Source organism: Streptomyces longisporus (assembly GCF_039532765.1).
GTDB lineage: Bacteria > Actinomycetota > Actinomycetes > Streptomycetales > Streptomycetaceae > Streptomyces > Streptomyces longisporus.
Genome location: NZ_BAAASG010000027.1, coordinates 1 through 56,171 on the forward strand (window position 1 = coordinate 1; position 56,171 = coordinate 56,171).

52 protein-coding genes and 1 pseudogene (1 of these 53 running past the window's edge) are annotated in these 56,171 nt (G+C 70.8%); 20 read left to right on the forward strand and 33 right to left on the reverse strand.

All coding sequences use genetic code 11. The annotated features are described in order from the left end of the window. The first annotated feature begins 832 nt into the window (after positions 1-832). Positions 833-1,870 (forward strand): tryptophan--tRNA ligase, encoded by a 1,038-nt coding sequence (trpS, locus tag ABD355_RS40420; protein ID WP_344406186.1) that lies wholly within the window; start codon positions 833-835, stop codon positions 1,868-1,870. On the opposite strand, the gene ABD355_RS40425 is transcribed toward trpS, so the two are convergent. Continuing rightward, positions 1,798-2,820, reverse strand: a complete 1,023-nt coding sequence (locus tag ABD355_RS40425; protein ID WP_344406187.1) for a GlxA family transcriptional regulator — start codon at positions 2,818-2,820, stop codon at positions 1,798-1,800. The two genes, trpS and ABD355_RS40425, sit on opposite strands and share 73 nt — an antisense overlap. A 74-nt stretch (positions 2,821-2,894) precedes the next feature. Between ABD355_RS40425 and ABD355_RS40430 the strand changes: the two genes are divergently transcribed. Beyond that, complete coding sequence (locus ABD355_RS40430) at positions 2,895-3,482, forward strand: cysteine hydrolase family protein (protein WP_344406188.1); 588 nt, start codon at positions 2,895-2,897, stop codon at positions 3,480-3,482. 232 nt (positions 3,483-3,714) lie between these two features. Here ABD355_RS40430 and proC read toward each other — a convergent pair whose 3' ends face one another. The 3 genes from proC to ABD355_RS40445 form a co-directional block, all read right to left on the reverse strand. Further along, positions 3,715-4,527, reverse strand: a complete 813-nt coding sequence (gene proC / locus ABD355_RS40435; protein ID WP_344406189.1) for a pyrroline-5-carboxylate reductase — start codon at positions 4,525-4,527, stop codon at positions 3,715-3,717. Positions 4,528-4,814: 287 nt separating this feature from the next. Next, positions 4,815-5,609 (reverse strand): ABC transporter permease, encoded by a 795-nt coding sequence (locus ABD355_RS40440; RefSeq protein ID WP_344406190.1) that lies wholly within the window; start codon positions 5,607-5,609, stop codon positions 4,815-4,817. Beyond that, on the reverse strand, positions 5,606-6,439 hold the full coding sequence (locus ABD355_RS40445) for an ABC transporter ATP-binding protein (RefSeq protein WP_344406191.1): 834 nt from the start codon (positions 6,437-6,439) through the stop codon (positions 5,606-5,608). The genes ABD355_RS40440 and ABD355_RS40445 overlap by 4 nt, the downstream gene beginning before the upstream one ends. Before the next feature lie 250 nt (positions 6,440-6,689). Here ABD355_RS40445 and ABD355_RS40450 point away from each other — a divergent pair, with 250 nt between their 5' ends. Beyond that, a complete protein-coding gene (locus tag ABD355_RS40450) occupies positions 6,690-8,123 on the forward strand; it encodes a SulP family inorganic anion transporter (RefSeq protein WP_344406192.1) in 1,434 nt (477 codons plus the stop codon). On the opposite strand, the gene ABD355_RS40455 is transcribed toward ABD355_RS40450, so the two are convergent. The 5 genes and pseudogenes from ABD355_RS40455 to ABD355_RS40475 form a co-directional block, all read right to left on the reverse strand. Beyond that, positions 8,087-8,854 (reverse strand): class I SAM-dependent methyltransferase, encoded by a 768-nt coding sequence (locus ABD355_RS40455; RefSeq protein ID WP_344406193.1) that lies wholly within the window; start codon positions 8,852-8,854, stop codon positions 8,087-8,089. The genes ABD355_RS40450 and ABD355_RS40455 overlap by 37 nt on opposite strands. A 596-nt stretch (positions 8,855-9,450) precedes the next feature. Next, positions 9,451-9,954: an EamA/RhaT family transporter gene (locus ABD355_RS40460; protein WP_344406194.1), complete on the reverse strand. Its 504-nt coding sequence runs from the start codon at positions 9,952-9,954 to the stop codon at positions 9,451-9,453. 44 nt (positions 9,955-9,998) lie between these two features. Beyond that, positions 9,999-10,246, reverse strand: a pseudogene (locus tag ABD355_RS40465) (SH3 domain-containing protein). A 63-nt stretch (positions 10,247-10,309) separates the two neighbouring features. Further along, a complete protein-coding gene (locus ABD355_RS40470; RefSeq protein ID WP_344406195.1) occupies positions 10,310-11,548 on the reverse strand; it encodes an IS110 family RNA-guided transposase in 1,239 nt (412 codons plus the stop codon). Positions 11,549-11,869: 321 nt separating this feature from the next. After that, positions 11,870-12,196, reverse strand: coding sequence for an SH3 domain-containing protein (locus tag ABD355_RS40475; RefSeq protein WP_344406197.1), 327 nt, complete (start codon positions 12,194-12,196; stop codon positions 11,870-11,872). A 180-nt stretch (positions 12,197-12,376) separates the two neighbouring features. On the opposite strand from ABD355_RS40475, the gene ABD355_RS40480 reads away from it, so the two are divergent. Next, positions 12,377-14,491, forward strand: a complete 2,115-nt coding sequence (locus tag ABD355_RS40480; protein ID WP_344406198.1) for a protein kinase domain-containing protein — start codon at positions 12,377-12,379, stop codon at positions 14,489-14,491. A gap of 51 nt (positions 14,492-14,542) precedes the next feature. Here ABD355_RS40480 and ilvD read toward each other — a convergent pair whose 3' ends face one another. The 4 genes from ilvD to ABD355_RS40500 form a co-directional block, all read right to left on the reverse strand. Then, the gene (ilvD, locus tag ABD355_RS40485; RefSeq protein WP_344406199.1) at positions 14,543-16,396 is read right to left on the reverse strand and encodes a dihydroxy-acid dehydratase; all 1,854 of its coding nucleotides are present in this window, start codon (positions 16,394-16,396) and stop codon (positions 14,543-14,545) included. 127 nt (positions 16,397-16,523) lie between these two features. Beyond that, the gene (locus ABD355_RS40490) at positions 16,524-17,138 is read right to left on the reverse strand and encodes a TetR/AcrR family transcriptional regulator (protein ID WP_344406200.1); all 615 of its coding nucleotides are present in this window, start codon (positions 17,136-17,138) and stop codon (positions 16,524-16,526) included. Further along, a complete protein-coding gene (locus ABD355_RS40495) occupies positions 17,135-17,956 on the reverse strand; it encodes a sugar phosphate isomerase/epimerase family protein (RefSeq protein ID WP_344406202.1) in 822 nt (273 codons plus the stop codon). The genes ABD355_RS40490 and ABD355_RS40495 overlap by 4 nt, the downstream gene beginning before the upstream one ends. Positions 17,957-18,102: 146 nt before the next feature. Then, on the reverse strand, positions 18,103-19,035 hold the full coding sequence (locus ABD355_RS40500) for a Ppx/GppA family phosphatase (protein ID WP_344406203.1): 933 nt from the start codon (positions 19,033-19,035) through the stop codon (positions 18,103-18,105). Positions 19,036-19,106: 71 nt separating this feature from the next. Between ABD355_RS40500 and ABD355_RS40505 the strand changes: the two genes are divergently transcribed. Continuing rightward, positions 19,107-19,982 (forward strand): DUF3109 family protein, encoded by an 876-nt coding sequence (locus tag ABD355_RS40505; RefSeq protein ID WP_344406204.1) that lies wholly within the window; start codon positions 19,107-19,109, stop codon positions 19,980-19,982. A gap of 12 nt (positions 19,983-19,994) precedes the next feature. Here ABD355_RS40505 and ABD355_RS40510 read toward each other — a convergent pair whose 3' ends face one another. Continuing rightward, complete coding sequence (locus tag ABD355_RS40510) at positions 19,995-21,677, reverse strand: BACON domain-containing protein (RefSeq protein ID WP_344406206.1); 1,683 nt, start codon at positions 21,675-21,677, stop codon at positions 19,995-19,997. 230 nt (positions 21,678-21,907) lie between these two features. On the opposite strand from ABD355_RS40510, the gene radA reads away from it, so the two are divergent. Then, positions 21,908-23,317 (forward strand): DNA repair protein RadA, encoded by a 1,410-nt coding sequence (gene radA / locus ABD355_RS40515; RefSeq protein ID WP_344406207.1) that lies wholly within the window; start codon positions 21,908-21,910, stop codon positions 23,315-23,317. 81 nt (positions 23,318-23,398) lie between these two features. Next, positions 23,399-24,523, forward strand: coding sequence for a DNA integrity scanning diadenylate cyclase DisA (gene disA, locus ABD355_RS40520; RefSeq protein WP_123966706.1), 1,125 nt, complete (start codon positions 23,399-23,401; stop codon positions 24,521-24,523). 119 nt (positions 24,524-24,642) lie between these two features. Here disA and ABD355_RS40525 read toward each other — a convergent pair whose 3' ends face one another. Further along, positions 24,643-25,455: a hypothetical protein gene (locus tag ABD355_RS40525; RefSeq protein ID WP_344406209.1), complete on the reverse strand. Its 813-nt coding sequence runs from the start codon at positions 25,453-25,455 to the stop codon at positions 24,643-24,645. A 150-nt stretch (positions 25,456-25,605) separates the two neighbouring features. Here ABD355_RS40525 and ABD355_RS40530 point away from each other — a divergent pair, with 150 nt between their 5' ends. The 5 genes from ABD355_RS40530 (at position 25,606) to cseC (ending at position 30,126) form a co-directional block, all read left to right on the forward strand. Then, entirely contained in the window at positions 25,606-26,562 is a 957-nt protein-coding gene (locus ABD355_RS40530) for an HhH-GPD family protein (RefSeq protein WP_344406211.1), read from the forward strand. Between the two features lie 264 nt (positions 26,563-26,826). Then, positions 26,827-27,366, forward strand: a complete 540-nt coding sequence (locus tag ABD355_RS40535) for a SigE family RNA polymerase sigma factor (protein WP_030942678.1) — start codon at positions 26,827-26,829, stop codon at positions 27,364-27,366. Next, positions 27,354-27,986 (forward strand): hypothetical protein, encoded by a 633-nt coding sequence (locus ABD355_RS40540; protein ID WP_344406212.1) that lies wholly within the window; start codon positions 27,354-27,356, stop codon positions 27,984-27,986. Before ABD355_RS40535 ends, ABD355_RS40540 begins: the two co-directional genes overlap by 13 nt. A gap of 77 nt (positions 27,987-28,063) precedes the next feature. Continuing rightward, entirely contained in the window at positions 28,064-28,768 is a 705-nt protein-coding gene (cseB, locus tag ABD355_RS40545; RefSeq protein WP_344406213.1) for a two-component system response regulator CseB, read from the forward strand. Next, complete coding sequence (cseC, locus tag ABD355_RS40550) at positions 28,657-30,126, forward strand: two-component system sensor histidine kinase CseC (protein WP_425585850.1); 1,470 nt, start codon at positions 28,657-28,659, stop codon at positions 30,124-30,126. The genes cseB and cseC overlap by 112 nt, the downstream gene beginning before the upstream one ends. A gap of 274 nt (positions 30,127-30,400) precedes the next feature. Here cseC and ABD355_RS40555 read toward each other — a convergent pair whose 3' ends face one another. Then, positions 30,401-31,978, reverse strand: a complete 1,578-nt coding sequence (locus tag ABD355_RS40555) for an MDR family MFS transporter (RefSeq protein WP_344406215.1) — start codon at positions 31,976-31,978, stop codon at positions 30,401-30,403. A gap of 125 nt (positions 31,979-32,103) precedes the next feature. Here ABD355_RS40555 and ABD355_RS40560 point away from each other — a divergent pair, with 125 nt between their 5' ends. Beyond that, the gene (locus tag ABD355_RS40560; RefSeq protein ID WP_344406216.1) at positions 32,104-32,700 is read left to right on the forward strand and encodes a TetR/AcrR family transcriptional regulator; all 597 of its coding nucleotides are present in this window, start codon (positions 32,104-32,106) and stop codon (positions 32,698-32,700) included. A 14-nt stretch (positions 32,701-32,714) separates the two neighbouring features. On the opposite strand, the gene ABD355_RS40565 is transcribed toward ABD355_RS40560, so the two are convergent. Continuing rightward, positions 32,715-33,410 carry a M23 family metallopeptidase gene (locus ABD355_RS40565; RefSeq protein WP_344406217.1) on the reverse strand — a complete coding sequence of 232 codons (696 nt, stop codon included), beginning with the start codon at positions 33,408-33,410 and terminating at the stop codon, positions 32,715-32,717. 458 nt (positions 33,411-33,868) lie between these two features. Here ABD355_RS40565 and ABD355_RS40570 point away from each other — a divergent pair, with 458 nt between their 5' ends. Then, positions 33,869-34,468 (forward strand): HAD family acid phosphatase, encoded by a 600-nt coding sequence (locus tag ABD355_RS40570; protein WP_344406218.1) that lies wholly within the window; start codon positions 33,869-33,871, stop codon positions 34,466-34,468. Positions 34,469-34,536: 68 nt separating this feature from the next. Here the strand turns inward: ABD355_RS40570 and ABD355_RS40575 are convergent, their stop codons facing one another. After that, positions 34,537-37,062 carry an AAA family ATPase gene (locus tag ABD355_RS40575; protein ID WP_115906674.1) on the reverse strand — a complete coding sequence of 842 codons (2,526 nt, stop codon included), beginning with the start codon at positions 37,060-37,062 and terminating at the stop codon, positions 34,537-34,539. A gap of 430 nt (positions 37,063-37,492) precedes the next feature. Between ABD355_RS40575 and ABD355_RS40580 the strand changes: the two genes are divergently transcribed. Continuing rightward, a complete protein-coding gene (locus tag ABD355_RS40580) occupies positions 37,493-38,104 on the forward strand; it encodes an SCO3374 family protein (RefSeq protein ID WP_344406219.1) in 612 nt (203 codons plus the stop codon). Between the two features lie 8 nt (positions 38,105-38,112). Here the strand turns inward: ABD355_RS40580 and ABD355_RS40585 are convergent, their stop codons facing one another. The 10 genes from ABD355_RS40585 to ABD355_RS40630 form a co-directional block, all read right to left on the reverse strand. After that, complete coding sequence (locus tag ABD355_RS40585; RefSeq protein WP_344406221.1) at positions 38,113-38,448, reverse strand: histone-like nucleoid-structuring protein Lsr2; 336 nt, start codon at positions 38,446-38,448, stop codon at positions 38,113-38,115. Positions 38,449-38,733: 285 nt separating this feature from the next. After that, the gene (locus tag ABD355_RS40590; protein ID WP_344406222.1) at positions 38,734-39,285 is read right to left on the reverse strand and encodes an amino-acid N-acetyltransferase; all 552 of its coding nucleotides are present in this window, start codon (positions 39,283-39,285) and stop codon (positions 38,734-38,736) included. Positions 39,286-39,294: 9 nt separating this feature from the next. Then, complete coding sequence (locus ABD355_RS40595; RefSeq protein WP_425585846.1) at positions 39,295-39,714, reverse strand: BlaI/MecI/CopY family transcriptional regulator; 420 nt, start codon at positions 39,712-39,714, stop codon at positions 39,295-39,297. Positions 39,715-39,871: 157 nt separating this feature from the next. After that, positions 39,872-40,051: a hypothetical protein gene (locus ABD355_RS40600; RefSeq protein WP_266958539.1), complete on the reverse strand. Its 180-nt coding sequence runs from the start codon at positions 40,049-40,051 to the stop codon at positions 39,872-39,874. A gap of 72 nt (positions 40,052-40,123) precedes the next feature. After that, positions 40,124-40,783, reverse strand: coding sequence for a hypothetical protein (locus tag ABD355_RS40605; protein WP_344406296.1), 660 nt, complete (start codon positions 40,781-40,783; stop codon positions 40,124-40,126). 129 nt (positions 40,784-40,912) lie between these two features. Further along, positions 40,913-41,710 carry a type III pantothenate kinase gene (locus ABD355_RS40610; protein WP_030942637.1) on the reverse strand — a complete coding sequence of 266 codons (798 nt, stop codon included), beginning with the start codon at positions 41,708-41,710 and terminating at the stop codon, positions 40,913-40,915. A gap of 9 nt (positions 41,711-41,719) precedes the next feature. Continuing rightward, positions 41,720-42,697: a carboxylating nicotinate-nucleotide diphosphorylase gene (nadC, locus tag ABD355_RS40615; RefSeq protein ID WP_344406226.1), complete on the reverse strand. Its 978-nt coding sequence runs from the start codon at positions 42,695-42,697 to the stop codon at positions 41,720-41,722. Between the two features lie 5 nt (positions 42,698-42,702). Then, a complete protein-coding gene (locus tag ABD355_RS40620; protein ID WP_344406227.1) occupies positions 42,703-44,424 on the reverse strand; it encodes an L-aspartate oxidase in 1,722 nt (573 codons plus the stop codon). Next, the gene (panC, locus tag ABD355_RS40625; protein ID WP_344406229.1) at positions 44,421-45,422 is read right to left on the reverse strand and encodes a pantoate--beta-alanine ligase; all 1,002 of its coding nucleotides are present in this window, start codon (positions 45,420-45,422) and stop codon (positions 44,421-44,423) included. The genes ABD355_RS40620 and panC overlap by 4 nt, the downstream gene beginning before the upstream one ends. Further along, positions 45,419-46,348 carry a Rossmann-like and DUF2520 domain-containing protein gene (locus ABD355_RS40630; RefSeq protein WP_344406231.1) on the reverse strand — a complete coding sequence of 310 codons (930 nt, stop codon included), beginning with the start codon at positions 46,346-46,348 and terminating at the stop codon, positions 45,419-45,421. Before ABD355_RS40630 ends, panC begins: the two co-directional genes overlap by 4 nt. Positions 46,349-46,521: 173 nt before the next feature. Here ABD355_RS40630 and ABD355_RS40635 point away from each other — a divergent pair, with 173 nt between their 5' ends. Further along, entirely contained in the window at positions 46,522-47,784 is a 1,263-nt protein-coding gene (locus ABD355_RS40635) for a threonine aldolase family protein (RefSeq protein WP_425585847.1), read from the forward strand. Here ABD355_RS40635 and ABD355_RS40640 read toward each other — a convergent pair. Further along, the gene (locus ABD355_RS40640) at positions 47,774-47,989 is read right to left on the reverse strand and encodes a hypothetical protein (protein WP_344406233.1); all 216 of its coding nucleotides are present in this window, start codon (positions 47,987-47,989) and stop codon (positions 47,774-47,776) included. The genes ABD355_RS40635 and ABD355_RS40640 overlap by 11 nt on opposite strands. Positions 47,990-48,146: 157 nt before the next feature. On the opposite strand from ABD355_RS40640, the gene ABD355_RS40645 reads away from it, so the two are divergent. Next, positions 48,147-49,250: a DUF5937 family protein gene (locus ABD355_RS40645; RefSeq protein WP_344406234.1), complete on the forward strand. Its 1,104-nt coding sequence runs from the start codon at positions 48,147-48,149 to the stop codon at positions 49,248-49,250. A gap of 31 nt (positions 49,251-49,281) precedes the next feature. On the opposite strand, the gene ABD355_RS40650 is transcribed toward ABD355_RS40645, so the two are convergent. Together ABD355_RS40650 and ABD355_RS40655 are read right to left on the reverse strand one after the other, a co-directional pair. Continuing rightward, entirely contained in the window at positions 49,282-49,953 is a 672-nt protein-coding gene (locus ABD355_RS40650) for a response regulator transcription factor (RefSeq protein ID WP_344406235.1), read from the reverse strand. A gap of 99 nt (positions 49,954-50,052) precedes the next feature. Beyond that, positions 50,053-51,252, reverse strand: a complete 1,200-nt coding sequence (locus ABD355_RS40655) for a sensor histidine kinase (RefSeq protein ID WP_344406236.1) — start codon at positions 51,250-51,252, stop codon at positions 50,053-50,055. 118 nt (positions 51,253-51,370) lie between these two features. Here ABD355_RS40655 and ABD355_RS40660 point away from each other — a divergent pair, with 118 nt between their 5' ends. Then, on the forward strand, positions 51,371-52,384 hold the full coding sequence (locus tag ABD355_RS40660; RefSeq protein ID WP_344406237.1) for an SAM-dependent methyltransferase: 1,014 nt from the start codon (positions 51,371-51,373) through the stop codon (positions 52,382-52,384). Between the two features lie 27 nt (positions 52,385-52,411). On the opposite strand, the gene ABD355_RS40665 is transcribed toward ABD355_RS40660, so the two are convergent. After that, positions 52,412-53,563, reverse strand: coding sequence for an NADH-quinone oxidoreductase subunit D (locus ABD355_RS40665; RefSeq protein ID WP_344406238.1), 1,152 nt, complete (start codon positions 53,561-53,563; stop codon positions 52,412-52,414). Positions 53,564-53,594: 31 nt separating this feature from the next. Between ABD355_RS40665 and ABD355_RS40670 the strand changes: the two genes are divergently transcribed. Both ABD355_RS40670 and ABD355_RS40675 read left to right on the forward strand, forming a co-directional pair. Beyond that, on the forward strand, positions 53,595-54,107 hold the full coding sequence (locus tag ABD355_RS40670) for a PH domain-containing protein (protein WP_344406240.1): 513 nt from the start codon (positions 53,595-53,597) through the stop codon (positions 54,105-54,107). Then, positions 54,104-55,441 carry a PH domain-containing protein gene (locus ABD355_RS40675; RefSeq protein ID WP_344406241.1) on the forward strand — a complete coding sequence of 446 codons (1,338 nt, stop codon included), beginning with the start codon at positions 54,104-54,106 and terminating at the stop codon, positions 55,439-55,441. Before ABD355_RS40670 ends, ABD355_RS40675 begins: the two co-directional genes overlap by 4 nt. Positions 55,442-55,903: 462 nt before the next feature. On the opposite strand, the gene ABD355_RS40680 is transcribed toward ABD355_RS40675, so the two are convergent. Continuing rightward, a protein-coding gene (locus ABD355_RS40680) for a hypothetical protein (protein WP_344406242.1) crosses the window boundary here: on the reverse strand, positions 55,904-56,171 show its 3' portion. It continues 1,097 nt past the right edge of the window; only the last 268 of its 1,365 coding nucleotides appear in the window; the start codon falls outside the window, past its right edge; it ends in the stop codon at positions 55,904-55,906.

Consider the following 56,171-nt stretch of genomic DNA (forward strand, 5'->3'; position numbering starts at 1 on the left):
GTGATCGGGTGACACATCACGAGAGCGGAACCGCCGGGCGGAATAAGCCCGGCCGTTCACAGCATCCTCGCTGTGTATTTCAAAGGAACCTCGCCACCAGGAAAAGCTTCCCGGTGTCGGGGTATCAACATATCTGGCGTTGATTTTTGGCACGCTGTTGAGTTCTCAAGGAACGGACGCTTCCTTTGTACTCACCCTCTCGGGCTTTCCTCCGGGCGCTTCCCTTCGGTCTTGCGTTTCCGACTCTATCAGACCGTTTCCGGTCCCGATTTCCTCGGTGCTTTCCAGGTTCCCGCTTTCGCGTTTCCCTTTCCTGCGGTTCCGACTCTATCAGATCCTTTCGGGCCTGACTCCCAGTCAGAGGGGCTGTCCTCCCGGCCGTTGGGCCGTTCCGACGAGTGAGACTTTAGCGGATTCCCGGCCCCCGAGCTAATCGGGGTCCGCGTCCTTTCGAACGTGGATTCCTCATTTCGCAAATACGCATGCCAATAAAGCGACGCCAGACGGATCGACTGGTCGTCGAGTAGTGGTTGGTACTTGCGAAGTGGCTGTCCGGGGACCGACCGCAGTCGGCGCTCACGTCGGACAACTCGGAGAACACTACGTAGCGCGCGGTGGTGTGTCAACTTGCCTCCGGGCCGCACCCGAGAGGCGTACCCTGAGCGTCATGACTACGCGTACGTGTACCCAGCAGTGGTGGGCCGCCTGACGGCGGCCGTACTCACGTATGCGTTCAACGGCCGCCGCCTCGGCGGCCGTTCTCGTTTCTCCCTCCAGAGCTCCTGAGGGCCGGCCGCCGGGACGGCGGTCTCGACCAGGAGGTGGAGAAGAGATGACGCGGGTTTTCAGTGGGGTCAAGCCGACCGGGCACCTGACGCTGGGGAACTACCTGGGAGCCATGCGGCAGTGGGCCGCGGTGGACCAGCACCGGGCGGACGCGCTGTTCTGCATCGTGGATCTGCATGCGCTGACCGTGGACCACGATCCGGCGCGGGTGCGCAGGCTCAGTCGGCAGGCGGCGACGCTGTTGCTGGCCGCGGGGCTGGATCCGGCGCTGTGCACCGTGTTCGTACAGAGTCATGTCGATGAGCACGCGCGGCTGTCGTACGTCCTCGAGTGTGTGGCGACCGACGGTGAGATGCGGCGGATGATCCAGTACAAGGAGAAGGCTGCGCGCGAGCGCGAGCGGGGTGGGAGTGTGCGGCTGTCCCTGTTGACGTATCCGGTGCTGATGGCGGCGGACATCCTGGTGTACGGGACGGACGAGGTGCCGGTGGGGGACGACCAGGCGCAGCATGTGGAGCTGACGCGGGATCTGGCAGTGCGGTTCAACCAGCGGTACGGGCATACGTTCGTGGTGCCGAAGGCCACGCTCCCGGCGGTCGCGGCGCGGGTCATGAATCTGCAGGATCCGACGTCGAAGATGGGGAAGTCGGACGACTCGGGGCCGGGGATCGTCTATCTGCTCGACGAGCCGGACGTGGTGCGGAAGAAGGTCATGCGGGCTGTGACCGACAGTGGGCGGGAGATCGTGTACGACCGGGAGGAGCGGCCCGGCGTGACGAATCTGCTGGAGATCCTGGCGGCCTGCACGGGTGGGAACCCGGAGGCTTTGAGCGGTGCATATGAGTCGTACGGGTCCTTGAAGAAGGACACCGCGGAGGCCGTGGTCGAGCTCCTCAGGCCCGTACAGGAGAGGCACAGGGCGCTGTGCGCTGATCCTGGCTATGTGGAGGGGGTGCTGCGGGATGGTGCGGAGAGGGCGCGGGCGTTGGCCCGGCCGACCGTCGATGCCGCTTATCGCGCGATCGGGTTGCTGCCGGCTGGTTCTGATACCGGTGCCGGTGTGGTGCTGAACGCGGCGCGGTAGGCGCGCGGGCTGGTGGCGAGGCGCGATGCGAAGTGCTGGCGCATCGTGACCTCGCTGCCGAAGCCGGCGCGGCGGGCCACTTCGGGCATGGGCAGGTCGGTGCGTTCGAGGAGTTTCTGCGCTGCGGCGATGCGCTGGTCGAGGAGCCAGCGGAGCGGGGGCGTGCCGGTCTGCGCGGTGAAGTGGCGGGCGAAACTGCGTGGGGACATGCCTGCGCGGGCGGCCAGGTCGGCGACGGTGAGCGGTTCGTGCAGGTGGCGTAGGGCGTGCTCGCGTACGGCGGCGAGGGTGTCGGCATCGCGGTCGGCGGGGGGTGTGGGGTGCTCGATGAACTGCGCCTGGGTGCCGGTGCGGAAGGGGGCGGTGACCATCGAGCGGGCGATGGTGGCTGCGGCTTCGGCGCCGTGGGACCGGCGGACGAGGTGGAGGCAGAGGTCGATGCCGGCTGCGGTGCCGGCAGCGGTCCAGAGGTTGTCGTCCTCGATGAACAGGGCGTCGGGGACGACGGTGACATGGGGGTGGTGTGCGCGGAGGAGGCTGACGAGGTTCCAGTGGGTGATGGCGCGGCGGCCGTCGAGGAGGCCGGCCTGGGCGAGGGTGAAGGCGCCGCCGCAGAGTGCCGCGATGGTGGTGCCGCGGGCGTGTGCGCGGCGGAGGGCGTCGAGAACGGGGGCCGGCGCGGGTGTGAGGTGGTCGTCGAGGCCTGGGATCACGATGAGGTCGGCGCGGGACAGCCAGCTGAGGGTGCGGTCGGGGTGGAGGGTGATGTCTCCGCGCATGGGGACGGGAGCGGTGGTGTCGGCGGCGACTCGGCGCAAGTCGAAGGCGGGGGCGCCGCGGTCGGTGCGGTCGGTGCCCCAGACCTCGGTGATGACGGAGACGTCGAAGGCGCGGATGCCGGGGAAGGCGACGAGGGCGACGCGATAGGGGTCCACTGCGGCGTTCTCCATGGTGGCAGTAAACCATCGATCGCTGACTTTTCACCCTCTGGGGCGGTGGTGCTCCCGGCAGGAGGATCGTGGGCATGGAGATTGCAGAGAACGCAGCGCTGGTGGTCGTGGACGTGCAGAAGGGCTTCGACGAGGCCGACTTCTGGGGGCCGCGGAACAACCCGGAGGCCGATGACAACATCGCTTCGCTCATCGACGTGTGGCAGGCGACGGAGCGGCCGGTCGTTTTCGTACGGCATGACTCGCCGAAGCCCCGGTCGCCGCTGCGGCCGGGGTACGAGGGGAACGGGTTCAAGGAGTATGTGGAGCAGCGGCGCGGGAAGGGCGCTGGTGGGGACGAGCTGTTGATCACGAAGACCGTGAACTCGGCCTTCTACGGGACGCCGGATCTGGGTGCCTGGCTGAAGGCGGAGGGCATTTCGCAGATCGTCGTGGCCGGGATCCAGACCAATATGTGCGTGGAGACGACGGCTCGTATGGGCGGCAATCTGGGCTACGACGTGCTGGTCGCGTATGACGCGACGTACACCTTCGATCTGGAGGGGCCGTTCGGCTGGCGGCGCAGTGCCGACGAGGTTGCGCAGGCGTCGGCGGTGTCGCTGCACGGGGGCGGTTTCGCGCGAGTGGTGGCCACGAAGGAGGTGGTGGACGCGGCGGGGTGACCGCCCCCGGCGGGCGCCAGGGCCTGTCGTTTGGATCAGGTCGTCTATAGCCGACGGCGCTTCCCGGCTGGCCCGAGCGGGGTCTGGTGCGTGCAGCTGCAAGGCGGAGGAGGGAGTCGACGCGGAGCGTCGGCGAGTGACGACTAGGCGGCTGGGGGTCCCCCACGCCCTTGAGGCAGTGGGGGAGCGCGTGCCAGACCCCGCGACGCCGGGCTGATCCAAACGACAGGCGCTAGTCCTTCTTGCCGGCGGCGAGTTCGCGGCTGCGGTCGCGGGCGGCTTCGAGGGCTGCGATGAGGGCGGCTCGGACACCGTGGTTCTCGAGTTCGCGGATGGCGTTGATGGTCGTGCCCGCGGGGGACGTGACGTTCTCGCGGAGCTTGACCGGGTGTTCGCCGCTGTCGCGGAGCATCGTCGCGGCGCCGATCGCGGACTGGACGATCAGGTCATGGGCCTTGTCGCGGGGCAGGCCGAGCAGGATGCCGGCGTCCGTCATGGCTTCGACCAGGTAGAAGAAGTACGCCGGGCCGGAGCCGGAGAGGGCGGTGCAGGCGTCCTGCTGGGACTCGGGGACGCGCAGCGTCTTGCCGACGGCGCCGAAGATCTCCTCGGCGTGGGCGAGGTGGTCGGCGGTGGCGTGGCTGCCGGCGGAGATGACGGACATGGCCTCGTCGACGAGGGCGGGGGTGTTCGTCATGACGCGGACGACCGGGGTGCCGGTGGCGAGGCGGTCCTCGATGGAGGCGGTGGTGATGCCGGCGGCTCCGCTGATGACCAGGCGGTCGGCGGGGACGTGGGGGGCGAGTTCGTCGAGGAGGGTGCCCATGTCCTGCGGCTTGACCGTGAGGATCAGGGTGTCGGCGGTCTTGGCGGCTTCCGGGTTGGTGACCGGGGAGACGCCGTAGCGGGTGCGGAGTTCTTCGGCTCGCTCCGGGCGGCGGGCGGTGACCAGGAGGTCGGCGGGGGCCCAGCCGCCGCGGATCATTCCGCTGAGCAGGGCTTCGCCGATCTTGCCGGTGCCGAGGACTGCGACTTTCTGGGTCATGGCTGGGGTGCCCTCCGGGGGTGCGTCGTCCGGGGTACATCGTCGCACCGGGGGTGGGTGGGTGGCTCGGCTGTCCGGTGGGCGGGATGTTGGCGGGTGGGTTCCCGTCGGGTTTCTCGCCCCCGCCGCCCTTACCCGTCCCGTCCCAGGGGCTCCGCCCCTTCGACCTCGCCAGGGGCTGCGCCCCCTGGACCCCCATCGGCCTGAACGGCCTCGTCCTCAAACGCCGGACGGGCTGAAAGATCCGGACCGCCCAGGAGAAAGCGAGCGGGCCGCGGTGACGAGGTTCATGCCGTCCTTCGCCTCAGTGTGGCCGCGCCCAAGCCCAGGACCAGCAGGGCGCAGCCGGCCACGATCAGGGTGTCTCGGATGAAGGTGGTGGTCATGTCGGTGTGTTTGAGGACCTCGTTCATGCCGTCCACGGCGTAGGACATGGGCAGGACGTCGGAGATCGCTTTCAGGGCCGGGTGCATGTTGTCGCGCGGGGTGAAAAGGCCGCAGAGGAGGAGCTGGGGGAAGATCACGGCCGGCATGAACTGGACCGCCTGGAATTCGGAGGCGGCGAAGGCCGAGACGAAGAGGCCGAGGGCGGTGCCGAGGAGGGCGTCCAGGAGGGCGACCAGAAGGAGCAGCCAGGGGCTGCCCGTGACGTCCAGGCCGAGGGACCAGACCGCGAGGCCCGTGGCCAGGGCGGACTGGATGATCGCGAGGGCGCCGAAGGCGAGGGCGTAGCCCGCGATCAGGTCGCCTTTGCCCAGCGGCATGGCGAGGAGGCGTTCGAGGGTGCCCGAGGTGCGTTCGCGCAGCGTGGCGATCGACGTGACCAGGAACATCGTGATGAGGGGGAAGATGCCGAGGAGTGAGGCGCCGATGTTGTCGAAGGTGCGCGGGCTGCCGTCGAAGACGTAGCGGAGCAGGAACAGCATCACGCAGGGGACGAGGATCATCAGCGCGATGGTGCGCGGGTCGTGGCGCAGCTGGCGCAGGACCCGGGCCGCGGTGGCGGCGGTGCGCGAGGCGTTCAGGGCGCCGGTGGGGGCGGGTGTCGTCGCCGTACCGGTCGTGGTCGTCGTCGTGGTCATCGGGTGGTCTCCTTCTCACGGGCGGCGGTGGCCGCCTCGTCGACCAGGTGCAGGAAGGCCGCCTCGACCGTTTCGGAGCCGGTGCGGGTGCGCAGGGCTTCGGGGGTGTCGTCGGCGAGGATCTCGCCCTCGCGCATCAGCAGGAGGCGGTGGCAGCGCTCGGCCTCGTCCATGACGTGGGAGGAGATGAGGAGGGTCGCGCCGCGGTCGGCGGCGATGGAGTGGAAGAGGGTCCACAGGTCGCGGCGGAGGACCGGGTCCAGGCCGACGGTGGGTTCGTCGAGGACCAGGAGTTCGGGGGTGCCCAGCAGGGCGACTGCCAGGGAGACGCGGTTGCGCTGGCCGCCGGAGAGGTTGCCGGCGAGGGCGTCGGCGTGGGAGGTGAGGTCGACGTCGGTGAGGACACGGTCGATCTCGTGGCGGCGGTCGGAGGCGATGGGGGCGCCCCCGCGCGAGCCCATTCGAGCGTGGGGGAGGCCCGGGGCGAGGATCGCCGCGAAGTAGTCGAGGTTCTGGCGGACCGTCAGGTCGTCGTAGACGGAGGGAGCCTGGGTGACGTAGCCGATGCGGGTGCGCAGGGTGGGGTGGCCGGCCGGGCTGCCCAGGACCTCCAGGGTGCCGGTGACCTTGGCCTGGGTGCCGACGATCGAACGCATGAGGGTCGACTTGCCACAGCCGGAGGGGCCGAGGAGGCCGGTGATCTGGCCGCGCGGGACGGTGAAGTCGAGGCCGCGCAGGACGGTGCGGGGGCCGCGGGTGACGGTGAGGCCTTCGGCTCGGACGGCGGGAGCAGGGGGGTCCGCGGTGCCGCCTTCGGAGTAATTCATCATGTGATGAATAATGCTCCGGGGTGGCGGCGCCGTCAAGCGATTCCCTCAGGGGGTGCGTTCGGCGGCGCAGGCGCGTGACGGCGCGATCGGAGGTGGAGGGTCCGGTCCGCACGCCTCCGCATTCACCGGCCGGAAACGCGAACCGGATGCGGAGCCAACTCCCGCTCCTGACAATGGATTTCACTTCGCCGTGCCCTCCCCCGGCTCGGCGCCCACGCATCTCCCCTCATCCGACGGAGGTGCTGTTGTCATGCGCTGTCGCATACGCAAGGCCGATCTGTTCGCTTCACTGGTCGTCTTCCTGGTCGCACTGCCGCTGTGTGTGGGCGTGGCCATCGCGTCCGGAGTCCCCGCCGAGCTGGGGCTGGTCACCGGGATCGTCGGCGGGCTGGTCGCCGGGGCACTGCCCGGCAGCAGCCTGCAGGTGAGCGGGCCGGCGGCCGGGCTGACGGTGCTCGTCCACGAGGCCGTCGACACGTACGGCGTCCAGGCGCTCGGCGTGCTGGTGTTGGGGGCCGGGCTGGTGCAGCTGGGGCTCGGGGCGCTACGGCTCGGGCGGTGGTTCCGGGCCGTGTCCGTGGCCGTGGTGCAGGGGATGCTAGCCGGGATCGGGCTGCTCCTGGTCGCCGGTCAGGTGTACGCGATGGGCGACGCGGCCGCGCCGGCGAGCGGGCCGGGGAAGATCGCCGGGCTGGTGTGGCTGCCCGGGCGGGTGGATGCGGGGGCGTTGTCAGTGGCGGGTGCCACTATGGCCGTACTGCTGCTGTGGCCGCGTTGGCGCAGGGGGGCGCGGGTGGTGCCTGCGCCGTTGGTCGCGGTGGCGGTGGTGTCGGCGGTGACCGGGGTGTTCGGCCCGGATGTGCGGCGGGTCGAGGTGCGGGGGCTCGTCGATGCGGTGCGGGTACCGGGGGCGGCGGACTTCGGGCGGCTTACGGAAGTGGGGGTGATCGGGACCGTTGTGGCGTTCGCTTTGATCGCGTCGGCGGAGTCGTTGTTCAGCGCGGCGGCCGTGGACCGGCAGCACCGGGGGCCGCGGACGGACTTCGACCGGGAGCTGATGGCGCAGGGCGCGGGGAACGCGGTGTGCGGGGTGCTGGGGGCGTTGCCGATGACCGCGGTGATCGTGCGCAGCGCGGCCAACGTGCAGGCGGGGGCGCGGACCAAGGCTTCGCGGGTGCTGCACGGGGGGTGGCTGCTGCTGTTCACGGTCGTCCTGCCCGGGGTGCTCGGACTGATTCCGGTGGCGGCCCTGGCCGCGCTGCTGGTGCACGCCGGGTGCAGGCTCCTGCCGGTGCGGGAGGTGCGGGTGCTGTGGCGCGAGCACCGCGGGGAGGTCGTGGTGCTGGCGGTGACGGCTGTGGCGATCGTGCTGGGGAATCTGCTGGAGGGGGTGTTGGTGGGTCTGACGCTGGCCGTGGTGAAGACGGCGTGGGACATCAGCCATGTGCATGTGGAGACCGAGGACCGGGGCGAGGCGGGGATCGTCGTACGGGTGCTGGGGCATGCGACGTTCCTGCGGCTGCCGAAGCTGCTGGACGCCTTGGAGGCACTGCCGCACGACCGGGAGGTGCGGCTGGAGTTGGGCGGGCTGCGGCATGTGGACCATGCGTGTGCGGCGGCCCTGGAGGGGTGGGCCGCCGCGCGGGGTCATGAGTTGATGGCCACGAGCAGGTCGACGACGTAGGTCTCCTCCAGGATCCCGTCCGGGAAGGCGGCGAGCAGGTGGTCGCGCTCGTCGCCGAGGATGGCCGCCCGGCGTTCCTCGCTCTGCACGAGGAACATCGAGTGGCTGCCGATGTTGGCGAGGTGCGTGTCGATGGTGACCGGGCGGCTCCAGCGGACATGACGGCGGGTGAAGTCGAGGACGCCGGTCGGGTCGGCGAGAGAGGTGGGGGCTCCGTTGCCGGTCCTGTCGACCTCCCGCCTGATGCCGAAGTGGCGCTCCAGGCGGCCCGCTTGGGCAGCCTGCCACGGGACGCCGACGTCAGTCGTGTTCCACCACAGGGCCAGCGCTCCGCCCGGCCGCAGTACACGCAGGGCCTCCGGGACCGAGCGGGCGGGCTCGGTCCAGTGCCAGGCCTGGGCGTAGGTGAGGAGGTCGGCGGAGGCGGTGGCGAGCGGCAGCTCGTTGCCGTTGCCCCGGACCATCGGGAGGCCGGGGTGGGCGCGGCGGAACTCGACGGCCATCCCGTCGCCGGGCTCCACGGCGACGACGTCCGCGCCACGGGCGGCCAGAAGCGCGGTCGCGATGCCGGTGCCGGCGCCGATGTCCGCGACGCGGGCGCCCTTGAGGGGCTGGCCGGCCAGATCCTCGATGGCGTCGAAGAGGGCCGCTGGGTAGGAGGGGCGGTTGGCGGCGTACTGGGCTGCGGCGGCGTTGAAGGAGTGGGCGCGGGTGGGCTGCGAGGCGGTCATCAGGCCATGGTGGCGTGGGTTGGGTGCAGGGGGCAGGGAGTTTTCGGTGAGAGAACCTCGCTCTGCCGGGCGGGGGTCTGTCCTGCGCGCCGGGTTGCGCGATGCCTGGCTGAGGCCGCGGGCCGGACTGCACCGCGGGGCGGCGGCCGATGACAGCCGTAGCTTCGACGATCCGTTCAACTCCGTGCGCGCGCCGGCAACACTGCCTGGGGCGAACCTGCGGGCATGTTGGACCGGTACGGGCGGAGCCCAGCGGCGCCTCGCGAAACGCCCCCGCCGAGCCGAGCCCAGCACTCGCCGGGGCCGGAGCTCAGCACCACCCAGCCGATCGCCCCAGGCTGTTCGTCGCAGAGTGAGCCGAGCTCGGCAGCGCCCGGCAGATCAGCCCCAGCCGAACCGAACCCGCGGAGCTGCCGGCCGATTCGCTCCTGGCCAGGCCAAGCCCAGCGCCCTCGGCTCGTCAGCCCCGAGCAAGCCAGTGCCCCGCCCCATCAGGCCCCGGCCGAGCAAGCCCGGCAGCCCCCGTCGATCAACCCCCGGCCAAACCAAGCCCGTCGCTCCCAACCGCCCGCCGCCAGCCGACCGGAGGGGACCTCTCAGGAACGCCGGCGTTTCTTCGACGGGTTGCCTGTGCGGCGGGTGGTGCGGTTCTTGTGTTGGGTGAGGGCTGCCTCGTACTCCTCCCGGTGGAGTTTTTCGCCGGGGGCCTCCGTGAGGGAGCGGAAGAAGTAGGCGAGGAGGGAGCCGACGAAGCCGATGGCCAGGAGGCCGCGGAGGGAGGCCTGGCGGGAGGGGTCGGGGCGCTTTCCGAAGCCGTCCCAGGTGTTGCGGAAGGCGAGGGCGCTGCAGATCGCGAACATGACCACGATGAGCACGGCCACGAAGGCGCCGCTGTCGGCGAGTTGGAGGCCCTGGTAGGCGAGACGGAGGACCACGCAGGAGGCGGCGGCGGTCACGAGGGAACCGGCGGCCACCCCGACGCGGCGGGATGTGTAGCCGTTGTCGTGGTTCACCCAGGTGGTGCCGAAGAAGCGCAGGGGTTCTGGGCGGGGACCGCCGGTGGAGCCCGCGGTGCCCTCGGTGCCGGTTTCGTCGCTCACGGGACGATTATGGCTCCGGGGCGGGCGCGGGCTCCCTTCGGGGATCAGCCGCAGCGGGAGGCTACGTAGCCGTCGCTGCCGGTGTTGGCGCAGGTGTCGGAGACGTATTCGCCGCTGTCGATGTTGTCCCGGATGTTCGATGTGCCGTAGTAGCCCGAGACGTCGTGCCCGGCCTCTGGCAGTAGATCGGGACCCTTGTGTCCGCGGGCAGGACCCGCACGATGGTGTAGTTCGTGCCGGGTCCACCGCGAACGTTCAGCCGCACCCCTGGAACCGTCGGGTAAGTGGGCACGGTCGTCGCGTCCGCCGTGGTCGCCTAATACGAAAATCCCCGCTGCCTATCCGTTCCCGCAGTTCATGCGGCCTCAGCTGTCTGGAGGGTGACTTGGTAACCGAGTTGGTTGAGCTGGCTCACCAGGCGCCGGGTCTGCCGGGCGCGGCCGGTACGTTCGAGGAAGTACTGGCCGCCGAGGTCGGCGTACTCGATGTCGTGGATCAGCATGTGCCACATCGCGATCAGCACCGAGTGCTCGACGGCGACCAGGGCGCGCTTCTTGCCGCGGCGGGCGGCGATCCGTCGGTACCGGGCGGCAAGGTAGGTGTTCTTGGAGCGGGCGGCGGAGACCGCGGTCTGGCCGAGCACCGCCTTGAGCCACGGGTTGCCGTGCCGGGTCTTCCCGGTGGGCTGTTTGCCGGCCGATTCGTGGTTGCCGGGGCAGACACCGGCCCAGGAGGCCAGGTGGGCCGCGCTGCCGAACCGGCCCATGTCCGCGCCGGTCTCGGCCAGGATGACCGGGGCGGTGCGCGGGCTCACGCCGGGAATGGTCACCAGCAGGGCGAGCTGGCGGCGAAAGGGCGCCACCTGCTGCTCGATCCGCTCGGTCAGCCGGGCCTCGGTGGCCGTGCAGGCATCGACGCGGTCCAGCATGGTCCGGGCGAGAAAAGCGTGATGGTCGCCGAACCGTCCGGTCAACGCCTCGACCAGGACCGAACGCTTGCCGCGCATGCTGCCCCTGGCCATCTCCGCCAGGACCTGCGGGTCACGCTCGCCGCGGATCAGCGCCTCCAGCATCGCCCGGCCGGAGACACCGAGGATGTCGGAGACCACGGACGACAGCTTGATCCCGGCGTCCTCCAGGAGCTTCTCCAGCCGCTGGGCCTCGCGGGTGCGCTCGCGGATCACCTCGGTGCGATACCGCGTGAGGTCGCGCAACTGCCGGATCGGCTCGGGCGGCACGAACGAGGGGCGGACCAGACCGTGTTCGACCAGCTCGGCGATCCACTCGGCGTCCTTGACGTCGGTCTTCCGGCCCGGCACCGCCTTCATGTGACGGGCGTTGAGCAACCAGCATTCGATGTCGTGTTCCAGCAGGTAGAAGATCGGCTTCCAGTAGATGCCGGTGGCCTCCATCCCGACCAGGGTGACGCCCTCGGCCAGCAGCCAGTCCCGCATCGCCAGCAGGTCGCGGGTCATGGTGGAGAAGGTCCGGGTCTCCTTGCGGCGCCGTTTGCCGGGCCCGGGAACACGGATCGTGACCTTCACGTCCGCCTTGCTGATGTCGATCCCCGCACAGCGCTCGTGCAGCACTTCCATTGCCCCGGCACCCCCTCCCGACGACGGCCGCGAGCACGCGACCGCCCGGCAGGGGTCCGGCAGGCGGAAGACTCTAATACGCGTGCTCGGAGCAACACTTCCGGGTGCCTGTCGAGCGACCCCCAGCGTCCTACTAACCCTCGGGCTCGATCACGCCATTGCGGCTCGACGTCCGCCGGACGGCCACCCACCCGATTTTCACCCGCTCAGGGTGGCCCCACCAGGGGCTCGGATTACTAACCCGCCATGAGAAGGGCACCGGCCGCGCCCCGGAAAGGGCGGACCCACGTCTCCGGGGCGGGCGCGGGCTCCCTTCGGGGATCAGCCGCAGCGCGGGGCCACGTAGCCGTCGCTGCCGGTGAGGACGTAGGCGTCCGAGACGAACTGGCTGTCGTCGATGTTGTCCCAGATGTCCGAGGTGCCGTACGGACCCGACACCCAGGTCCCCGGGGTCTGGCAGTAGATCGGGACCTTCGCGCCTTCGGGCAGGATCCGGACGATGCTGTACTGGGTCCCCGGGCCGCTGCGGACATTGAGGCGGACGCCCGGTGCCACCGAGTAGTAGCGCACGGACGTCGTGACGGCGGCGGCCGTCGTGACGGCCTCCCCCTCGTCTCTCGCGGCCTCGTCGATGCGGTCAACAGACATGAAAAACCTCCCCCGTTGTGCCCCATGAAAGCCATGGGGTCCCGTTCATTCCCCTAAAACGCGCCATGAAACACGCGTACGTAACTGGCACGCGAACGCTAGCAAGCCGCCTCCGTATCGCACGAGTCATCGACTAGGCTCCGTGCGTCGCGCGCGGACGAACAGTACGGGGGTGGTTCCATGGCGCCGCAGCAGAACAACGGAGCGGGCGCGGAAGCGGAACTTCCCGAGTACGCCGGTCACTATCGCCTGGAGTCATGTCTGGGCTCGGGCGGCATGGGTGTCGTGCACCTCGCGCGGAGCACCTCCGGCATGAAGCTCGCGGTGAAGGTCGTGCACGCCGAGTTCGCCAAGGACCCCGAGTTCAGAGGGCGTTTCCGGCAGGAGGTGGCGGCGGCGCGACGGGTGAGCGGTGCCTTCACGGCGTCCGTCGTCGACGCCGATCCCGAAGCGGAACGGCCGTGGATGGCCACACTGTTCATTCCGGGACCGACCCTCTCCGACCATGTGAAGCGGAACGGGCCGATGCCCCCGGCCCAGCTGCGCCGGCTGATGGCGGGACTGGCCGAGGCACTGCGCGACATCCATCGGGTCGGGGTGGTGCACCGGGATCTGAAACCGAGCAATGTGCTGCTCGCCGAGGACGGTCCCAAGGTCATCGACTTCGGTATTTCTCGGCCAAAGGACAGCGAGCTGCGGACCGAGACCGGGAAATTGATCGGTACTCCGCCGTTCATGGCGCCCGAGCAGTTCCGGCGGCCCCGGGAGGTCGGGCCCGCCGCCGACATCTTCGCGCTCGGGTCCGTGCTGGTGCATGCGGCGACGGGCCGCGGCCCCTTCGACTCCGACAGCCCATACGTGGTCGCCTACCAGGTCGTGCACGACGAGCCGGACCTGACCGGCGTAGCGGAGGACCTTTCGCCGCTCGTCCTGCGCTGCCTCGCCAAGGAGCCCGAGGACCGGCCCACCCCGGACGAGCTGATGCGTGAACTGCGGTCGGTTGCGGCCTCGTACGACACGCAGGCGTTCATACCGGCGCAGCGGCGGACGGTCGAGGCCCCGCCGGCTCCGGAACCCCTCATCGAGGAGCCGGAGTCGGTGCCGCAGCGGCCGTCCAAGGGACGCCTGCGCAAGAAGGTGCTGCTGGCGGCCGGGGCGCTCGTGCTCATGGCGGGCGGGCTGTTCGCCACGGATCAACTGCTCGGTGACGCACCCGCCCCGTCACACGGCACGGCGCCCACCGCGTCCCCCGCGGGGTTCCGTCCGTGGACGGCGAAGCCCGTGTCCGGGAGCGAGGGGCCGGTCCGCTGTTCGTACGGAGCGGGAAAGCTGCTCTGCGCCCAGCCCGGCCTGGTGTTCGCCCTCGACCCCTCGGACGGCGCTCTGCTGTGGCGCCACCGCACCGACACCACCCGTTGGATCGCTCCGCCGGTCCTGTCGGGCGGTCTCGTACAGCTGCCCCTCGCCGACCGGGGCCGGCGTCTGGAGGCGCTCGATCCCGCCTCCGGCAAGGCGCGCTGGGAGCGGAAGGTGCCGGCGTACGACTCGGTGCAGCCGGTCGGGAGCATGCTTCTGCTGGTCCGTGCGGACGGCAAGGTCACCGGCGTGGACAGCGCGTCCGGCACCACCAGGTGGTCCCGGGCGATACCGGGGCAAACGGCGCTGGCCTTCTCCTCCTTCGCCGGTGATCCGACGGCGTACCTGGCGAGCGTCTCCGGCGACGGGTCGAGCACGCGCGTCAGTGCCGTGGATCCCGTCAGGGGTGAGGTGCGGTGGGACGCCCGGCTGAAGGGCGCCCTGCAGCCCTGCGGCTCCTCGGGCGGCTCCGTTTTCTTCACGGCCGTCGACAGGGTCTACGGCGATACGCAGGCGGTGGTCCGCTACGACCCGCGGTCCGGGTCGACGCGGAGAGCGGCGCTTCCCCTCCCTCTGACGAGCGCCCGTGCCGGCGTACGCGAGGGCGTGGTCCAGCTGCTGGCCACCGGTGGCTCCCTGGCGGCCGTCGACACGGGCACGGGCAAGGAGCTGTGGACCATCGAGACCTCGGTGAGCCGGGGATCGGCACCGGTCTCCGACGGCCGCCATGTCTACGTCAGTGCCGCCGACGGACGGCTGCTCGCGGTGGACGCCCGCAAGGGGATCCTGGAAGGGCAGACTCCGGCCCGTCTGGGCAGGAACCAGGACCAGGTGATGGACACCATCCCCGCGCCCGTCCTCGCCGACGGCCATGTCTACGCCACCGCGCCCGACGGGACCGTCTTCGCCGTGGACGCCCGCAGTCCGGCGGCCTGGTAGCACGCGAAAGAGGCCGCCCCGAAGAGACGGCCCCTCACTGCACGAACAACCTCAGCCCAGCTTCGACACGTCCCGCACCGCGCCCTTGTCCGCGCTGGTCGCCATCGCCGCGTAGGCCCGCAGGGCCGCCGACACCTTGCGCTCCCGGTTCTTGGGCGCGTACACGCCGCCCAGGGCCTGCTCGCGGCGGGCGAGCTCGGCCTGGTCGACCAGGAGCTCGATCGTGCGGTTCGGGATGTCGATGCGGATGCGGTCGCCGTCCTCGACGAGGGCGATCGTGCCGCCGGAGGCCGCCTCCGGGGAGGCGTGGCCGATCGAGAGGCCCGAGGTGCCGCCGGAGAAGCGGCCGTCGGTGATCAGGGCGCAGGTCTTGCCGAGGCCGCGGCCCTTGAGGAAGGACGTCGGGTAGAGCATCTCCTGCATGCCCGGGCCGCCCTTGGGGCCCTCGTAGCGGATGACCACGACATCGCCGTCGGTCACCTGCTTGTTGAGGATCTTCTCGACGGCCTCCTCCTGCGACTCGCAGACGACCGCCGGGCCCTCGAAGGTCCAGATCGACTCGTCGACGCCCGCCGTCTTGACCACGCAGCCGTCGACGGCGAGGTTGCCCTTGAGGACCGCGAGGCCGCCGTCCTTGGAGTACGCGTGCTCGGCGGAGCGGATGCAGCCCTCCGCCGCGTCCTCGTCCAGCGCCTCCCAGCGCTCGGACTGGGAGAAGGCCTCGGCGGAACGGACGCAGCCGGGGGCCGCGTGCCACAGTTCCACGGCCTCGGGGGACGGGGAGCCGCCTCGCACGTCCCACGTCTTCAGCCAGTCCGCCAGGGACGGGCTGTGCACCGCGTGCACGTCCTCGTTGAGGAGACCGGCGCGGTGCAGTTCGCCCAGCAGGGCCGGGATGCCGCCGGCGCGGTGCACGTCCTCCATGTAGTACGTGCGGGTCTTCGCGACGTTCGGCGCGACCTTCGCCAGGCATGGCACGCGCCGCGAGACCTCGTTGATCTCCTCCAGGCCGAACGGGACGCCCGCCTCCTGGGCCGCGGCCAGCAGGTGCAGGATCGTGTTCGTCGAGCCGCCCATCGCGATGTCGAGGGCCATCGCGTTCTCGAAGGCGGAGAAGGTCGCGATCGAGCGCGGCAGGACCGTGTCGTCGTCCTGCTCGTAGTAGCGGCGGGTGATGTCCATGACGGTGCGGGCAGCGTCGACGTAGAGCTGCTTGCGGGCCGTGTGGGTGGCCAGGACGGAGCCGTTGCCGGGCAGTGAGAGGCCGATGGCCTCGGTCAGGCAGTTCATCGAGTTGGCGGTGAACATGCCGGAGCAGGAGCCGCAGGTCGGACAGGCGTTCTCCTCGATACGGAGGATGTCCTCGTCCGAGATCTTGTCGTTCACGGCGTCCGAGATCGCGTCGACCAGGTCGAGCGTGCGGACCGTGCCGTCGACGAGGGTGGCGCGGCCGGCCTCCATGGGGCCGCCGGAGACGAAGACCGTCGGGATGTTCAGGCGCAGCGCCGCCATCAGCATGCCGGGCGTGATCTTGTCGCAGTTGGAGATGCAGACCAGGGCGTCGGCGCAGTGCGCCTCGACCATGTACTCCACGCTGTCCGCGATCAGGTCGCGGGAGGGCAGGGAGTACAGCATGCCGCCGTGGCCCATCGCGATGCCGTCGTCCACGGCGATCGTGTTGAACTCGCGCGGGATGCCGCCCGCCTCGGTGATCGCCTCGCTGACGATCCGGCCGACCGGCTGCAGATGGGTGTGGCCCGGCACGAACTCCGTGAAGGAGTTGGCGACCGCGATGATCGGCTTGCGGCCGATGTCCGCGCCGGGTACACCGGAGGCGCGCATAAGGGCGCGGGCGCCCGCCATGTTGCGGCCGTGGGTGACTGTGCGGGACCTCAGCTCGGGCATCGTCGCTCGCTCCTTCGGAGAGTTCTGACTGAGTCGAGCGTACGCCCGTTGCTCCAAGGGATGGACACTGTGTCCGGAATGCGGGACGTGTGTCTCGTTCACAGGGCAGGGACCGCGCATCGGGGGGTCAGGGCCCGGTCAGGTGCCCCTGCACCACCGGCGCCACCCGCGCGATGATCTGCTCCACGTCCGCCGACGCCAGCGGGTCCACCTTGATCACGTATCGCAGCATCGCGCATCCCACCAGCTGCGCGGCCGCCAGCTCGGCGCGCAGCTCCGCGTCCGGCCGGTCCAGCTGGGCGGCGACGCGCCGCAGCAGCTGGGAGGCGACCAGCCGGCGAAAGACGGCGGCGGCGGCCTCGTTGTTGACGGCGGAGCGCACGATCGCCAGCAGGGGTGTTCGGGTGGTGGGGTTCTCCCAGATGCCGAAGATGAAGCGGGTGAGCCGCTCGCCGACGCCGTCCGTCGGACCGTCGGCGAGGGCCTCCGGCGCGTTCAGCGCGGGCGCGAAGGCGACCTCGATCGCGGCCTCGAAGACCTGCTCCTTGGTGCCGAAGTAGTGGTGCACCAGCGCCGAGTCCACGCCGGCCGCCTTGGCGATGCCCCGCACGGACGTCTTCTCGTACCCGCGCTCGGAGAACTCCTCGCGGGCCACGGCCAGGATGCGGTCGCGGGTGTCGGCGGACTCCGTACGGGGGCGCCGGCCACGGCGGCGCGCGGTCGGGTCGGGGGCCTCGGTCACGGTCTGGGCACCCGCACCGCGGAGGCCAGGTGGAGGCGGGTGAAGGCCAGCGCCTCCGCCAGATCGGCCTCGCGTTCGGCGCCGGACATGGCGCGCCTGGTGTTGACCTCGATGACGACGTGACCGTCGAAGCCGGTCAGGGCGAGACGTTCCAGCAGCTCGGCGCAGGGCTGGTTGCCGCGGCCGGGGACGAGGTGCTCGTCCTTGGCCGATCCCCTGCCGTCGGCGAGGTGGACATGGCCGAGGCGGTCGCCCATGCGGTCGACCATGTGCAGCGCGTCGGAGCGGGCCGTGGCGCTGTGACTGAGGTCGATCGTGAAGTGCCGGTAGTCCTCCTTCGTCACGTCCCAGTCGGGGGCGTACGCGAGCATCTCGCGGTCGCGGTAGCGCCAGGGGTACATGTTCTCCACGGCGAACCGCACGTCCGTCTCGTTCGCCATGCGCCAGATTCCGGTGACGAAGTCACGGGCGTACTGGCGCTGCCAGCGGAACGGGGGGTGGACGACGACCGTGGTCGCCCCGAGCTTCTCGGCGGCCGCCTGGGCGCGTTGGAGCTTGGTCCACGGGTCGGTGGACCACACCCGCTGCGTGATGAGCAGGCAGGGGGCGTGCACGGCGAGGATCGGGATGCGGTGGTAGTCGCTGAGTCTGCGCAGCGCCTCGATGTCCTGGCTGACCGGGTCGGTCCACACCATGACCTCGACGCCGTCGTACCCGAGGCGCGCGGCGATCTCGAAGGCCGTCGCCGTGGACTCCGGGTACACGGAGGCCGTGGACAGCGCGACCTTCGCATCCGGGATGCAGACTGGCTCCGCCATGCCGACAGGTTACGGGGTGCGGTTGGCTGTGGCCGTGCGCCTATTCGCCGTTGTGGGGTTCGCCACGGGCGAGTACGGGCGCGTTGTGGTTGTTCGCGCCCCGCGACGGAGTCGCTAATGTCACAGCTCCGCGCCCCTGACGGCAGCTACGCCGACGCCATGTGGTCCAGACGACGCAGGATCACGCCCTCCCTCAGGGCCCAGGGGCAGATTTCCAGGCTCTCCACTCCGAACAGGTCCATCGCGCCCTCTGCCACCAACGCGCCCGCCAGTATCTGGCCCGCTCGGCCCTCGCTCACGCCCGGGAGTTCTGCGCGCTGGGACGCCGACATGCCTGCGAGCTGGGGGACCCAGGCCTCCAGGGACTCGCGTTTCAGGTCGCGCTGGACGTAAAGGCCCTCCGTCGACCTCGCCGCACCGGCGATACGGGCGAGCTGCTTGAAGGTCTTCGACGTGGCCACGACATGATCCGGGGCGCCGAAGCGGGCGAACTCACCGACCGTGCGGGCGATCTGGGCGCGAACGTGGCGGCGCAGGGACCGTATGGACTCCGGGTCCGGTGGGTCGCCGGGCAGCCAGCCGGCGGTGAGGCGGCCGGCGCCGAGCGGGAGGGAGACGGCCGCGTCGGGCTCCTCGTCGATGCCGTAGGCGATCTCCAGGGAGCCGCCGCCGATGTCGAGGACGAGCAGCTTGCCCGCGGACCAGCCGAACCAGCGGCGGACGGCGAGGAAGGTGAGCCGGGCCTCCTCCTCGCCGGAGAGGACCTGCAGCTCGACGCCGGTCTCGGCCTGCACGCGCGCGAGGACGTCGTCGGCGTTGCTGGCCTCGCGCACGGCGGAGGTCGCGAAGGGGAGCACGTCCTCGACGCCCTTGTCCTCGGCGGCCTGCAGGCACTCGTGGACGACGGCGATCAGTTTGTCGATCCCCTCGGGGCCGATCGCTCCGCTCTCGTCGAGCAGTTGGGCAAGGCGCAGCTCCGCCTTGTGCGAGTGCGCGGGCAGCGGGCGCGCGCCAGGGTGCGCATCCACCACCAGCAGATGCACCGTGTTCGATCCCACGTCGAGGACACCGAGTCTCATGTACGGAACGCTACTGCCACCTGGGCGGTCCTCCGTATGGGATGGCGCCGCGAGACCCGTACGCTGGTCCTGTGCCAAAGACGAAAAGGGCGAAGGACGACAAGGCTGCCAAGGCTGCCACGGCAGCCGAGTCCGCCAAGGGTTCTTCGCAGGCGAAGCCACCGCAGTCGGCGAAGCTGTCGAAGAAGGCCAGGGAAGCGGACGAGAAGGGCCTCGACTTCGCGCGCGCGTGGGTGGAGTTCCCTGATCCGGCGGACGACGAGCAGGTCTTCCGCTGCGATCTGACATGGCTCACCTCTCGCTGGAACTGCATCTTCGGCAGCGGCTGCCAGGGCATCCAGGCGGGCCGCGCGGACGACGGGTGCTGCACGCTGGGCGCCCACTTCTCCGACGAGGACGACGAGAAGCGCGTCGCCGGGCATGTGGCGAGGCTCACGCCCGACATCTGGCAGCACCATGACGAGGGCAGCAAGCACGGCTGGGTCTCCGAGGACGAGGACGGCGACCGTCAGACCCGTCCCTTCCAGGGCTCCTGCATCTTCCAGAACCGGCCCGGGTTCGCGGGCGGCGCGGGCTGCTCGCTGCACATCCTGGCCCTGAAGGAGGGCCGCGAGCCGCTGGAGACCAAGCCGGACGTGTGCTGGCAGCTGCCGGTGCGGCGGACGTACGACTGGATCGACCGGCCCGACGACACCCGTGTGCTGCAGGTGTCGATCGGTGAGTACGACCGCCGGGGCTGGGGCCCGGGCGGCCACGACCTGCACTGGTGGTGCACGTCGGCGACCTCGGCGCACGGCGCGGGCGACCCGGTGTACGTGTCCTACCGGCCGGAGCTGACCGAGCTGATGGGCAAGGCCGGCTACGACCGCCTCGTGGAGCTGTGCGAGCAGCGCCTGGCCGCGCAGCTGCCGCTGGTCGCGCCGCATCCGGCGGACCCGGTCGACTGACCCGGGCCGCGCTCACGACGCCGTAGGGCTCGGGTTCCCGCTGTCGGCGGCCGGTGGTGTCGGGTCGGACGGGGCGGTGTCGGTGGGGGTGGGGTCAGGGCCGGGGGACGAGGGCGGGGCGCTCGGGGTGGGGTCCGAGGCGGTCGGGGTCGGTGCCGGGTCCGAGGAGGGCGGCGGGGTGGCGGGGCTGCTCGGGCCGGGTGCGGTCGGGCTGGGTACGGCGCCATAGCCCTCGATGGAGACGACGGCCCCGGACGGTGAGAGGGCCACGTGTGCGCTCCACGGGCCGGACGGCTCGCGCAGATGGTCGACGTACACCTTGATCGTCAACGATTCGCCGGGTGCGAGCGTTCCCGAGGACTGGCTGAGGTAGAGCCAGGCGGCTCCGGTCGACGCGGACCAGTGCACGGGCGCGGGTCCGGTCGCGGTGAGGGTGACGAGCGTGGTGTCGCCGTCGTGGCCTGCCGACACCTGGAGGTGTCCGGCGCTCTTCCCGCTGAGGCCGGTGACGCTGATGACCTCCACGGAGATGTCGGGCCGTCTGTGGCCTCTGCCGAAGTCGCCGCCGGGCCTAAGGCTGGCGTTGCCGGCGTTCTCGTAGCCGCCGCCGGACGCCTCGCCGCCCAGGCCGACCGGGCCGTGCGCCTCGCTGGCGGTGGCGGAGCGGCCGTCCGCGCCCTCGGCCGGGGAGCCCCGGTAGGCGGCCCACAGGGCGAACACGGGGGCTGCCACCACGGTGGCGACGACCGTCGTCGTGACGGCACGCGCGCGTAGGCGGTCGCGGCGGGCGGCGCGGTCCTTGGGGTCCATCGGGAATCCGCGCCGGTCGAACCGGGGAAGAGCGCCGCCACGCGCGCGTGGTTGATGGGTGACCGCCATGTGCAGGGCCGCGCGGGGCGCCTCGAGGACGGGCAGCTCGGCGGGGGTGATCGTCGCACCGGGCCAGCGGCCGGGGATGGCGCGCTCGGCGCTGCGGCGACATCGCGGGCAGTCGTCGACGTGCCGGACGAGCTCCTTGCGCAGGGCGGAGCTGAGCACCAGCTGGTTGTCGCCGGTGAGCCGGGCGACGTCCGGGCAGCCGCCGGTCTCGACGACGGCGAGGGCCGCGCGCGTGCGCTCCACCTCGCAGGCGGCACAGGCCAGCAGTTCGCGGGCGGTGGCCAGGCCGAGGCCCAGGACGGCGGCGACCTCGTGGGCGGCGAGGTGGTGCCGTACGGCGAGTTCGAGCGCCTCGCGCTGCTCCGGGCTGGTGCCGGCGGCCTCCGGCCAGGCCAGCAGGGCGAGTTCGCGGCGGCGCTCCTCCTGGATCTCCTCGGCGACGGGGGGCTCCGCCGGCCGCTGCTTCTCGGAGCTGTGCCGACCCGCCGCGTGCGTGCCCTGACGTTTCTGCTTGGCCTCGGCCAGCTTGCGCAGACAGGCCCAGCGGGCCAGTGCGTACAGCCAGGCTCGGCGGTCCCCCGGCGCCTGGGGCCCACGTCGCTTCTCGGCGAGCGCGAGGGCCTCGCCCAGGGCCGCGGTCGCGGCGTCGTGGTCGCACAGCACCGACAGGCAGTAGGTGAACAGCCCGTCCAGATACGGCTCGTAACGCCCGGGCGGCCGCTGCGCGAGCGTGCGCGCAGCGGCACGGTCACGTGCCTCCCGGCGCGCCTGGTCTGCGCCGGTGATGCGGGGCGAGGTCTCCGGGCTGCTGCTCATCCGTGGACCGTAGGCGGCTCGGGATGAACCCTTCTTCCTCCTTGAGCACTTTTAATCCATACGGGTGAAACGATCCCTCAATCGGGTACAGGAACCGCCTGTTCCGTGGCTGGTTACCGACGGTGATGGCCGGTTCGCGGAGTGTCGGATCATGTGTCCGGTCGGCGCGCGGCGAGTGTCCGCGCCCGGGCCGTCCGGCGTTGTCAGTGGGCTCGGTTACGGTTCTCGGCATGGCTGCCCGTACCAAGTCCACCAAGGACCGCCCGTCCTACCGCTGCACCGAGTGCGGCTGGCAGACGGCCAAGTGGCTCGGTCGCTGCCCCGAGTGCCAGGCATGGGGGACGATCGAGGAGTACGGCGCGCCCGCCGTCCGTACGACGACGCCGGGGCGCGTCACCACCTCCGCAGTGCCCATCGGCCAGGTCGACGGGCGCCAGGCCACCGCCCGCTCGACCGGTGTGCCCGAGCTGGACCGGGTGCTCGGCGGCGGGCTGGTGCCCGGCGCGGTGGTGCTGCTCGCGGGCGAACCCGGCGTCGGCAAGTCGACGCTGCTGCTGGACGTGGCGGCGAAGTCGGCGAGCGACGAGCACCGCACGCTGTATGTCACCGGTGAGGAGTCGGCGAGCCAGGTGCGGCTGCGCGCCGACCGCATCAAGGCCATCGACGACCATCTGTATCTCGCCGCCGAGACGGATCTGGCCGCCGTCCTCGGCCACTTGGACGCGGTGAAGCCGTCGCTGCTGATCCTCGACTCCGTGCAGACCGTGGCCTCGCCGGAGATCGACGGCGCCCCCGGCGGCATGGCGCAGGTGCGCGAGGTGGCAGGCGCGCTCATCCGCGCCTCCAAGGAGCGCGGGATGTCCACCCTCCTTGTGGGCCATGTCACCAAGGACGGGGCCATCGCCGGGCCCCGGCTCCTGGAGCACCTCGTGGACGTCGTCCTGAGCTTCGAGGGCGACCGGCACGCGCGCCTGCGACTCGTCCGGGGCGTCAAGAACCGCTACGGCGCCACGGACGAGGTCGGCTGCTTCGAACTGCACGACGAGGGCATCACGGGCCTCGCCGACCCGAGCGGACTCTTCCTGACCAGACGTGACGAACCGGTCCCCGGTACCTGTCTGACGGTCACCCTGGAGGGCCGCCGCCCCCTGGTCGCCGAGGTCCAGGCGCTCACCGTCGACTCGCAGATCCCCTCGCCGCGCCGTACGACCTCGGGTCTGGAGACCTCCCGCGTCTCGATGATGCTCGCCGTCCTGGAGCAGCGCGGCCGGATCAGCGCGCTCGGCAAGCGGGACATCTACTCCGCGACGGTCGGCGGGGTGAAGCTCTCCGAGCCCGCAGCCGACCTCGCCGTCGCCCTCGCGCTGGCCTCGGCGGCCAGCGACACCCCGCTGCCCAAGAACCTGGTCGCGATCGGCGAGGTCGGCCTCGCGGGCGAGGTCAGACGGGTCACGGGCGTCCAGCGGCGACTGGCCGAAGCACACCGTCTGGGCTTCACACACGCGCTCGTTCCGGGCGACCCGGGCAAGATCCCTGCCGGGATGAAGGTCCTGGAAGTCGCCGACATAGGGGACGCTCTCAGAGTCCTTCCACGCTCCCGTCGCCGAGAGGCCCCACGGGACGAGGAGGACCGCCGGTAGACTTTGCCCTGGTCTCGCCCGTCCGTACGAACAGAATGTGCGACATGGGGGCGCCCCAGAACCTGCGACCGGAGGAGTGCAGTGGCAGCCAACGACCGGGCGGCAGCTCCCGGAAAGTCCGGCGGGAGCTCCGGTGCCGATGGCCTGATGCGCGCCTCACTGAGCGCCGTGGCTCCCGGCACGGGCCTGCGCGACGGCCTCGAGCGGGTACTCCGCGGCAACACGGGCGGTCTCATCGTGCTCGGCTTCGACAGGACCGTCGAAACCATGTGCACCGGCGGTTTCGTGCTGGACGTCGAGTTCACGGCCACCCGCCTGCGCGAGCTGTGCAAGCTCGACGGCGGCATCGTGCTCTCCTCCGACCTGTCGAAGATCCTCCGGGCGGGCGTGCAGTTCGTGCCCGACGCCACGATCCCGACCGAGGAGACGGGCACCCGGCACCGCACCGCGGACCGCATCTCCAAGCAGGTCGGCTTCCCGGTCGTCTCCGTCTCCCAGTCGATGCGCCTGATCGCCCTGTACGTCGACGGTCAGCGCCGTGTCCTGGAGGACTCCGCGGCGATCCTGTCCCGCGCCAACCAGGCCCTCGCCACCCTGGAGCGCTACAAGCTCCGCCTGGACGAGGTCGCGGGCACGCTGTCCGCACTGGAGATCGAGGACTTGGTGACGGTCCGCGATGTGTCGGCGGTCGCCCAACGCCTGGAGATGGTGCGCCGGATCGCCACCGAAATCGCCGAATACGTGGTCGAACTGGGCACCGACGGGCGTCTCCTCGCCCTGCAGCTCGACGAGTTGATCGCGGGCGTGGAGCCCGAGCGCGAGCTGGTCGTCCGCGACTACGTCCCCGAGCCCACCGCCAAGCGTTCCCGCACGGTCGACGAGGCGCTCTACGAACTGGACGCCCTCACCCATGCCGAGCTCCTCGAACTGCCCACGGTGGCAAGGGCGCTGGGCTACACGGGCTCACCGGAGGCGCTCGACTCGGCAGTCTCGCCGCGCGGCTTCCGCCTCCTCGCCAAGGTGCCGCGCCTTCCGGGCGCCATCATCGACCGTCTCGTGGAGCACTTCGGAGGCCTGCAGAAACTGCTCGCCGCAAGCGTCGACGACCTCCAGACGGTCGACGGCGTGGGCGAGGCCCGCGCCCGCAGCGTACGCGAGGGCCTGTCCAGGCTGGCGGAGTCGTCCATTCTGGAGCGTTACGTCTGAGTCGCGCCCCAAAGGGCGCGGGGCTGTATCAATGTGCGGTTCCGCCGCGCGGGCGCGACCAGCCACAACGAAGCCGCAGACAAACAACGACCCCATCGCGGCGCACCCCAGCGGAGCGTCTAGTCGTCCTTGAGCATGAACGAGATCTGCGACTTCGCGAACCCCGGCGCCGCCGCCTCCACCAGATACGTACCCGCCCCGGCCGACCCCGCCGGAGGCGTCGCGCACTGGGGAGCGCTCGGCTTGCGGTCCCACTTCACGGTGTAAGTGATGCTGCTGCGGTTGGGCACCCGGAACACCAGGCTGCCCGGGCCCTGGGGGCAGTCGGCGGACGACCAGTAGTTGTTGTCGCTGCCCGCCTCGGTGATCGTCAGCACCGCGCTCTTCGGCCCGAGGTCGATCTTGCAGTCGAGGCCCGAGGTGTTCGTCGCGGTCAGCAGCAGCGTCGGCGTCTGACCGGGCGAGTACGTGTTGTGGAGGCTCCGCACCGTCAACGTCACCGCGCTCGTGGTGCAGTTGGGGATGGTGGAACTCGCCGGAATCGTGTCTCCCCGGCCGACCCCGATACCGGAGCCCGCACCGGCCGTACCGCCGCCGGCCGCCCCCTCGGAGCCGCCCGCCCCGGAGCCGGAACCGGAACCGGACCCCGAACTGCCCCCGGAATCCGACCCGCTGGAGCCCCCGCCGCTCGACTCGTCACGCCCGCCCGGCGCTTGGCTGATCGCGGGACCCGAACTCGACGGCCCCGCAGTGATCGTGGGCGCGGGGGTGTGGCCGTTCGCCCCGTCGTCCTTCTTGCCGCCGCCACCGCCCGACAGGACGATCCACATGATCAGCAGCGCCAACAAGGCAACCACAGACACGAGTACGGCCCTCCGGCGCCAGTAGATGGAGGAGGGGAGCGGACCGACAGGATTGCGCAGAGATCCCACGGCGCAAACTGTACGAGAGATCGGGCGGTTCGCTGGCCCCACCCGCCGCCGGTTCGTCAACTTTTCCGGATCATCATTCCGGTCCGCACGACGCACCGCACGCGGGACGGCGGCCCAACCGACCGGGGCCATGGCAGGATCGGAAACGCCATGACTGCGCCCACGAAGCCCCCGCACAGCAGCCCCGCCGACGGCCCGGCCGACACCCTCGCCGGTTCCCCTCTCGGTGCGGACCACGAGACCCTCCATGCCTCCGTCATCGACTGGTTCGACGAACACGCCCGCGACCTGCCGTGGCGGCTCCCGGAAGCCGGCCCCTGGGGTGTGATGGTCAGCGAGTTCATGCTGCAGCAGACGCCGGTCAGCCGTGTGCTGCCCGTCTACGAGCAGTGGCTGGCCCGCTGGCCGCGCCCCGCCGACCTGGCCCGGGAGGCACCGGGCGAGGCGGTCCGCGCCTGGGGCCGGCTCGGCTACCCGCGCCGCGCCCTGCGGCTGCACGGCGCCGCCGTGGCCATAACGGAACGGCACGGCGGGGACGTACCGACCGACCACGCCCAGCTCCTCGCGCTGCCCGGCATCGGCGAGTACACGGCCGCGGCCGTCGCCTCCTTCGCGTACGGGCAGCGGCACGCGGTGCTCGACACCAACGTCCGCCGGGTCTTCGCGCGCGCCGTCACCGGCGTCCAGTACCCCCCGAACGCGACCACCGCCGCCGAACGCAAGCTCGCCCGCGCACTGTTGCCCGAGGACGAGCGGACCGCGGCGCGCTGGGCGGCCGCCTCCATGGAACTCGGCGCGCTCGTCTGCACCGCCAAGAACGAGACCTGCCACCGCTGCCCCATCGCCGCGCAGTGCGCCTGGCGGCTCGCGGGCAAGCCCGAGCACGACGGGCCGCCGCGGCGCGGCCAGACCTACGCGGGGACGGACCGGCAGGTGCGCGGCAAGCTGCTCGCCGTACTGCGTGAGGCCCACGCGCCCGTACCGCAGTCGGCCCTCGACCGGGTGTGGCACGAGCCGGTGCAGCGCGCGCGGGCGCTCGACGGGCTCGTGGCGGACGGTCTCGTGGAGCCGCTGTCCGGTGGTTTGTATCGGCTGCCGTTGACGTAACCCTCGTAACATCACGCCGGATTACATACACTCGCCCTGCCAAATCGCCCCATAGCAGAGCAATTCGGTGCAGCCGTTTACCCCGTTCCTACGTCCGTTACACAACCGACGTACAGCCGATTGCTAGCCGAGCGTTGTCCCGGACAACGCCGTGACAACACCTCCGTAGCTTCATTTGCATGCCCGGCAGAAGCGGGCTGTGTTTACGGAACAGGCCGACGGCGATCAAGCCGGCGGGCAACGGGGATCGGGAGGCGGTTCGACATGGCGCAGGGCGAGGTGCTCGAGTTCGAGGAGTATGTCCGCACGCGGCAGGACGCGCTGCTGCGCAGCGCCCGCCGACTGGTCCCGGACCCCGTGGACGCCCAGGACCTGCTCCAGACCGCGCTGGTGCGGACATACGGCCGCTGGGAGGGCATCGCGGACAAGCGGCTCGCGGACGCCTACCTGCGGCGCGTGATGATCAACACGCGGACCGAGTGGTGGCGGGCCCGGAAACTGGAGGAGGTCCCCACCGAGCAGCTGCCGGACGCCTCGGTCGACGACTCCACCGAGCAGCACGCGGACCGCGCCCTGCTGATGGACATCATGAAGGTGCTGGCTCCCAAGCAGCGAAGCGTCGTTGTCCTGCGACACTGGGAACAGATGTCGACGGAGGAGACGGCCGCGGCCCTGGGCATGTCGGCCGGAACGGTCAAGAGCACGCTGCACCGGGCGCTCGCCCGGCTCCGCGAGGAGCTGGAGAGCCGCGATCTGGACGCACGCGCGCTGGAGCGTGGGGAGCAGGAGCGTTGCGCGGTCTGACCGACTCGGGCCGAGGGACCTTGCAGGCGGCGTACACGGCGATGGCCGTGCTCGCCGCCCTCGCCCTTTTCGTCTCCGCCTGCGGTACCGGCGGCACCGGCGCCCGTGACGAGGGCCCGGCGCACGCCGACTCGGTGATGGGCGCCGCCGCCTCACCCACACCCAGCCCCTCCAAGACCACGCACGTGGACGCGGTCAAGCTCGTCAAGGACGACCCGATGGTCTCGGCGGAGGTCAAGCGCGGCCTCAAGCCGTGCGTCGCCGACGAGTACCCGATCGACGTGTCGTACGGCGAGCTGACCGGCGGGTACTCCGACGACATCGTGGTGAACGTGCTGACCTGCGGGGACGCGGTCGGTGTCGGCTCGTATGTGTACCGCGAACAAGGCGGTCGGTACGAGAATGTCTTCCGGACCGAGGAACCCCCGGTCTACGCGGAGATAGACCGCGGCGACCTGGTGGTGACCAAGCAGGTGTACGAGAAGAATGATCCGATGTCGAGTCCGTCCGGTGAGATCGTGACCACGTACATCTGGGCATCGGGCCACTTCGTCAAGCGGTACAACACGCGCAACGACTACAGCAAGGCCGTCGGGGGCGAGGCGTCGCCGCGTTCGTGAACCGTTCGGGCCGCTCGGACCGATCACCCGGCAGCAGTGAGCACGCCACGACCGACACGAGAACTGAGAGCAGCGGGATGGCAGACCAGACCCACGTCCTGTTCGTCGAGGACGACGACGTCATCCGCGAGGCCACCCAGCTCGCCCTGGAGCGGGACGGCTTCGCGGTCACCGCGATGCCCGACGGGCTGTCCGGCCTGGAGGCGTTCCGGGCGAACCGCCCCGACATCGCGCTGCTCGACGTCATGGTGCCCGGACTGGACGGCGTCAGCCTGTGCCGCCGTATCCGCGACGAGTCGACCGTGCCGGTGATCATGCTGTCGGCGCGGGCCGACTCGATCGACGTCGTACTGGGCCTGGAGGCGGGTGCTGACGACTATGTGACCAAGCCGTTCGACGGTGCCGTGCTGGTCGCGCGCATCCGTGCGGTGCTGCGGCGCTTCGGGCACGCCAGCGGCGGCGACCGGGCGGACGAGGGGCCTGCCGAGGTGGCCGGCGGGGTACTGAGCTTCGGCGAGCTGGAGATCGACACCGAGGGCATGGAGGTGCGCCGGGCCGGACAGCCGGTGGCGCTGACCCCGACCGAGATGCGGCTCCTGTTGGAGTTCTCCTCCGCGCCCGGCACGGTCCTGTCGCGTGACAAACTGCTGGAGCGGGTGTGGGACTACGGCTGGGGCGGGGACACGCGCGTGGTGGACGTCCACGTGCAGCGACTGCGTACGAAGATCGGCCAGGACCGGATCGAGACGGTCCGCGGCTTCGGCTACAAGTTGAAGGCCTGAGCGGGGACACCAAGGACATGCGGGGGATCTTCCGGAATCCGGCCGCTGCGAACGCCGCAGACGGTACGGGCATGCGCACGGGCCTCAGATGGAAACTCAGCGCGGCCATCGCACTGGTCGGCGCGCTGGTGGCGATCGCACTGAGCCTGGTCGTGCACAACGCGGCCCGGGTCTCGATGCTGGACAGCGCGCGCGACCTCGCGGACGAGCGCATCCTGATCGCGCAGCGCAACTACGAGATCCCCAGCCGCACCCTCTTCCCCAACATCAAGATCGACGACCCGCAGCTGCCCTCGGCGCTGCGGGAGAAGGTCGAGGAGGGCCGACGGGCCACGTATGTGACCGACCGGCCGGGCGGCTCGCCGGACATCTGGGCCGCCGTGCCGGTCAAGGACGGGCATGTGCTGTCGCTGCACACCGGGTTCACCGACCGCAGCACCCTCAAGGACCTCGACCAGGCCTTGGTGATCGGCTCCATCGCGGTGGTCCTCGGCGGCAGCGCGCTGGGCGTGCTCATAGGCGGTCAGCTCTCGCGCCGGCTGCGCAAGGCGGCGGCCGCCGCGAACCAGGTCGCCAGGGGCGAGTCGGACGTACGGGTGCGGGACGCCATCGGCGGGGTCGTACGGGACGAGACCGACGACCTCGCGCGCGCGGTGGACGCCATGGCGGACACCCTGCAGCAGCGCCTGGAGGCCGAGCGCCGGGTCACCGCGGACATCGCACACGAGCTGCGCACCCCGGTGACCGGCCTGCTGACGGCCGCCGAACTGCTTCCGCCGGGCCGCCCGACGGAGCTGGTCCTGGACCGCGCGAAGGCCATGCGCACCCTGGTCGAGGACGTCCTGGAGGTGGCCCGCCTCGACAGCGCCTCCGAGCGGGCCGAACTGCAGGACATCCTGCTCGGCGAGTTCGTCACCCGGCGGGTGGCGGCGAAGGACCCGGCCGTCGAGGTGCGGGTGGTGCACGAGTCGATGCTCACGACCGATCCGCGCCGCCTGGAACGCGTGCTGTTCAATCTGCTCGCCAACGCCGCCCGGCACGGCAAGCCGCCGATCCAGGTCACCGTGGAGGGCCGGGTCATCCGGGTCCGCGACCACGGGCCCGGCTTCCCGTCCGACCTCCTCGCCGAGGGCCCGAGCCGCTTCCGCACGGGCAGCGCCGACCGGGCCGGCCACGGCCACGGCCTCGGCCTCACGATCGCCGCGGGTCAGGCCCGCGTGCTGGGCGCCCGCCTGACCTTCCGCAACGTACGCCCGGCGGGCGCACCGGACCATGTGCCGGCGGAGGGCGCGGTGGCGGTGCTGTGGCTGCCGGAGCATGCGCCGACGAACACGGGTAGTTACCCGCTGCTGCCGTAGACGATTCCGCCCCTCACTTTTGACGCCGGGCAGGGGGCAGCCCCGCTCAGCCCTCCCGCATTCACGTTTCGGCCGGGCAGGCATTTTCGGCCCGTCCGGCGTTTGAGGACGAGGCCGTTCAGGCCGTTGGGGGTCCAGGGGGCGAAGCCCCTTGGCGGGGCGCGAAGGGGCAGAGCTCCTGGGACGGGACGGGCAGGGGCGGCGGGGGCGTGAAAACACGACGAAGGCCCCCCGGGGCGGACACCCACCGGGGGACCTTCAGCTCACTCGCGGATCAGACGGCCTCGACGATCGGCGCCTGCGCCACCGTCTCGTCGTCGGACTTGGGCGCGGCCGGCCCCGTCCCCCGCAGCGCGACCTCCTTCACGAAGACCGCCGCCACCAGCGCGCCCACGGCCACCACAGCCCCCAGCAGGAAGGCGGAGTGCGTGCCCGCGGACACCGCGTGCTGGTACGCCTCCCGCACCACGGCCGGCAGCTTCGCCAGGCTCTTGGCGTCAAGCGCCGCCGACTTCTCGGTGATCTTCGCCCCCAGCGACCCGGCCCGCTCGGCCATGACGTGCTGGACCCGGTTGTTGAACAGCGCGCCCATGATCGCGACGCCGAAGGACGAACCGAGCGTACGGAACAGGGTGGTGGAGGAGGACGCGACACCCATGTCCTTCATCTCCACGCTGTTCTGCGCCACCAGCATGGTGATCTGCATCAGGCAGCCCATGCCCAGCCCCACGACCGCCATGAACACACCGGAGGTGAACCGCGAGGTGCCGGTGTCCATCGTGGACAGCAGGTAGAGCCCGACGGTCATCAGGACGCTGCCGACGACCGGGAAGACCTTGTAGCGGCCGGTGTTGGTGGTCACCCGCCCCGCCACCATCGAGGTCACCAGCATCGCGCCGAGCATCGGCAGCAGCAGCAACCCGGAGTTGGTCGCGGACGCACCCTGCACGGACTGCTGGTACAGCGGCAGGTACAGCGTCGCACCGAACATCACGAACCCGGTGATGAAGCCGATGAGCGACATCAGCGTGAAGTTGCGGCTGCGGAAGATGTGCAGCGGCACGATCGGCTCCGCGGCCTTCGTCTGCCAGAACACGAACCCGATGAGCGCGGCGACGCCGATCCCGATGAGCTCCATGATCCGCGCGGACGTCCACGCGTACTGCGTACCGCCCCAGGTGGTGACGAGCACGATCGAGGTGATGCCGACGGTCAGCAGCGCGACACCGAGGTAGTCGATACCCGCCTTGGCCCGCTTCTTCGGCAGATGCAGTACGGCACTGATCAGACCGAGGGACACCACGCCGAGCGGCAGGTTGATGTAGAACGACCAGCGCCAGCCCCAGTTGTCGGTGATGGTGCCGCCGACCAGCGGACCGCCGATCATCGCGAGTGCCATGACGCCGGCCATCATGCCCTGGTACTTGCCCCGCTCCCGCGGCGGTATCAGGTCACCGATGATCGCCATGACACCGACCATCAGACCACCCGCGCCAAGTCCCTGGATCGCGCGGAAACCGATCAGCTCGCCCATGTTCTGCGCCATGCCGCTGAGCGCGGAGCCGATCAGGAAGATCACGATCGAGGTCATGAAGGCGCCCTTGCGCCCGTACATGTCGCCGAGCTTGCCCCAGATCGGGGTGGAGGCCGCGGTCGCCAGTGTGTACGCCGTGACCACCCAGGACAGATGCTCGAGCCCGCCGAGCTCGCCCACGATGGTCGGCATCGCGGTGCCCACGATCATGTTGTCGAGCATCGCGAGCATCATGGTGATCATGAGCGCGAGCAGCACGACCCGTATGCTCTTCGGCTGTTTGTCCGGCTTCGTCTCGGCCGTCTGTGTGTCCGCCATCGTCCCCACTCCCCTGGGCATCTCCCCCCGGCCAGCTACTTACTTGCCGCCCGGCTAGTTGACTACACTGGGAAGGTAGCCCCGTAACTAGCCGGGCGTCAAGTAAGTTTCTCTGGAGTGCGAGGATGGGCGGCACCATGGACGGCACCAAGCAGCAGCGCCGCGGAGACACCCGCCAGCGCATTCAGGACGTGGCGCTCGAACTCTTCGCCGAGCAGGGCTACGAGAAGACGTCGCTGCGCGAGATCGCCGAGCGCCTCGACGTCACCAAGGCGGCGCTCTACTACCACTTCAAGACGAAGGAAGAGATCCTCGTCAGCATCTTCGACGACCTCTCACAGCCGATCGTGGAACTGATCGAGTGGGGCAAACGGCAGCCGCAGTCGCTGGAGACCAAGCACGAGATCATCCGCCGCTACAGCGACACCCTGGCCGGCGCGGCCCCGCTCTTCCGCTTCATGCAGGAGAACCAGAGCACGGTGAAGGAACTGCGCATCGGCGAGACCTTCCGCAACCGCATGATGGGCATGCGCGACATCCTCATCGACCCGGACGCCGCGTTGATCGACCAGGTGCGCTGCGTCAGCGCGATGTTCACGCTGCATGCCGGGATGTTTGCGCTGGGCGACATCGAGGCCGACCCCGAGGACAAGCGCAAGGCCGTCCTGGAGGTCGCCACCGACCTGGTAACGCGGGCGCATCAGGCCACTCACCCGGCATAGGCGGCCGACACGCCTCAGACGGTCACACCCTTGGCGCGCAGGAACGCGACCGGGTCGACGGCCGACCCGTAGTTCGGGGTCGTACGGATCTCGAAGTGCAGATGCGGGCCGCTGGAGTTACCGGTGTTCCCGGACCGGGCTATGTGCTGTCCGGTGGCGACGACCTGGCCGACCCTGACGTCGATCCGCGACAGATGGGCGTACTGCGAATAGGTCCCGTTGCCGTGCCTGATCACGATGGCGTTGCCGTACGCGGGCCCGTCACCGGCGCCGTTGCCGCCGGCCTTGACGACGGTGCCGCCGTGCGCGGCGACGACGTCCGTGCCGCTCGGCACCGCGAAGTCCTGCCCGCTGTGGGTGGACTGCCACATGCCGCCGGCCTGGTTGAAGCTCGCGGAGAGCCGGTACTTCTCCACCGGGTGCATCCAGGAGGCGGCCTTCCTGGCGGCGGCGGCCTGGGCGGCCTTCTCGGCGGCCGCCTTCTTCGCCGCGGCGGCCTGGGCGGCCTTCTTCGCGCTCGCGGCGGCCTTGGCCTGCGCGGCGGCCTGCGCCTTGACGGCGCTCGCCGCACTGGATGCGGAGGTCGCATCGGCGGCGGCCGCGACCCCTGCCCCCAGCACGACCGACATTCCGAGGCCGGCGGCCAGGACGGCCGCACGGCTGCGCAGCAGGGACGTACGGGAGGAGCGGGACGTGACACGCGAAGACATGGAAACCTCGGAAAGTCGGGGGCAGAGAAAACCACCCGGCGCACAAGCGGCTGCCGGATGGACCATCCCTTGGTAACCCCGAGACCCACCAAGCCCAAAACGTGTGATGTACGACGGGCGCTAGTACTTCACCCCAAAACTTCCCTCTTCTTGACACAGCACCAATAACGGACGAATCAGGCCGCGACGGCAGAATCACCCCTGGGGTTCCAGAAAGCTCGAGAAAAGCGACCCCGCTTTCCTAGGGCAAACCCGCCCACTATCCGTCCTAGTACCGGCCGAATCGCCTGTGCGTCATGTCACCGGCCCGCAAGATCCTCCCTCCCGCAGAACAACCCGTCATGTGACGCACATCTCTGGCCACTTACCGCCCAGTAACCCTACGGTTCCCCTCACGCCACCCTCGGCGCCGAACATGCACAAGACAACGGCATACGGACGTGAGAGGACCCCCCACCATGACGAGCAGACGCCCCTGGGCGCTCCGCGCAGTGGTCACCGCAGTCTCCGCATCTGCCCTCGTGGCCCTGGCCACCCCCGCCGACGCAGCGACGAGTGCCTCGGGCGTCGACTACGCGACGTGGCAGAAGGACTGCCAGACGGTGATGGACCAGGCGCTGCCCTATCTGAAGGAGCGGATCGCCGCGGCCGAGCCGGGCGAGAAGCAGGCGATCGTCCTCGACATCGACAACACCGCGCTGGAGACGGACTTCGGCTTCAGCTTCCCGCAGCCGGCCAACAAGCCGGTCCTGAACGTCGCTCAGTACGCCCAGGAGCACGGCGTCTCCCTGTTCTTCGTCACGGCCCGCCCGGGCATCATCGAAGAGCCCACCGAGTGGAACCTGGAGCACGACGGCTACGACGTCTCCGGTCTGTACGTCCGCGGCTTCTTCGACCTGTTCAAGGACGTCGCCGCCTACAAGACCGCCCAGCGCGTCGACATCGAGAACAAGGGCTACGACATCATCGCGAACATCGGCAACAGCGCCACCGACCTCTCGGGTGGCCACGCCGACAAGACGTTCAAGCTCCCTGACTACAACGGGCAGTTGTCGTAACCGCAGGCAGGCATGACGAAGGGGCCGGTGCTCGAAAGCACCGGCCCCTTCTGGCGTCGCCGTGAGGCCTACGCCTCCTTGCTCAGGTTCGGCCCGGCACCGCCGGCCGCCTGCTCGATCGGCGGGACGTCGGGCAGCGCCGACTTCTCCTCGCCACGGAAGGTGAAGGTCTGGCTGTCGCCCTCGCCCTCGGTGTCCACGACCACGATGTGCCCGGGGCGCAGCTCACCGAAGAGGATCTTCTCGGAGAGCGTGTCCTCGATCTCGCGCTGGATGGTGCGGCGCAGCGGCCGCGCACCCAGCACCGGGTCGTAACCCTTCTTGGACAGCAGTTCCTTGCTGGACTGGGAGAGCTCGATGCCCATGTCCCGGTCCTTGAGGCGCTCGTCCACCTTGCTGATCATCAGGTCGACGATCGCGAGGATGTCGGCCTGGGTCAGCTGCGGGAAGACGACCACGTCGTCGACGCGGTTGAGGAACTCGGGCCGGAAGTGCTGCTTGAGCTCGTCCGAGACCTTGTTCTTCATGCGCTCGTAGTTGGACTTGGTGTCACCCTGCGCCGCGAAGCCCAGGTTGAAGCCCTTGGAGATGTCCCGGGTGCCGAGGTTGGTCGTCATGATGATGACCGTGTTCTTGAAGTCCACGACCCGGCCCTGGGAGTCGGTCAGACGACCGTCCTCCAGGATCTGCAGCAGCGAGTTGAAGATGTCCGGGTGGGCCTTCTCGACCTCGTCGAAGAGGACGACGGAGAACGGCTTGCGGCGGACCTTCTCGGTCAGCTGGCCGCCCTCTTCGTAGCCCACGTATCCGGGGGGCGAACCGAAGAGACGCGACACCGTGTGCTTCTCGCTGAACTCCGACATGTCGAGGGAGATCAGCGCGTCCTCGTCACCGAAGAGGAACTCCGCGAGGGCCTTGGAGAGTTCGGTCTTACCGACACCGGACGGGCCGGCGAAGATGAACGAACCACCGGGACGCTTCGGGTCCTTGAGGCCCGCGCGCGTACGACGGATCGCCTTCGACAGCGCCTTGACGGCGTCGACCTGGCCGATGACCCGCTTGTGGAGCTCGTCCTCCATGCGCAGCAGACGCGAGGACTCCTCCTCGGTCAGCTTGAAGACCGGGATGCCGGTGGCGGTCGCGAGGACCTCGGCGATCAGCTCGCCGTCGACCTCGGCGACGACGTCCATGTCGCCGGCCTTCCACTCCTTCTCCCGCTTGGCCTTGGCGGCCAGCAGCTGCTTCTCCTTGTCGCGCAGGGAAGCGGCCTTCTCGAAGTCCTGCGAGTCGATCGCGGACTCCTTGTCGCGGCGCACGCCCGCGATCTTCTCGTCGAACTCGCGCAGGTCCGGCGGAGCCGTCATCCGGCGGATGCGCATCCGGGAACCGGCCTCGTCGATCAGGTCGATCGCCTTGTCCGGCAGGAAGCGGTCCGAGATGTAGCGGTCGGCCAGGGTGGCGGCCTGGACCAGCGCCTCGTCGGTGATGGAGACGCGGTGGTGGGCCTCGTACCGGTCGCGCAGACCCTTGAGGATCTCGATCGTGTGCGGCAGGGACGGCTCGGCGACCTGGATCGGCTGGAAGCGGCGCTCGAGGGCCGCGTCCTTCTCCAGGTGCTTGCGGTACTCGTCCAGCGTGGTCGCACCGATGGTCTGCAGCTCACCGCGGGCCAGCATCGGCTTCAGGATCGAAGCGGCGTCGATGGCGCCCTCGGCGGCACCCGCACCGACCAGCGTGTGCAGCTCGTCGATGAACAGGATGATGTCGCCGCGGGTGCGGATCTCCTTGAGCACCTTCTTCAGGCGCTCCTCGAAGTCACCGCGGTAGCGGGAGCCGGCGACCAGCGCGCCGAGGTCCAGGGTGTAGAGGTGCTTGTCCTTGAGGGTCTCGGGCACCTCGCCCTTGACGATGGCCTGGGCGAGACCCTCGACGACGGCGGTCTTGCCGACGCCGGGCTCACCGATCAGGACCGGGTTGTTCTTGGTACGGCGGGACAGCACCTGCATGACCCGCTCGATCTCCTTCTCGCGCCCGATGACCGGGTCGAGCTTGGACTCACGAGCGGCCTGGGTGAGGTTCCGGCCGAACTGGTCGAGGACCAGGGACGTCGAGGGGGTGCCCTCGGCAGGCCCGCCGGCGGCGGCGGTCTCCTTGCCCTGGTAACCGGAGAGCAGCTGGATCACCTGCTGCCGCACGCGGTTGAGATCTGCGCCCAGCTTGACCAGGACCTGGGCGGCGACGCCCTCGCCCTCGCGGATCAGGCCGAGCAGGATGTGCTCCGTGCCGATGTAGTTGTGGCCCAGCTGAAGGGCCTCGCGGAGCGACAGCTCCAGGACCTTCTTGGCACGGGGGGTGAAGGGGATGTGCCCGGACGGGGCCTGCTGGCCCTGGCCGATGATCTCCTCCACCTGCTGGCGGACCGCCTCGAGCGAAATCCCGAGGCTCTCAAGGGCCTTGGCGGCGACACCCTCACCCTCGTGGATCAGGCCCAGGAGGATGTGCTCGGTGCCGATGTAGTTGTGGTTGAGCATCCGGGCTTCTTCCTGAGCCAGGACGACAACCCGCCGCGCGCGGTCGGTGAACCTCTCGAACATCGTTAATCGCTCCTCAGAGCGGTCAGGCAGTGGGGGGAACTTCCCCTCCCTGTCCTTCCGCAGCTTAGTCCCGCAAGCGGGGACCGCTCATTCCAACTGCCGACACCGTCGATGGCCTCCTGACCCGTGACGCCGACATCTGCTCCAACCCGATGGTGCGAGACGATGTTCCCGCAGGCCAGGTGGTTACCCTCACCATCACTACGCCGATGGCGAACGTGAGACCACCTTGCCTGCGTGTCGCCCCCTCCCACTAGGGATGTCTTACCCGCTGGGACTGACACTCCATGCCGCGCGCACCGGTTCCCTCCGCTATGGGCGAACAACCTTGCGCTGCCCCGCACCCCCACACGCCCCCTTTTTCGACACTCTGCGCATTCGTCAGTACACCCAGCGTAACTTGCAAGCTCTTCGGGCGGTTGCCCTTGGCATGGTTGGCAGCCTCCCCACGGTCCCGCTCCCCCGTCGGCCGCTCGATCCGGGCGATCGGGTCAGCCGGTTCTACGAGAACGAACTGGGCTGGGCGACAGTGCCCCCGCGCGCGGGAAGCCCCGGGTCCCCGGTACGGCTCCGCGTGGGCGACCGCTTCGACGTCCTGGACGTCCCGGCCGAGGCGGGCCGGGCGGGCCTGCGCCATCTCGCGCCGGCTTCTCCGGTGGCCCTGCAGGGGGGCCGGATGCGGCTGCTGGTGGCCGCGGGCAGCGCGGAGGAGCTGCCGGGGCTGCTGGACTGGCTGGAGTGGGGGGCGCTGCCGCTCGACCTGAGGGCGCTCGGCGCGGGCTGCGCCATGGACGCGCCGCTGCCGCCCGGGACGCGACCGGGGGGTGTACGGCCGGTGGGCCGCTCGGGCGTGCAGGGGGCCGCCGTATGGCTGCGGCCCCCCGAGCCGGGGTGCGCGGTCGAGGCCTCGCTGCCGACGCTGTCGGCTGTGAGGGGCGGTGGGGGCGCCCCCGATCTCGTGCGACTTGTGGACACGGTGGCAACACACTGCCACCGGCTGCGGCTGCGGCGCGCGTGCGCCCAGCCGCTGGCCCTGCCGTAGACCAGCGATCAGGCGTTGGCCTTCTCGTAGGCCTCGCGGATGGACGCCGGGACACGGCCGCGGTCGTTGACCTCGTAACCGTTCTCCTTCGCCCAGGCGCGGATCTGCGCGGTGTCCTGGCTGCCGCCGGAAGCGGCGCGTGCCTTTCCGCGTCCGCCCGAAGTGCGGCCTCCGGTACGACGACCACCCTTCACGTAAGGCTCGAGAAGGCCACGGAGCTTGTCCGCATTGGCGGTCGTGAGATCGATCTCGTAAGTCTTGCCGTCCAACGCGAACGTGACAGTCTCGTCCGCCTCGCCGCCGTCGAGGTCGTCGACAAGAAGGACCTGAACCTTCTGTGCCACCGGATTTCCTTTCATCCATAACTTGAGGGCCGGGGGCCTGCGGCGTCCGCCGTTTCGCCGTCCCCTGTTATATGCAGTACTGCAGTACGTCGGAAAGCAAACCGCTTTTGCCGGAAAAACACAAACCCCTTGGAGAGACCGATCGAGAGACTGAGCGAGAGAGCGAGCGCGAGACCCGGTGCGGGCCGACTCCCGGGCAGAGACCCACTGCGTCCGGAAACATACGCGTTTCGGACATAGGGAACCAGGGCATGGGCGGGCGGAATACGTCTCGGTGATCGGCGATCACAGATGCAGAAGCATCCGGCTGTTGCCCAAGGTGTTCGGTTTCACCCGTTCGAGACCCAGGAACTCTGCTACGCCTTCGTCATAGGAACGCAGTAGCTCCGCGTAGACATCGGTGTCGACGGGTGTCTCCCCGATCTCGACGAAGCCGTGCTTGGCGAAGAAGTCCACTTCGAAGGTCAGACAGAAAACGCGGCGAACCCCCAGCCAGCGCGCGGTGTGCAGCAACTTCTCCAGCAACTGGTGTCCGACACCGGCGCCCTTCAGGCCGGGCTTCACCGCAAGAGTGCGGACTTCCGCGAGGTCTTCCCACATCACATGCAGCGCCCCGCAGCCGACCACCTCGGCGTTGTCGTCCCGTTCGGCGACCCAGAACTCCTGGATGTCCTCGTAAAGGGTGACCGTCGCTTTGTCGAGCAGGATGCGGCCGCGTACGTAGGTGTCAAGGAGACGGCGCACGGCCGTGACATCGCTGGTGCGGGCCCGCCGGACAGTGATGGCTTTAGCGCTGACTTCGGGGCCTTCGGGGCCTTCGGGACTCATCGCTGACATGAGCGGACGCTATCGCCCGTCGTCCTCCTGTGCCGCCCCGGGGTTCTCGCCTGCAGTATCCGGGGCCGCTTCGGGTGTTTCCGGCCCTTGGACGATGCGTACGGCGTCACTGAGGGCCCCTCGCTGTTCCTCGCTCATCATCCCGAAGAAGGCGACGAGAGCGGCCGCGGGGTTGTCGCTCTGCGACCAGGCGTCGTTCATCAGAGCGGCCGCGTAGGCGGCCCTGGTGGAGACGGCCTCATATCGATAGGCGCGGCCTTCCGCCTCCCGGCGCACCCAGCCCTTCTGATGGAGATTGTCCAAAACGGTCATCACCGTGGTGTACGCGATGGACCGTTCCTGCTGAAGGTCTTCCAGGACTTCTCGAACGGTCACCGGGCGGTTCCACTTCCACACCCGCGTCATGACCGCGTCTTCGAGTTCTCCCAATGGGCGAGGCACACCTCAGCACAATAGTGGGAGAACTCCCCATTGGCGCCCCGGAACGGGCACTTTCACCGTCATACGGGAACAAAAAGGGCGTACGACTCGAAGCCGCGAGCACGCGCGGGAGCCGCACGCCGAGGGGGCGCCGCCCGGGAGGAACTCAGCCGTCGGTCTTGGCGGGGCCCTGCCGGACCCCTTCCGCGCGCGCGATGGCGGCGTCGACGGCAGCGTCCTCCTTGGCCTTGTTGGCCCCGCCCTGGGTCTTCACGATCACCCTGATCACGCCGATGAAGAACACGGCCATGACGACCGGGGGCACAAGCGCGGAGACGTAGTCCATGCGTCCAGGGTAGCCACGGGGTGGCGGGGCGGACGGGGCGGGGTTGGGGTGGTTTCGACGGTTCGGGCCGGGTCAGCCGGCGGCGAGGTGGCGGGGCGGGTTGGAGCCGGACGGCGGGGTCGGTTTCCGGCGGGGGAAGACCTCGCCCGGCGTCGGGATGGGACGGGCCGGTTTCGGGGCGGCGGGGGCAGGGGCCGGTTTGGGAGCCGCCGGCTTCTCGGCGGGCTTCTTCTCGGGCTTCCTGGCGGGGTCCCGGTCCACGTCCGGCCCGAGGCGCCCGTCGGTGCCCTTGAGGCCGCCCTGGAGGGCCGTGAGGCGGTTGCGGGCGGCGGGGACGGTCGGGGCTGCCGAACGGGCCGGATCGCCCGCGAGGCGAGCGCGTACGTCCTGCTCGGCGAGCATCCGGCAACGCCCCAGGAGGACGGAGGCGGCCGGGTTGCCGCGCAGCGCCCGCAGGGCGGCGAGGTCGTCGGGGTCCGGGCGGTACCCGGCGCCCAGCGCCTCCTCGAGGAGGACGAGGTAGTCGGCCGTGGCTGCGGGCAGGGCGGCGCGGTAGCGCGCCAGGTCGGCCACCAGGAAGGCACGCAGTCTGGCGCCCTCGCGCATCGCCTCGTCTAGCGACTCGGCGAGACGGAGGCAGTCCTGGACGTCCCCGGCAGGAGTGGGGCCTGGCTGAAGGGCGAGGGCGAGGGCGCGGCGGAGCACACGCAGCTCCTCCACGCCGAACGCCATGCCGCCGCGTGATCCGTATGGCGTGGGCATGCGGCGACGATACGCGCTAATCAGACAAATTCGACATATTTCGCTACAGGGGACGGGTGTGGCGCGGCCGAGCCACCCGGTTGCGCCGCAGGGCCGGCCTCACATGCGCGCCACGTTCCGCTCGTACACCAGCCGCAGTCCGACCAGGGTCAGCCACGGCTCGTGCTCGTCGATCACCGAGGACTCCCCCAGCACCATCGGTGCCAGCCCGCCGGTCGCGATGACCGTGACGTCGTCCGGGTCCTCCGCCAGCTCCCGCGCCATCCGGCTCACGACCCCGTCGACCTGGCCGGCGAACCCGTAGATGATCCCGGACTGCATCGCCTCGACCGTGTTCTTGCCGATCACGCTCCGCGGCCGCGCCACCTCGATCTTCCGCAGCTGTGCGCCGCGGACGCCGAGCGCCTCGACGGAGATCTCGATACCGGGCGCGATGACACCGCCGATGTACTCCCCGCGCGCGGAGACGGCGTCGAACGTCGTAGCCGTACCGAAGTCCACGACGATCGCGGGCCCTCCGTACAGCTCGACCGCCGCCACCGCGTTGATGATGCGGTCGGCGCCGACCTCCTTGGGGTTGTCGGTCAGGATCGGCACGCCCGTCTTCACGCCCGGCTCCACCAGCACCGCGGGCACGTCGCCGTAGTACCGGCGCGTCACCTCGCGCAGCTCGTGCAGCACGGACGGCACGGTCGCGCAGATCGCGATCCCGTCGATGCCGTCGCCCAGTTCGTCGCCGAGCAGCGGGTGCATGCCCATCAGGCCCTGCAAAAGCACCGCCAGTTCGTCCGCCGTGCGGCGCGCGTCGGTGGAGATGCGCCAGTGCTCGACGATGTCGTCCCCGTCGAAGAGACCCAGGACGGTGTGCGTGTTCCCTACGTCGATCGTCAGCAGCATGGCCGGTCCCTACTCCGCCGCTCGCAGGTCGAGACCGATGTCGAGGATCGGCGAGGAGTGGGTCAGGGCTCCTACGGCGAGGTAGTCGACGCCGGTGTCGGCGTACGCCTTCGCGTTCTCCAGGGTGAGCCGGCCCGACGCCTCCAGGGCTGCGCGGCCGTGCACGAGCGCCACCGCCTCCTCGCACTCGCCCGGCGTGAAGTTGTCCAGGAGGATCAGGTCGGCGCCGGCGTCCACGACCTCGCGCAGCTGGTGCAGCGTGTCGACCTCGACCTCGATCGCGACGTCCGGGAAGGCCTCCCGTACGGCCTTGAAGGCCTGTGCGACCCCGCCCGCGGCGACGACGTGGTTGTCCTTGACCAGTGCCGCGTCCGACAGCGACATGCGGTGGTTGACGCCGCCGCCGCAGCGGACCGCGTACTTCTCCAGGGAGCGCAGACCCGGGGTCGTCTTCCGGGTGTCACGCACACGTGCCTTCGTGCCCTCGAGAACGTCCGCCCACGCGCGCGTGGCGGTGGCGATGCCCGACAGGCGGCACAGGATGTTGAGCGCGCTGCGCTCGGCGGTGAGCAGGTCACGCGTGCGCGTGGTGACCGACAGGAGCTTCTGCCCGGCCGCCACCCGGTCGCCGTCCTCGACGTGCCGCTCGACCTCGAACTCGTCCGTGCAGACCACCGACAGCACCGCTTCGGCGACCCTGAGGCCGGCCACGACACCCGCCTCGCGCGCGGTGAAGTCGGCGGTGGCGACGGCCTCCTCGGGGATGGTGGCCACGGTCGTCACGTCCACCCCGTGGTCGAGGTCCTCCTGGATGGCGACATTGGCGATGTCCTCGACCTCCACGGGGTCGAGTCCGGCGTCGGCCAGCAGCTGCGCGAGCGCGGGGTCGAGCCCGCACTCCAGGTACTCGGCGTCGGCGTCCGCGCCGCAGGCACAGCCGTCGCCGCAGCCTCCGGACGAGGCGAGGGGAAGGTCGGGGGTGCTCACTTCTGTCACTGCTCCTGGGGACGGTGCTGCTGCCGGGTCGGGGGGAAGTCTGGGGTGTCCGTGGTGTGTACGGCCAGCGTCCGGTCGGGATTCAGCCGTACGACGATGTGGCGCCGCCACGCGGTGTCGTCGCGCTCGGGGCGGTCCTCGCGCCAGTGGCAGCCGCGCGTCTCCTCACGCAGCAGGGCGGCGGCGACCAGGACGCGGGCCACGCACAGGAGGTTGGTGGCCTCCCAGGTGTCGACGCCGGGCTCGGACGTCTTGCCGTTCTCGTCGAGGGCGTCGCGGGCCTCTGCGTGCAGTTGCTGGAGCTGTTCGGCGGCCTTGGCGAGGGAGTCGGCGGAGCGCAGGACGCCCGCGCCGTCCGTCATGATCCGCTGGATCGCGAAGCGGTCCTCGGGGGCGAGGAGGGGGTGCGCGGGCACCTCGGGGTGCTCGACGGGTTCGGGCACGCGCGCGTGGAGGCCGTTCTCCGCGTGGGCGGCGGCGATGTCCTCCGCGATGCGCTCTGCGTAGACGAGGCCCTCGAGGAGGGAGTTGGAGGCGAGGCGGTTGGCGCCGTGCACGCCGGTGCAGGCGACCTCTCCGCACGCGTACAGGCCGGGGACGGTCGTGCGGCCGTGGGAGTCCGTGCGGACGCCGCCGGAGGCGTAGTGGGCCGCCGGGGCGATCGGGATGGGGTCGGTGACCGGGTCGATGCCGTGGGCGCGGCAGGCGGCGAGGATCGTCGGGAAGCGGTGCTCCCACATCTCCGCGCCGAAGTGCCGGGCGTCCAGGAACATGTGCTCGGCGTCCTGCTCCAGCATGCGGCGCAGGATGCCCTTGGCGACGACGTCCCGGGGCGCCAGCTCGGCCAGTTCGTGCTGCCCCAGCATGAAGCGCACGCCGTCGGCGTCGACCAGGTGCGCGCCCTCGCCGCGTACGGCCTCGGAGACCAGGGGCTGCTGGCCCTCCGCGTCGGCGCCCAGGAACAGCACGGTGGGGTGGAACTGCACGAACTCCAGGTCGGAGACCTCCGCGCCGGCGCGCAGGGCGAGCGCCACGCCGTCGCCGGTGGAGACCGAGGGGTTGGTGGTCGCGGAGAACACCTGGCCCATGCCGCCGGTCGCGAGGACGACCGCGGGGGCGTGCACCGCGCCCACGCCGTCGTGCTGGCCCTCGCCCATGACGTGCAGGCTCACCCCGGCCGTGCGGCCCTCCGCGTCGGTGAGCAGGTCCAGCACCAGCGCGTTCTCGATCGTGCGCAGTCCACGCGCGTGTACGGCCTCGACGAGCGCCCGGGAGACCTCCGCACCGGTCGCGTCGCCACCCGCGTGCGCGATGCGGCGGCGGTGGTGGCCGCCCTCCCGGGTGAGCTGCAGGTCGCCCTCCTCGGACTCGTCGAAGTGCGCGCCGGTCTCGATGAGGCGGCGCACGGCGTCCGGGCCCTCGGTGACGAGGATGCGTACGGCGTTCTCGTCGCACAGGCCGACGCCCGCCACCAGGGTGTCGTCCAGGTGCTGTTCAGGGGTGTCGCCCTCGCCGAGGGCGGCGGCGATGCCGCCCTGAGCCCAGCGGGTGGAGCCGTCGTCGAGGCGGGCCTTGGTGACGACGACCGTCTTCAGGCCGGCGGCCTCGCAGCGCAGGGCGGCGGTCAAGCCGGCGACGCCGGAGCCGACGACCACGACGTCCGCGGCGATGGACCACCCTGGGGCGGGGGCGTGCAGTCGTATGCCTGTGCTGGTCACGAGGCGGCTCCGGGGGTTCCGAATACGAGTGGGATGTTGTCGATCAGCCGGGTCGTCCCGACCCGGGCGGCGACGGCGAGGACGGCCTCGCCGGTGAAGTCGTCGTCGATCTCGGTGAAGTCCGAGGGGTCGACGAGGGCCAGGTAGTCCAGTTCGAGCGGCGGCGACAGCCGTGCCGCGTCGTCGAGGATCAGCCGGGCGGCCGCGCGGACGGCTGTCGGGGCGCCCGGGAGCGCCTTCGCGACGGCGTGCGCGTCGGCGGCCGCGCGGGACTCCCCTATGGCGCTGAGCGCCTCGGCACGCGCGTGCGTGGCGGGCACTTCGCGGGCCCGTGCGCGCAGCGCCTCCTGGGCGGCGTGCCGGTCGCTGCCCGCGAACAGCGCCCGGGAGAGGCTGAGCGCCGTGCGCCGCTGCTCGGGCGAGAGGTAGCGGTTGCGGCTGGAGAGGGCGAGGCCGTCCTCCTCGCGCACGGTGGGCACGCCGACGATCTCGACGCCGAAGTTCAGGTCCCGCACCATGCGCCGGATCAGGGCGAGCTGCTGGGCGTCCTTCTGGCCGTACAGGGCGAGGTCGGGGCGGGTGAGGTGCAGCAGCTTGGCGACGACGGTGAGCATGCCGTCGAAGTGGCCGGGGCGCGAGGCGCCCTCCAGGCGCGTCCCCATGGGGCCCGCGGTGATGCGGACCTGCGGCTCGCCGCCCGGGTAGACCTCGTCCACCGAGGGCGCGAACACGACGTCCGCGCCGGACAGTTCGGCGAGCTCGAGGTCGGCTTCCAGGGTGCGCGGATAGCGGTCGAGGTCCTCGCCCGCGCCGAACTGCAGGGGGTTCACGAAGACGGTGACGACGACCTCGCCGTCCGGCCCGGCGAGCTCGCGCGCGGTGCGGATCAGCGTGGCGTGGCCCTCGTGCAGGGCGCCCATGGTCATCACCACGGCGCGGCGGCCGGCACGCGTGCGTGCGTGCAGTTCGTCGGCGGTGCGCAGCAGGGTGGTGGTCATCGGGCGTCTCCCTCGGCGCCGTTGGTCCCGGTGGCGAGTACCCCGAGGAGGTCCTCGGCGAGCTCCGGCTTCAGCAGCCCGTGGGCGAGTGCGCGGTCGGCGGTCGCGCGGGCCATCGCCAGATAGCCGGCGACGGTCTGCGGGGCGTGCTTGCGCAGCTCCGCGACGTGCGCGGCGACCGTGCCGGCGTCCCCGCGCGCGACGGGGCCGGTCAGGGCCGCGTCGCCGGAGCGCAGGGCGTTGTCGAGGGCGGCGCCGAGCAGCGGGCCGAGCATCCGGTCGGGTGCCGCGACGCCCGCCTCGCGCAGCAGCTCCATGGACTGGGCGACCAGCGTGACCAGGTGGTTCGCGCCGAGCGCGAGCGCCGCGTGGTACAGCGGGCGCATCTCCTCGGCGATCCACTCCGGTTCGCCGCCCATCTCGATCACGAGCGCCTCGGCGGCCAGCCGCAGCTCCTCGGGCGCCGTGACCCCGAAGGAGCACCCGGCGAGGCGCTGGACGTCCACGGGAGTGCCGGTGAAGGTCATCGCCGGATGCAGGGCCAGCGGCAGCGCGCCCGCGCGCAGGGCGGGGTCCAGGACCTTGGCGCCGTACCGCCCGGAGGTGTGCACGAGCAGTTGCCCCGGCCGTACGGCACCGGTCTCGGCGAGCCCCTCCACCAGGCCGGGCAGGGTGTCGTCCGGGACGGTCAGCAGGACCAGGTCGGCGCGCTCCAGAACCTCGGCGGGCGGCACCAGCGGCACATCGGGCAGCAGCTGCGCGGCGCGCCTCCTGGAGGCGTCGGAGACTCCGGAGACGGCCACCGGACGGTGCCCGGCGAGCTGGAGGGACGCGGCGAGCGCGGGGCCCACACGACCGGCGCCGACGACGCCTACGGTGAGCCGCGCGGGACGGTCCCTGGGGTCTGGCTGTTGGCTTGTACTCACGCGACGGCGGCCTTCCCGTTCCAGTCCGCTCCGGGTACCGGACGATTTCTCGTCATGTTAACGCGATCGGTTCGAAGGGCGTCCGGTTGTCCACAGGCTGTGGGTTACGCCACGGCACCGCCGCCCGGCAAGCTCCGGGGAAAACCGTGTGCCCGCCCGTACCCACGCCGGGCATGATCCGGGGTATGAGCGATGCGGCGCAGCAGGTCGAGGGGCACTCCGACCCGACATCGGACGAAGACCAGATATCAGACCAAGAGCGGCGCAAGCGGCGCCGCAAGCGGCGCATCGGCGCGTACCGGAGCGCGGAGCGCGTCCTCGCGCGCCCCGGTTTCCTGGGCACGCTCCGGGAGCGCCTGGCGCTGCTGGACCGCGTGCAGGACGTGTACGACCTGGACGAGCCAGCTGACATCTACGGCAACGGCGTCGTCGAGGCCCTGGAGGAGAAGGTCGCGGGGCTGCTCGGCAAGGAGGCCGCCGCGTTCTTCCCGACGGGCACCATGGCCCAGCAGGTGGCGCTGCGCTGCTGGGCGGGCCGCACCGGCAGCCCCACCGTCGCCCTGCACGCACTGGCCCACCCCGAGGTGCACGAGCGGAACGCGTTCAGCCAGGTCAGCGGGTTGCGCCCGGTGCGGGTGACGAGCGGGCCCCAGCTGCCTACCGCCGACGAGGTACGCGACTTCGAGGAGCCCTTCGGTGCGCTGATGCTCGAACTCCCCCTCAGGGACGCCGGTTTCGTGCTGCCGTCCTGGGAGGACCTCACCGAGGTCGTGGCGGCCGCCCGCGAAAGGGACGCCGTCGTGCACTTCGACGGCGCACGCCTGTGGGAGTCCACCGTCCACTTCGGCCGCCCCCTGGACGAGATAGCGGACCTCGCGGACAGCGTCTATGTGTCCTTCTACAAGTCCCTCGACGGCTTCGGCGGCGCCGCGCTCGCGGGCCCGAAGAGCCTCATCGAGGAGGCGAAGACCTGGCGGCACCGGTACGGCGGCCAGATCTTCCAGCAGTTCCCGACGGTGCTGTCCGCCCTCGCGGGGCTGGAGCGTGAGCTGCCCCGGCTGCCCGAGTACGTCGCTCACGCGCGCGTGGTGGCCGACGCGCTGCGCGAGGGGTTCGCGGCGGCCGGGGTGCCCTGGGTACGCGTCCACCCCGAGGTGCCGCACACCAACGAGTTCCAGGTCTGGCTGCCGTACGACCCCGACGTGCTCGCGGAGGCCGCCGTCCGGCACGGAGAGGAGACGGGCACCCTCCTGTTCGCGGACGCCTGGGACCCGAAGGGACCGGGCCTGGCGTTCACCGAGGTGTCCGTCCGGGCCGCGGGCCTGGAGTGGACGGCCGAGGACGTGAAGTCGGCGGTCGCCGGGTTCGTGTCCCGGCTCGAAGAGGAGGCCGGCAAGGCGGAAGCCGTCGGCGCGGCGGGGGCGGTCAGCAGGTAGAGCGCGACCGCAGGTGCAGCCACCGGCCCAGGGCCTGCCGTATCCGCCCATGGGCCGGACGCCCGGCGAGGACCGCACGGAACCGCCGCTGGTCTCGTACCTCACGTACCACCTGCCGGACTTGGGCCCCGGGCGCCGGCGGGTCCGGTTCGCCGAGCTTCCGGGCCCGGTAGGTGTCGAGGAGGTAGTGCTGGGTGATGCTCATGGCTGTTCGCCTTCTCGGACGTGGACAGGGGGATTCGTGGGCTGCGCGGCTACCCCGGTGCTCCCGGGCTGCGCCGCCGCGGCCGTGAAGTCGCGTCGATTGACGGCCGCCGTCAATCGACGCGGGCCTTGTCAGTGGCGGGGTGCACCATGAGGTCATGAGCGTGCACATCGACATCGCGGGGCTGCGGCCGGAGAGGGTCGCCGTCGTCCCCTCGCCCCTGGCCGAGCTCGGCATGGCGCTGCACGCGCTGTCCGAGCCGGGGCACCATCCCGGTCTGCAGGGCTGGGTGACGGGGGTGACGGCCCGGCTCGACTCCCATCTCGCCGACCGGATGTGCGAGGCGGACTTCCTGTGGCGGACGACGTTCTCCGACCTGTTCCTGCCCTGCGCGGGCATCCCCGGCGGCGCCGCACTCCCCGGGGCCACGCTCGCCGAGGAGCTGGACCTGCTGGACAAGCTGACGGACGAACAGTTCGTGGACGCGGCCCTGGAGTTCGGCTGCGCGATGCCCTACGGCGACGGACCGAGCCCTCTCGTCGACGCCGGGCTGCGGCAGCGCGCCCTTGAGCTGGCCGCCGCGCGGGGCCCGGGGCAGGTGCGGTTCAGCGAGCTGCTGCTGACCGACCCGCCGAGGATCCGGCGCTGGCTGCGGCAGTTCCTCCAGGACTGCGACGAGGCGTTCTTCGCGGAGGTCTGGTCCCGGCTGCGCCACCAACTGACGGCGGACGCCCGCCACAAGACCGACCTCCTGCGCCGCAAGGGCCTCGCGGAGGCGCTGGCCGCCGTGTCCCCGGTGGTCACGCTCGACGAGGCCGCCGAACGGATCACGGTCGACAAGCTGAGCGTGGGCCGTACGGCCACGCTGGACGGCGGCCTCCTCCTCGTCCCGACCAGCCTCGGCTGGCCCCACCTGTCCGTCCTGTACCGGCACGGCTGGCAGCCGGTGCTGCACTATCCGGTCGGCTCCCCCGAACTCGCCGCCCCGCCCTCCGTCGAGCAGCTGGCGCTGCGCATGACGGCCCTGTCCCACCCCGTCCGGATGCGCCTCTGCCGCTATCTGGCCCGCGGCGCCCACACCACGAGCGAGCTGGCGCAGACGCAGGGCATGACGGCCCCGGAGATATCCCGGCACCTCAGCGTCCTGAAGAAGGCGGGCCTGGTCACCACGCGCCGCCGTGGCCGGTACGTACAGCACCAGCTGGACATAGCGGTCCTGGCCCGGCTGGGCAGCGACTTCCTGGAAGGGATACTCCGCTAGAGCCTGTCCGCACAGGGCCCTGTGCGGGCCGTCAGCCGTGCCCGCCCGCGCGCACCAGACCCGTCTCGTACGCCAGGACCACCACCTGCACCCGGTCCCGGAGCCCCAACTTGGTCAGGATGCGGCCCACATGGGTCTTCACGGTCGCCTCGGACAGCACCAGCCGGGCCGCGATCTCTCCGTTGGACAGGCCCTGCGCGACCAGGATCATGACCTCGCGCTCGCGTTCGGTGAGTCGCTCCAGTTCCTTGTGCTGGGGCTCCTGCCCGACGCTCGGCAGCATCGGCGCGAACCGGTCGAGCAGACGTCGCGTGGTCGAGGGGGCCACCACCGCGTCGCCGCTGTGCACGGCGCGGATGGCGGCGAGGAGTTCACCGGGCGGCACGTCCTTGAGCATGAACCCGGAGGCGCCCGCCTTCAGCCCCGAGAAGGCGTACTCGTCGAGGTCGAAGGTGGTCAGGATCAGCACCTTCGGCGGCTCGGGCTCCGAGCAGATGCGCCGGGTGGCCTCCACGCCGTCCAGCTTCGGCATGCGCACGTCCATCAGCACCACGTCGACAGCGGTCGAGCGCAGCACCTGGAGGGCCTCGACACCGTCCCCCGCCTCCGCGACGACCTCCATGTCCGGCTGGGCGGCGAGCACCATCCGGAACCCGGTGCGCAGCAGCACCTGGTCGTCGACGAGCATCACGCGGATCGTCATCGGGACCTCTTCCGTTCTTATCCGTTGGGGCGGTTTCCGTTTGCGGCAGTTGCTGTCCGCGGGGTCGTTACAGGTGTCAACGAGGGACGTACGCAGGCGTCAGTGTGCGGGTTTCAGCGGAAGCAGCGCACTGATCCGGAATCCGCCGCCGGGCCGCGGCCCCGCGTCCAGGGTGCCGCCGACCATACCCACCCGTTCGCGCATGCCGATCAGGCCGTGGCCCTGGCCGTCGGCGCCGCCCTCCTCGTACAGCTCGTGCGGGGCGCCCTTGCCGTCGTCCTCGACGAGCAGGCCGAGGCCGTCGTCGAAGTAGACCAGGCGCACGCTGGCGCCCGCGTTCGGACCGCCGTGCTTGCGCGTGTTGGTCAGCGCCTCCTGCACGATGCGGTACGCGGTGAGCTCGACGCCGCTGGGCAGCGGGCGGGGGGTGCCCTCGACCTTGAAGTCGACGGGCAGACCGGAGGTGCGGCACTGCTCGATGAGCTCGTCGATCTGGTCGACGTCGGGCTGCGGAACGTACTCGCCGACCTCCTTGTGCTCGCCGGTGCGCAGTACGCCGAGCAGGCGGCGCATCTCGGCGAGGGCCTGGCGCCCGGTGGACGAGATGGTCTCCAGGGCCTTCTTGGCCTGGTCGGGGGCGGCGTCCAGGACATAGGCGGCGCCGTCGGCCTGCACCACCATCACCGACACGTTGTGCGCGACGACGTCGTGCAACTCCCGGGCGATCCGGGCGCGTTCGGCCGCGACCGCGACCTTGGCCTGCGCCTCCCGTTCCTTCTCCAGCCGGGCGGCGCGCTCCTCCAGCTGCGCGAAGTAGGCACGGCGGGTGCGGATGGAGTCACCGAGCACCCAGGCGAGCGCGAACGGCACGGTCAGGAAGACCGCCTTCGCGGCATTGCCCAGCGCGTTTCCGTCCAGCGGCCAGCGCATCTGCGCCATCGGCGCCGCGCACAGCCCCATGGCCAGCGCGAGCCGGGAGGCCCATCGGTTGCCCGTCGTGGCCACCGTGTAGACGATCACCAGCATCGCGAAGTCGGCGGCCATCGTCTGGACGTTCAACGCCAGCTGCGCCAGGCCGATGCCGATCGTCAGCAGCAGCATCTTCTCCGGCATGCGCCGGCGCAGCGCGATCACCAGGCACAGCAGAAACGCGATCGGAACGATCAGCGCCGGTGAGTCGGTGCCCCGGACCGCCGAACTGGCGGTTCCGCTCAGCAGCGAGATCCCGAACAGGAAGACGGCCCAGAGGGTGTCGACCCCTGTCGGGTGTCTGCGGAGGAAGTCATAGAGGCGCTGCACGTAACCCAGCGTAAAGAAGTGAGATGCGTGCAGGGGTCAACCGGAGGACCGATCCACACCTGGCGTACATACTCCCCAAGGTGGAGGCCCCCCTCTCCTGCGCGCTTAGCCTGGCCCGGTGACGGAAGAGACATCGAGCCGGTGGCTGGGCTGGCGGGTGGCGGCGGAGGGCGCGCTGTACGGGCCCGGTGGGTTCTATCGCAGGCCGGAGGGGCCGGCCGGGCACTTCCGTACGTCCGTGCATGCGTCCTGGCTGTTCGCCGAGGCGGTGGCCCGGCTGCTGTGCCGCGTCGACGAGGCCCTGGGGCGGCCCGGCGCGCTGGCCTTCGTCGACATGGCCGCGGGCAGGGGTGAGCTGGCCGGCGGTGTGCTGGCCGCGCTGCCCGCCGAGGTGGCGGCACGCACGCGTGCGTACGCCGTCGAGATCGCCGAGCGCCCGGCGGGCCTCGACGACCGCATCGAGTGGCTCGCCGAACCGCCCCAGCAGGTCACCGGGCTGCTGTTCGCCAACGAGTGGCTGGACAACGTGCCGGTGGAGGTCGCCGAGGTGGACGCGGCGGGCGTACCGCGGCGCGTGCTCGTACGGCAGGACGGGGCCGAACGGCTCGGGGCGCCGGTCGGCGGTGCGGAAGCGGAGTGGCTCGCCCGGTGGTGGCCGCTGCCGGCCGAGGAGGGGCTGCGGGCCGAGATCGGGCTTCCCCGGGACGAGGCCTGGGCGGCCGCGGTCTCCTCGCTCGACCGGGGGCTCGCGGTCGCCGTCGACTACGCGCACACCCTGGACGCGCGCCCGCCGTTCGGCACGCTCACCGGCTTCCGCGCCGGGCGCGAGACGGCGCCCGTGCCGGACGGGTCGTGCGACATCACGGCACATGTCGCCCTGGACGCGTGCGCGGCGCACGGGTCGGCGCGGACGCTCTCCGGCGCGCGCCTTCTGCGGCAGCGCGAGGCCTTGCGCGCCCTGGGCATCACCGGCGCACGCCCCCCGCTCGCACTGGCGTCCACCCGGCCCGCCGCATACGTACGAGCCCTCGCGAGCGCCGGGGAAGCAGCCGAACTCACCGCACCGGGCGGCCTCGGCGACTTCGGCTGGCTGCTGCAGCCGGTGGGAATCCCCGACGCACTCCTCGGCTGACCGCGCCCGCCCCGGCTCCTCGCCGCGCTACTTGTCGATGTCCCCGACCACGAAGAACAGCGACCCCAGGATCGCCACCATGTCCGCGACCAGCGTCCCCGGCAGGAGTTCCACGAGCGCCTGGATGTTGTTGTACGAGGCCGAGCGCAGCTTCAGCCGGTACGGCGTCTTCTCGCCCTTGCTGACGAGGTAGTAGCCGTTGATGCCGAGCGGGTTCTCGGTCCACGCGTAGGTGTGCCCCTCGGGCGCCTTCAGGACCTTGGGGAGCCGCTGGTTGATCGGCCCGGGTGGCAGCTCGGCGAGCCGGTCGAGGCAGGCGTCGGCGAGGTCGAGGGCGACGTGGGTCTGCTCCAGGAGCACCTCGAAGCGGGCGAGACAGTCGCCCTCCTGCCGGGTGACGACCTTCAGGGTGTCCTGCAGTTCGCCGTACGCGAGATAGGGCTCGTCGCGGCGCAGATCGAAGTCGACGCCCGAGGCGCGCGCGATCGGCCCGCTCACGCCGTAGGCGTGCACCGTCTCGGGCGCCAGCGCCCCCACGCCCCGTGTGCGCCCCCGGAAGATCTCGTTTCCGAGGACCAGGTCGTCGTAGACGTCCATGCGCGAGCGCACGGCGGCGACGGCGGCACGCGCGCGCGTGGCCCAGCCCGCCGGCAGATCCTCCTTGAGGCCGCCGACGCGGTTGAACATGTAGTGCATACGGCCGCCGGAGACCTCCTCCATGACGTTCTGGAGGACCTCGCGCTCCCGGAAGGCGTAGAAGACCGGGGTGATGCCGCCGAGCTCCAGCGGGTACGAGCCCAGGAACATCAGGTGGTTGAGCACCCGGTTCAGCTCCGCGAGCAACGTGCGCGTCCACACCGCGCGCGTGGGCACCTCCATGCCGAGCATGCGCTCCACCGCGAGGACCACACCGAGCTCGTTCGAGAAGGCCGACAGCCAGTCGTGGCGGTTGGCGAGCATGATGATCTGGCGGTAGTCGCGCGCCTCGAACAGCTTCTCCGCGCCGCGGTGCATGTACCCGATGACCGGCTCCGCGCGCATGATGCGCTCACCGTCCAGCACCAGGCGCAGCCTCAGCACGCCGTGCGTGGACGGGTGCTGCGGCCCGATGTTGAGCACCATGTCGGTGCTCTCCGCGGCGCCGCCGATACCGACCATGGTCTCCGTCGTAGGAGTCATGGACTCAGTCTCTCCTACGTACCCTGGCCGCATGGAGACGGGGAGCCCGCAGAACACGGGGACGACGGGGGACGAATCGGCGGAGCCGGTGTGGATCGGGCTGCCGCCCGGGCTGCTGCGGATGCGCCGGCTGCTGCTGGTGGTGTGGCTGGGACTGCTGGCCCTCGCCCTGGGCCTGCTGCTCGGGCTGCTCGCCGGGCCCGGCTGGGCCGCCTTCGCGCTGCTGCCACTGGCGGTGGCGGCCTGGGGGTGGGTGCTGCTCGGCCGCAACTGGCGCTCCTGGAGGTACGCCGAGCGGGCCGACGACCTGCTGATCAGCCGGGGCGTGCTGTGGCGCGAGGAGACGGTGGTGCCGTACGGGCGGATGCAGCTGGTCGAGGTGACCTCGGGGCCCGTCGAGCGGCACTTCGGGCTGGCCAGCGTGCAGCTGCACACGGCGGCCGCGGCGACCGACGCGACCATCCCGGGCCTTGACCCGGCCGAGGCGGAGCGACTGCGCGACCGGCTCACCGAGCTCGGCGAGGCCCGATCGGCGGGTCTGTGACCGCGCCGGGCGTCGAGGACGCCGTAGCCGCGAAGGAACCCGTGATCGAGCGGCGGCTGCATCCTGTGACGCCGCTGAGGCGGGCGTGGGCGCCGGTGGCCGTGGTCATCGGGTGGGCCCTGCACGATCCCGACCAGGCACAGCAGCAGCTGACCCGGCTGACCACCACGACCCTCCTGATAGCGCTCGCCGTCCTGGTCCCGGCCGCCTCCCTGTACGGCTTTCTGACCTGGTGGTTCACGCACTTCGCAGTGACCGAGACGGAGCTGCGGATACGGACCGGTCTGCTGTTCCGGCGCACCGCGCACATCCGGCTGGAACGCATCCAGGCCGTCGACGTCACCCAGCCGCTCCTCGCGCGCGTGGCGGGCGTCGCCAAGCTCAAACTCGACGTCGTCGGGACCGACAAGAAGGACGAGCTCTCCTTCCTCGGGGAGCGCGAGGCGCGTGCGCTGCGCGCGGAACTGCTCGCGCGCGCCGCGGGTTTCGCGCCCGAGACGGCGCACGAAGTCGGTGAGGCGCCCGCGCGCGAATTGTTGCGCACGCCGCCGCGCGACCTCGCGATCTCCGTCCTGCTGACGGGCGCCACCTGGTGCTCCCTGGCGGCCGCGCTCGTCGTCCCACCGGTGCTCTGGCTGGCCACCCACAGCGTGTGGACGGTCCTCGCGACCGGCCTGCCGCTGCTGGGCGCGGCGGGCGCGAGCAGCGCGGGGCGGTTCGTCGGCGAGTACGACTGGACGGTGGGCGAGTCACCGGACGGGCTGCGCATCGACCACGGACTCCTCGACCGTACGCACGAGACGGTGCCGCCCGGCCGGGTGCAGACCGTGCGGATCGTGGAGCCGCTGCTGTGGCGGCGGCTCGGCTGGGTGCGGGTGGAGCTGGATGTGGCCGGTTCGTCCAACTCCGTGCTGGTACCGGTCGCTCCGCGGGCGGTCGCCGAGACGGTCGTCGCGCGCGTGCTGCCGGGGGTGACGGTGCCGTCGTCCGAGGCGCTGTCACGGCCGCCTCGGCGGGCCGGGTGGTGTCTGCCGGTGTGGTGGCGGGGCCGGGGGATCGCCGTCACCGACACGGTGTTCGCCGCCAGGCACGGCCTGCTGCGCCGGAACCTGGCACTGGTGCCGCACGCGAAGGTGCAGAGCGTGCGACTGGTCCAGGGACCCTGGAAGCGGCTGTGGCGGCTCGCCGACGTCCATGTGGACACGGGAGCCGACAAGACCGTGACGGCCCGGCTGAGGGACGCCCAGGAGGCGGCGGACCTGCTGCAGCAACAGGCCGAACGGTCACGGACCGGGCGGCGCGACGCACTGCCGGACCGGTGGATGGCGTCGTAGGGCGAATGACCCGGCGGCGCCACGAAAGCCGGGGCCTGGAAAAGCAAAGGCCCCGTGAGCCCAGGAGCCGGGGAAGCGAAGAGCCAGGGCAAGCTCGGACCCCGCCCAAGCGAGCCCCCCGGGCAAGCGAAGCCCCGCCCAAGCGAAGACCCCGGGAACCAAAGAGCCGGAGATGCGAAGAGCCTGGAAGCGAAGAGCCCAGGCACGCTCGGATACCACCCAAGCGAGACCCCCCGCCCAAGCGAAGACCCCGGGAACCCAAGAGCCGGGGAAGCGAAGAGCCAGGGAAGCGACGGCCCCGCTCAAACGAACCCCCCGCCCAAGCCGAGAGCCCCGCGCAAGCGAACCCCGCCCAAGCCGAGAGCCCCGCGCCAGCGAACCCCCGCCCAAGCCGAGAGCCCCGCGCAAGCGAAAGCCCCGGGCCGTCAAAAACCGCCCGGGGCCGTCAGGGGACCGAAGGTTTCAGGAAACCGCGCTCCGCAGTCCCTGCACGTCGATCTGCTCGGTCTCGTCGTGGGCCGTCAGGTCGATGACCTGGCCGACGGCGGGGGCCTCCTTGTCGGCCGGCTTGAACTCCGCCTCGGCCTCGGCCTTGTGGACGGCGAGCGCCTCCTGGCCGACGACATCGGCGAGGTCCTCGTTCTGCACGGCCTCCAGGGCGTCCTGCGCCCCCTCGCTCTTCGTACCGAAGAAGTCGAATCCGCCCTCGACCGCCGGACGCCGCACGGGG

Bases quoted from the DNA above. Each gene is read 5' to 3' on its own strand.
- ABD355_RS40640 (WP_344406233.1), bottom strand. From the start codon at position 47,989: ATGAGCATCACCCAGCACTACCTCCTCGACACCTACCGGGCCCGGAAG.
- ABD355_RS40430 (WP_344406188.1), top strand. From the start codon at position 2,895: ATGGAGATTGCAGAGAACGCAGCGCTGGTGGTCGTGGACGTGCAGAAG.
- ABD355_RS40570 (WP_344406218.1), top strand. From the start codon at position 33,869: ATGACGAGCAGACGCCCCTGGGCGCTCCGCGCAGTGGTCACCGCAGTC.
- ABD355_RS40665 (WP_344406238.1), bottom strand. From the start codon at position 53,563: ATGACTCCTACGACGGAGACCATGGTCGGTATCGGCGGCGCCGCGGAG.
- ABD355_RS40530 (WP_344406211.1), top strand. From the start codon at position 25,606: ATGACTGCGCCCACGAAGCCCCCGCACAGCAGCCCCGCCGACGGCCCG.
- ABD355_RS40670 (WP_344406240.1), top strand. From the start codon at position 53,595: ATGGAGACGGGGAGCCCGCAGAACACGGGGACGACGGGGGACGAATCG.
- ABD355_RS40500 (WP_344406203.1), bottom strand. From the start codon at position 19,035: ATGAGACTCGGTGTCCTCGACGTGGGATCGAACACGGTGCATCTGCTG.
- ABD355_RS40450 (WP_344406192.1), top strand. From the start codon at position 6,690: ATGCGCTGTCGCATACGCAAGGCCGATCTGTTCGCTTCACTGGTCGTC.
- ABD355_RS40470 (WP_344406195.1), bottom strand. From the start codon at position 11,548: ATGGAAGTGCTGCACGAGCGCTGTGCGGGGATCGACATCAGCAAGGCG.
- ABD355_RS40600 (WP_266958539.1), bottom strand. From the start codon at position 40,051: ATGGACTACGTCTCCGCGCTTGTGCCCCCGGTCGTCATGGCCGTGTTC.
- ABD355_RS40555 (WP_344406215.1), bottom strand. From the start codon at position 31,978: ATGGCGGACACACAGACGGCCGAGACGAAGCCGGACAAACAGCCGAAG.
- ABD355_RS40645 (WP_344406234.1), top strand. From the start codon at position 48,147: ATGAGCGTGCACATCGACATCGCGGGGCTGCGGCCGGAGAGGGTCGCC.
- radA (WP_344406207.1), top strand. From the start codon at position 21,908: ATGGCTGCCCGTACCAAGTCCACCAAGGACCGCCCGTCCTACCGCTGC.
- cseB (WP_344406213.1), top strand. From the start codon at position 28,064: ATGGCAGACCAGACCCACGTCCTGTTCGTCGAGGACGACGACGTCATC.
- proC (WP_344406189.1), bottom strand. From the start codon at position 4,527: ATGACCCAGAAAGTCGCAGTCCTCGGCACCGGCAAGATCGGCGAAGCC.
- ABD355_RS40535 (WP_030942678.1), top strand. From the start codon at position 26,827: ATGGCGCAGGGCGAGGTGCTCGAGTTCGAGGAGTATGTCCGCACGCGG.
- ABD355_RS40565 (WP_344406217.1), bottom strand. From the start codon at position 33,410: ATGTCTTCGCGTGTCACGTCCCGCTCCTCCCGTACGTCCCTGCTGCGC.
- ABD355_RS40475 (WP_344406197.1), bottom strand. From the start codon at position 12,196: ATGTCTGTTGACCGCATCGACGAGGCCGCGAGAGACGAGGGGGAGGCC.
- trpS (WP_344406186.1), top strand. From the start codon at position 833: ATGACGCGGGTTTTCAGTGGGGTCAAGCCGACCGGGCACCTGACGCTG.
- ABD355_RS40510 (WP_344406206.1), bottom strand. From the start codon at position 21,677: ATGAGCAGCAGCCCGGAGACCTCGCCCCGCATCACCGGCGCAGACCAG.
- ABD355_RS40445 (WP_344406191.1), bottom strand. From the start codon at position 6,439: ATGATGAATTACTCCGAAGGCGGCACCGCGGACCCCCCTGCTCCCGCC.
- ABD355_RS40590 (WP_344406222.1), bottom strand. From the start codon at position 39,285: ATGTCAGCGATGAGTCCCGAAGGCCCCGAAGGCCCCGAAGTCAGCGCT.
- ABD355_RS40480 (WP_344406198.1), top strand. From the start codon at position 12,377: ATGGCGCCGCAGCAGAACAACGGAGCGGGCGCGGAAGCGGAACTTCCC.
- ABD355_RS40425 (WP_344406187.1), bottom strand. From the start codon at position 2,820: ATGGAGAACGCCGCAGTGGACCCCTATCGCGTCGCCCTCGTCGCCTTC.
- ABD355_RS40650 (WP_344406235.1), bottom strand. From the start codon at position 49,953: ATGACGATCCGCGTGATGCTCGTCGACGACCAGGTGCTGCTGCGCACC.
- ABD355_RS40560 (WP_344406216.1), top strand. From the start codon at position 32,104: ATGGGCGGCACCATGGACGGCACCAAGCAGCAGCGCCGCGGAGACACC.
- ABD355_RS40455 (WP_344406193.1), bottom strand. From the start codon at position 8,854: ATGACCGCCTCGCAGCCCACCCGCGCCCACTCCTTCAACGCCGCCGCA.
- ABD355_RS40575 (WP_115906674.1), bottom strand. From the start codon at position 37,062: ATGTTCGAGAGGTTCACCGACCGCGCGCGGCGGGTTGTCGTCCTGGCT.
- ABD355_RS40440 (WP_344406190.1), bottom strand. From the start codon at position 5,609: ATGACCACGACGACGACCACGACCGGTACGGCGACGACACCCGCCCCC.
- ABD355_RS40580 (WP_344406219.1), top strand. From the start codon at position 37,493: ATGGTTGGCAGCCTCCCCACGGTCCCGCTCCCCCGTCGGCCGCTCGAT.
- ilvD (WP_344406199.1), bottom strand. From the start codon at position 16,396: ATGCCCGAGCTGAGGTCCCGCACAGTCACCCACGGCCGCAACATGGCG.
- panC (WP_344406229.1), bottom strand. From the start codon at position 45,422: ATGACCACCACCCTGCTGCGCACCGCCGACGAACTGCACGCACGCACG.
- ABD355_RS40605 (WP_344406296.1), bottom strand. From the start codon at position 40,783: ATGGCGTTCGGCGTGGAGGAGCTGCGTGTGCTCCGCCGCGCCCTCGCC.
- ABD355_RS40635 (WP_425585847.1), top strand. From the start codon at position 46,522: ATGATCCGGGGTATGAGCGATGCGGCGCAGCAGGTCGAGGGGCACTCC.
- ABD355_RS40610 (WP_030942637.1), bottom strand. From the start codon at position 41,710: ATGCTGCTGACGATCGACGTAGGGAACACGCACACCGTCCTGGGTCTC.
- ABD355_RS40495 (WP_344406202.1), bottom strand. From the start codon at position 17,956: ATGGCGGAGCCAGTCTGCATCCCGGATGCGAAGGTCGCGCTGTCCACG.